Source organism: Enterobacter sp. Res13-Sevr-PEC09-46 (genome assembly GCF_015672585.1).
Taxonomy (GTDB): domain Bacteria; phylum Pseudomonadota; class Gammaproteobacteria; order Enterobacterales; family Enterobacteriaceae; genus Enterobacter; species Enterobacter hormaechei_C.
Map to the genome: position 1 here is coordinate 171,629 of NZ_JADABR010000015.1, position 57,671 is coordinate 229,299.

Below are 57,671 nucleotides of genomic sequence, written 5' to 3' on the forward strand. Positions count from 1 at the left end.
TGGGCCACTACCTGGGCGCACGTGAAGGCTTCAACGGCATGGTGATTAAATCTCTGCGTGGTAAAGGCAAGACCATTGAAATCAACCGTCTGAACAAAATCACTGCGCTGTTCATGCTGGTGACCACCTGGGCGGTAGCCACCCTGAACCCAAGCATTCTGGGCATGATTGAAACCCTGGGCGGCCCAATTATCGCGATGATCCTGTTCCTGATGCCGATGTACGCGATTCAGAAAGTGCCTGCGATGCGTAAATACAGCGGCCATATCAGCAACGTGTTCGTTGTTGTGATGGGCCTGATTGCCATCTCCGCTATTTTCTACTCGCTGTTCAGCTAATACCTCCTGCGCCGTCTGCGGACGGCGCACTTCTCCCCTCTGACTGAAGCAATGGACGCATCATGATTAGCGTATTCGATATCTTCAAAATCGGTATTGGTCCTTCTAGCTCTCACACCGTCGGACCAATGAAAGCCGGTAAACAATTCACGGATGACTTGATTGCACGCGGCATTTTGCACGACATCACCCGCGTGGTTGTCGATGTATATGGTTCCCTTTCCCTGACCGGTAAAGGCCACCATACCGATATTGCCATTATCATGGGGCTGGCGGGTAATCTGCCGGATACCGTTGATATTGATGCAATACCTGGCTTTATCCAGGACGTGAACACCCACGGTCGTTTGCTGCTGGCGAACGGCGAGCATGAGGTTGAATTCCCGGTTGATCACTGCATGAATTTCCATGCGGATAACCTGTCGCTGCACGAGAATGGCATGCGCATTACCGCGCTGGCCGGCGACAAAGCGGTTTACAGCCAGACGTATTACTCCATCGGCGGCGGGTTTATCGTCGACGAGGACCATTTTGGTCAAAGCACCAATTCTGCCGTTGATGTGCCGTACCCTTACAAAAACGCGGCCGACTTACAGCGTCACTGCCAGGAGACAGGGCTTTCTCTCTCCGGCCTGATGATGAAAAACGAGCTGGCCCTGCACAGCAAAGAGGAGCTGGAACAGCACTTCGCTAACGTCTGGGAAGTGATGCGCAGCGGCATTGAGCGCGGGATCACCACCGAAGGCGTGCTGCCGGGTAAACTGCGTGTTCCGCGTCGTGCGGCTGCGCTGCGCCGCATGCTGGTCAGCACCGACAAAACCACCACCGACCCGATGGCCGTCGTCGACTGGATCAACATGTTCGCGCTGGCGGTGAACGAAGAGAACGCCGCGGGTGGCCGCGTCGTCACCGCGCCAACCAACGGGGCGTGCGGAATTGTTCCGGCGGTTCTGGCGTATTACGACAAGTTTATCCGTGAAGTGAATGCAAACTCACTCGCGCGGTATATGCTGGTCGCCAGTGCGATTGGCTCACTGTACAAGATGAACGCCTCGATTTCCGGCGCGGAAGTGGGCTGTCAGGGTGAAGTGGGCGTCGCCTGCTCTATGGCGGCGGCGGGTCTGGCCGAATTACTGGGCGCAAGTCCTGCGCAGGTTTGTATTGCGGCGGAAATCGGCATGGAACATAACCTGGGGCTGACCTGCGATCCGGTCGGCGGACAGGTCCAGGTGCCATGCATCGAGCGTAACGCCATCGCCTCTGTGAAAGCGGTGAACGCGGCCCGTATGGCGCTGCGTCGTACCAGCGAACCGCGCGTCTGCCTCGACAAGGTTATCGAAACCATGTACGAAACCGGTAAAGATATGAACGCCAAATACCGCGAAACCTCCCGCGGTGGCCTGGCGATGAAGATCGTCACCTGCGATTAAGCCTCTCAGGAAGCCTCGTTTTGCGAGGCTTCTTCCTGTTTTCCCCACCATTCATAGTTTCATGCTGCGCTCAGTGTTACCCTTCACCTATCAGACAGAAGGGAGATTATCTGTGGCCGTTCATTTGCTTATCGTCGATGCACTTAACCTGATTCGCCGTATTCATGCGGTACAGGGCACCCCCTGCAAGGACACCTGTTTACACGCGCTGGAGCAGCTCATTCGCCATAGCGAACCCACCCACGCTGTTGCCGTATTCGACGATGAAGCACGCAATACCGGCTGGCGGCACCAGCGCCTGCCGGACTACAAAGCCGGACGTGCGCCGATGCCGGACAATCTGCACGCAGAAATGCCCGCTATCCGCGCGGCCTTTGAGCAGCGCGGCGTTCCGTGCTGGGGCGCCCACGGTAATGAGGCTGACGATTTAGCCGCAACGCTGGCGGTTAAAGTCGCGAGCGCCGGGCATCAGGCGACTATCGTTTCAACCGACAAAGGCTACTGCCAGCTGCTCTCTCCAACGATCCGCATCCGGGACTACTTTCAAAAACGCTGGCTGGACGCGCCATTCATTGCCAGCGAGTTTGGCGTATCGCCTGAGCAACTGCCGGATTACTGGGGGCTGGCGGGGATCAGCAGCTCTAAAGTGCCGGGTGTCGCCGGTATTGGACCCAAAAGCGCCGCACAGCTGCTGACGGAGTTTCAGAGTCTGGAAGGAATTTACGCCAGGCTTGATGAAGTGCCGGAAAAATGGCGCAAAAAGCTGGAGGCGCATAAAGAGATGGCGTTTATCTGCCGGGAGGTGGCGACGCTACAGACGGATTTACAGCTGGACGGGAATTTACAGCAGTTAAGGTTAGAACGTTAAAACAACTACACGATTTTGTAGGCCCGGTAAGCGCAGCGCCACCGGGCGTTACAAACGTTATCGCTCGTCGCGACGCCCACCCACTGCCGCCCACCAGCGACGGATATGGACCGTCACTTCTTCGCGGTCGTGATAAAGCTGACGCGCCTGGATTTCCGCGTTAATCCCGTGTTCGTCCAGCTGCTGCTGAATATAGGCCAGGTTCTGCGACACCTCTTCGTAGCGCTTTTTCATCGGCAGCTTGAGGTTGAAAATCGTCTCACGACACCAGCCGTTCACCAGCCAGGAGGCCATCAGCGCCGCGACTTTCGCCGGTTTTTCTACCATGTCGCACACCATCCAGGAGATGTTGTTGCGGTTCGGGCGATAGCGGAAGCCGTCCTCACGCAGCCAGGTGACCTGCCCGGTATCCATCAGGCTTTGCGCCATCGGGCCGTTATCCACAGACGAAACCCACATATTGCGTTTCACCAGCTGATAGGTCCAGCCGCCCGGGCACGCGCCAAGGTCGACGGCATACATGCCGTTTGCCAGACGTTCGTCCCACTCGTCCGCCGGGATAAAGACGTGAAACGCCTCTTCCAGCTTCAGGGTTGAACGGCTCGGCGCATCTGCCGGGAAGCGCAGACGCGGGATCCCCATAAAGAACGGCGAATTATTGGTGGTATACGAGTAGCCGGCGTAGCAACATCCTGGCGCAATAAAGAAGATATGCACGACCGGGCGCTTTGGCGTCTCGTAGTTTGTCAGCACACCCGCATCACGCAGCGCCGCGCGCAGCGGCACGGTGAACTTACGGCAGAACTTCATCAGCTCTTTGCTTTCGTTGGTGTCGGCCACTTCCACGCGCAAATCGCCGCCCTTCTCCACCACACCCTGCAACAGGCCAACAATCGGCGTGATGCGATCTTCCGGCGGAAGATCTTTCAGCAGTTCGCCCGCTACAAACATCTGACGGGCGAAAATCAATGAGCTGAACGGCAGTTCGCGCGCCAGCTTGTCGGCATCATCAGGCTGATAGCATTCAAATACCACATAGCCCGCGTTCTCTTTGACGCGAGCGAATCCGAAGACTTCACGCTTCGCCGCTTTATCGGTGATTTCCGCGGCGCACTCTTTCTCAAACCCCGGGCGACAATATAAAACAACCTTATTCATGAACAACGCCCTTGCGTTTCAGACGGATAGCTCCGATAAACATTAACACCCAACCCGCCAGGAAGCTGACGCCGCCGACAGGTGTAACAAACGCCCACAGGCGTAAATGCGACAGCGCCAGACAGTAAAGACTGCCGCTGAACAGTACGGTACCCAGCGCCAGAAAGACGCTGCTCCAGTAAAACCAGATGCTGATGCGGCGCTGCATCGCCACCGCCAGCCCAAAAATTGCCAGCGTGTGGAACGCCTGATATTCAAGGCCGGTCTGGATCCACCCCATCTCCACAACGCCCAGAGATTTGCTTAAGACATGCGCGCCAAACGCGCCCAGAGCTACAAAAATAAAGCCACTCACCGCGGCGAAAATCAGCATGAATCGGCTGGTCATGTTTAAGTCCTGAATTGATGCGTGCCCGGCACACAAACGTTATTGTTCATACCTGAAGCGGAATTTTTCTTGCTCGCTTGCCGCTTTCGCCAGTATCCACTGCCGGAAAGCGGCTATTTTACCCAGTTCTGCCTGACTGTCATGACAAACCAGATAAAATGCATTCTTGCTGACCAGTACATCGTTAAATGGGCAAACCAGACGGCCTGCCTCAATTTCGGACTGCGCCATAACGTTGTTTGCCAACGCCACGCCCTGCCCGTGAATGGCAGCCTGTAGCACCATCGCGCTGTGGCTAAAAATGGGCCCCTGCTGCACGTTTATATGATTAAGACCTAACTGGCGGGTATAAGTTTGCCAGTCGCGACGCGAAGCATCGTGCAAAAGCGTATGTTGCGCCAGATCGGCGGGTGTTTTGAGCGCTTTATCCCCCGTCAGCAGCAGCGGTGAACAGACCGGCAACAGATATTCTGCGTATAATTTTTCCACACGCAAGCCCGGCCAGTTACCGCGACCGTAAAAAATCGCCACGTCCACATCATCTGCCAGCTTGTCTTCCTGACGGTCCACCGCCTGGATTCGGACATCGATTCCCGGATAAGTTGAGTTAAAGCTTGAGAGTCGCGGCACCAGCCACTGAATGGCAAAACTGGGCAATAAACTCACAGTCAGAGCGCCTTTTGCGCTCCGGGCCTGAAGCTTGCGAGTGGCTTCCGTCAGCTGGGAAAAAATCTCTTTAATATCCTGAAAATAGCTCTGCCCCTCTTCGGTCAACAGCAACGAACGGTTGCGTCGACGGAACAGCTTAAGCCCCAGAAAATCCTCCAGAGACTTGATTTGATGACTTACTGCGGCCTGTGTCACAAAAAGCTCATCGGCTGCGCGGGTGAAGCTGAGGTGGCGTGCTGCTGCATCAAAAACACGTAATGCATTTAGGGGTGGCAATCGCTTGGACATGGTTATCTGGCTTAGATGTTAACGAGATTTAACATATAGGAAACAACGTTTAACCTATTAGTTTTTTTTATCTGAGCCATTATAATTTGTCCGTTGAGGAACTACCAGCAAATACCTATAGTGGCGGCACTTCCTGAGCCGGAACGAAAAGCTTTTTTTGGAATGCGTGTTCTGAAGGGCTTTTGGCTTACGGTTGTGATGTTGTGTTGTTGTGTTTGCAATTGGTCTGCGATTCAGACCACGGTAGCAACGCTACCAATTTTTCACTTCCTGTACATTTACCCTGTCTGTCCATAGTGATTAATGTAGCACCGCCAACTTGCGGTGCTTTTTTTTCGCTTATCTAACTGTTAATGCTCGATTTCCTTCATCTCTTTCACGTCACTGCGGTTGATCTGCTGTTTGTTCCCGTTAGCATCTTTGTAAGAAATCATCCCGGTATCATTATCGGTTGTCGGTTTCCCTTCAGAGACGATAGATCGACCATCGTTGGTATGCATTACGTAGTTATTACCAGAACAGGCGCTCAGGGCAAAGGTCAACGCACAGGCAGAAATGATTGCAGCTGTCTTTTTCATGATTATCTCCTTTAGCAATTAATGCTATTCAAACCTCGATTTATAACAGGCTAAAACATCCGCCTAACACTATTTAGCATAACCTGCTTTTTCAGACTCGCCAGGATAAGCAGACAAATCTGATAGATATCAACTTCCTTGCCCTGCCGATGAATTTGCGCGACGATCGTAGAATCGATATGAGGAATTCCATGAACGCTTTCAGTCCTGCGCAGTTTCGCGCACAGTTTCCTGCGCTGGCCGATGCCGGCATTTATCTTGATAGCGCCGCCACGGCCCTTAAACCGCAGGCGGTGATTGAGGCAACCCGCCAGTTTTACACCCTGAGCGCCGGGAACGTGCACCGCAGCCAGTATGCCGACGCGCAGCGCTTAACGGCGCAATACGAAGCCGCACGGGATCAGGTCGCGCGCGTGATCAATGCTGACAGCGGTAAGAACATTGTCTGGACGCGGGGCACCACCGAGGCCATTAACATGGTGGCGCAATGTTACGCGCGTCCGCTGTTGCAGCCCGGGGATGAGATCATCGTCAGCGAGGCGGAACACCACGCCAACCTGGTACCCTGGCTGATGGTGGCCGAACAAACCGGGGCACAGGTTGTAAAGCTCCCGTTGGGTGCGGACTTCCTGCCTGACGTGGCGCGTCTGCCTGAGCTGATTACGCCGCGCAGCCGTATTCTGGCGCTGGGGCAGATGTCCAACGTCACCGGCGGCTGCCCGGATCTGGCGCGTGCCATTGAGATTGCCCATGCCAGCGGCGTGGTGGTGATGGTCGACGGTGCGCAGGGTGTGGTGCATTTTCCGGCTGACGTTCAGGCGCTGGATATCGACTTCTATGCCTTCTCAGGACACAAATTGTACGGGCCAACCGGTATCGGCGCGCTGTACGGCAAACCTGAATTGCTGGCCCGGATGACGCCGTGGCTCGGCGGCGGCAAGATGATTACCGAAGTCACCTTCGACGGTTTTAAAACGCAGGATGTGCCCTACCGCCTGGAAGCCGGTACCCCAAACGTGGCCGGGGTTATCGGTCTGAGCGCAGCGCTCGAATGGCTGGCAGAAACGGACGTGGTTCAGGCTGAAAGCTGGAGCCGGGGTCTGGCGACGCTGGCGGAAGAAGAACTGAAAAAACGTCCGGGTTTTCGCTCGTTCCGCGTCCAGGACTCCAGCCTGCTCGCCTTTGATTTCGCGGGCGTGCACCATAGCGACATGGTGACGTTGCTTGCCGGATACGGCATTGCCCTGCGTGCCGGACAGCACTGCGCCCAGCCGCTGCTGGCGGCCATTGGCGTAAGCGGTACCCTGCGCGCCTCGTTTGCACCGTACAATACAAAAAGCGACGTCGATGCGCTGGTTTCCGCCGTCGACCGCGCCCTGGAATTACTGGTGGATTAATGACAAGTTCAGCTTTAGCCGGACACCCGTTCGGCACCGTTATTACTGAAGAGACGTTAAAACAGACCTTCGTCCCGCTCACGCAGTGGGAAGATAAATATCGTCAGCTGATCCTGCTGGGTAAACAGTTGCCCACGCTGTCAGACGAGCTGAAATCACAGGCGAAGGAGATCGCAGGCTGCGAGAACCGCGTCTGGCTTGGGTTTAGCGTATCCGGTGAGAAACTGCATTTCTTCGGCGACAGCGAGGGACGCATTGTTCGCGGTCTGCTGGCGGTGCTGTTGACCGCAATCGAAGGGAAAAGCGCCGCAGAGCTGCTGGCGCATTCTCCGCTGGCGCTGTTTGATGAGCTGGGACTTCGCGCGCAGCTTAGCGCCTCGCGCGGTCAGGGACTGATTGCGCTAAACGACGCGGTGCTGGATGCCGCCCGTGAGGCTCAGGCCTGACGTTCCGCCTTCGCCATCATCTTCTTCAGGGCGTGAGAGACCGCCACAAAGCCGAAGGAGGCGGTCACCATGGTGGCCGCTCCAAACCCTGAGGCACAATCCATCCGCTTTGGCCCTTCCGCCGTGCTTTTCATTGCACAGACCGAACCATCCGCCTGCGGATAAACCAGCGCTTCTGTCGAGAACACACAGTCCACGCCCAGCTTGCCTTTGCTATTTTTCACCACGTTGAAGTCGCTTTTTAAGCGCTCGCGCAGCTTAGCGGCCAGCGGATCCTGAATGGTCTTCGCCAGATCCGCCACCTGGATCTGCGTCGGATCAATTTGTCCACCCGCGCCGCCCGTTGTCACCAGCGGCACCTTGTAACGACGACAGTAAGCGATCAGCGCCGCTTTTGGCCGCACGCTGTCGATGGCATCAATCACATAGCTGTAGCCTTTGCTCATGTACTCCGCGACGTTATCTGCCGTCACAAAGTCGTCGATCACCGTCACACTACACTCCGGGTTGATGAGACGAATACGCTCCGCCATCACCTCGGACTTCGCCAGACCGACGTTATCACGCAGGGCGTGGATCTGACGGTTAGTGTTAGTGACGCAGACGTCATCCATATCAATCAACGTAATTGCGCCAATGCCGGTTCTCGCCAGCGCTTCTGCCGCCCACGAACCCACACCACCAATGCCCACCACGCAGACATGCGCATCCGCGAACAGTTGCAGGGCTTTTTCACCATATAACCGTGCCGTGCCGCCGAAACGCTGGCGCCAGGCATCGCTGATTACCACAGACATAAAACCTCAGATGTAAAAAGGGTGAGGTATTCCTCACCCTGAACCGTAATCCGTCTTGCCCTCAGAATACCACAATCAGCCGCTGAATACGTTTCCGGTACCCGGCGCTGCCTTCAGCACCCACACGCGTCCGTAGTGGTTATACCAGCCTGCACGATGGCCGGCATCCGGGCCGATGCCCTGATAAATGTCGAAGTGCTGGCCTTTGATCGCCCCACCCACGTCCAGCGCCACCATCAGGCGTAATTCATACTTGCCATTGAATTTGCCGTTGTTGTCGAGGAGTGGAACTTCCGCCAGCAGCGTAGTACCTGCCGGGATAATCGAACGATCCGATGCCACAGAAGCGCGGCCAATCAGCGGGACGGCGCTCGCCCCTTTCACCGGCGCAAAGTTCTGCGGTTTGAAGAAGACAAACGATGGGTTCTGCTCAAGCAGCTCACGCACTTCCGCTTCGCTGTGTTTTTCGCCCCACTCGCGGATCGCCTGCATCGACATATCTTCTCGTTTCACTTCGCCACGGTCGATGAGCACCTTACCGATGCTGCGATAGGCATGGCCATTTTTCCCGGCGTAGCTAAAGAAGTTCAGCGGCGAGCCGTCGCCAAAATCAATATAGCCGCTGCCCTGCACGTCCATAATGAAGTTGTCCATCAGGGAGTTGCTGTAGGCCAGCACGTAATTTTCGCTCAGCGCGCCAGCGTAGATCTCGGCGCGGGACGGCAGACGACCGCGTTTCGGCGGCATACGGTAAATGGGATACTGGAACTCGCCCTGGCGTGTGTGTCGCGCCTGGACAACCGGGGTGTAGTAACCGGTAAACTGGACGTTACCGTAGTTATCCGCCCCCTCCATCTGCCAGGCATCGATACCAAACTGGCGCATATTGCGGGTATCACCGCCTGCACGCAGCCAGTCCTGCACGGCGCTATAGACGTTGTTCTGCGAACCGTATAAACGCGGAGAAGCAGTGCGGATCTGGTAGACCTGCTCGGAGAAGTCTCCGGCATTGATCGGAGCGCCCACGGCGTCTGGCTGGTTAACTAAAGAGAAAGGCTGGGATAACTTCCCGTCTTTATACTGTTGACCGCGATCGGTCGGTTTGGAAGAGCAGGCCGCAAGAATCGCCACCATTGCGCCTGTCATCAGATACTTCGCCCAACGTCCTTTCATTATATCTCGTCTTTTAGTTGCCCAATTCCGCGAGATGAAGATAACAAACCCACCGTGTTAATGAAATGCAATCGCCTTCCCTTTGGCAAATTCTGCACAAAAAATAGTCCAAAGTGGCTTTTGCCGTTCATTTTGCATACAAAATAATGAATTATGTGAAAAAGGGGTTGCATCACAAACCTATCCGAGTATAGTGCGCTTCCACGGACGCGGGGTGGAGCAGCCTGGTAGCTCGTCGGGCTCATAACCCGAAGGTCGTCGGTTCAAATCCGGCCCCCGCAACCAATTAAAATTTGATGAAGTATCTTCTACGACTGTAGAAAGACGGACGCGGGGTGGAGCAGCCTGGTAGCTCGTCGGGCTCATAACCCGAAGGTCGTCGGTTCAAATCCGGCCCCCGCAACCAATCAAATTTGAAGAAGTAAGTTTCTACAAGTGTAGAAAGACGGACGCGGGGTGGAGCAGCCTGGTAGCTCGTCGGGCTCATAACCCGAAGGTCGTCGGTTCAAATCCGGCCCCCGCAACCAACACTTCTTAAAACAATAAACACCCTGAAGGGTGTTTTTTTGTATCTGGCGTTTGTGAAAATGCCGGGCATGATACCCGGCTTAATGCCCTACCCCCGCCGCGCCAGCGTTTCCCCGTCTGAGAAGTAGGCCCGGATCCCCGCCAGAATCGACTCCGCCACTTCCTGCTGGAATTTAGCCGTCTTGAGCTTACGTTCCTCTTCCACGTTACTGATAAACGCGGTTTCGACCAGAATGGATGGAATATCTGGCGCTTTCAGGACCGCAAATCCGGCCTGCTCGACGCTGTTTTTGTGCAGCTTGTTGACCCGGCCCAGCTTGCCCAGCACCGCTTTACCAAACTTCAGGCTGTCGGTAATGGTCAGCGACTGCACCATATCAAACATCGTATGGTCGACGTAACGGTCGCCACTTTTGCTCACGCCACCGATTAAATCCGAGGCGTTCTGCGTGTCCGCCAGGTATCTCGCGGCGGTACTGGTCGCCCCTTTCGTTGACAGGGCAAACACTGAAGATCCACTCGGCTGGCGGCTGGTGAAGGCATCCGCGTGAATAGAGACAAACAGATCCGCGCGCTGCTTTTGCGCTTTTGCCACGCGGACCTTCAGCGGGATAAAGACATCTTCGTTGCGCGTCATGTAGGCGCGCATATTGCCCTCTTTGTCGATCAAGGCCTTCAGACGACGGGCAATTTGCAGCACCACATCTTTTTCGCGGGTGCGATATTTCCCGACGGCGCCGGAATCTTCTCCGCCGTGGCCAGGATCGAGCATGATCACAATCGGGCGATCGCGCCCCGCCTTACCCGGCTGTGGGCCACTTTGCGCTGGCGGAACCTGGCTGTCGAGATCGCCTTTGTTGTAATCCTCAAGTAATGCCAGGAGCGGATCCTGAATATCCGTCGCATTCGCCGGATAGAGATCCATCACCAGACGCTCCTTAAAGGCGGCTACAGGCGCAAGGGCAAAGAGCTGAGGTTTCACGTTCTGCTTCAGCTCAAACACCATACGCACGGTTTGCGGATCGAACTGCCCGACGCGCGCCGATTTGATAAACGGATCGTCGCCACGGATCTGAGCTGCCATGCCTTTAAGCACGGAGTTGAGGTTTACACCTTCGAGATCAACCACCACACGTTCAGGATTGCTGAGGGCAAATTGCTTGTATTTCAGCACGCGATTGGACTCGATCGTCACGCGCGTATAGGTCGACGACGGCCAGACGCGCACCGCGACTACCTGGCTTGTGGCGGCAAGACCCACCTGGCTGACGCTAAGCAACCACATCGCCCCGGCCCCTTTTAACAGGCGGCGGCGGCTTATTGCTGAATTGGATCCCGACATGCTTCTCCCGAGCAAGAAATCTGATTGATGAACAAAACGCCCAAATTGACCGAAAACTTTAACGAATGACGCATAAACTGTCATCTATAAAAGGGTAAACAATCATACGTTAACGCACGGATTACTTATTATTTTCTGTGGGTCGCAGAAAATTTAGGCTTGCACACGCGGTCACAATCGAATAAAAATACAGAAATTACGAATAAACATTCACTAAGGGTTGTGTCATGGTTAAGGAACGCAGAACCGAACTGGTCCAGGGATTCCGCCATTCTGTTCCCTATATCAACACCCATCGGGGAAAAACGTTTGTCATCATGCTTGGCGGCGAAGCCATTGAGCATGAAAACTTTTCCAGCATCGTCAATGATATCGGCCTGCTGCACAGCCTCGGCATCCGTCTGGTGGTGGTGTATGGCGCACGTCCGCAAATCGAAGCCAACCTGGCCGCCCATCACCATGAGCCGATCTACCACAAACATACCCGCGTGACGGACGCGAAAACCCTCGAGCTGGTCAAACAGGCGGCGGGTCTGTTACAGCTCGATATCACCGCCCGCCTGTCGATGAGCCTGAATAATACGCCATTGCAGGGCGCGCACATCAACGTGGTGAGCGGCAACTTTATCATCGCTCAGCCGCTCGGCGTGGACGATGGCGTGGATTACTGCCACAGCGGCCGCATCCGCCGTATTGATGAAGAAGCCATTCACCGCCAGTTAGACAATGGCGCGATCGTCCTGATGGGACCCGTTGCCGTCTCCGTAACGGGTGAAAGTTTTAATCTGACCTCAGAAGAGATTGCCACCCAGCTGGCCATCAAGCTGAAAGCGGAAAAAATGATCGGCTTTTGTTCCTCACAGGGTGTCGTGAACGATGAGGGCGTGATTGTGCCAGAACTTTTTCCGAATGAAGCCCAGGCGCGCGTCGAAGCGCTGGAAGCAGAAGGCGATTACTATTCCGGTACCGTGCGTTTTCTGCGCGGCGCCGTTAAAGCGTGCCGTAGCGGGGTGCGCCGCAGCCACCTGATCAGCTATCAGGAAGACGGCGCGCTGTTGCAGGAGCTGTTCTCCCGGGACGGGATCGGTACGCAGATCGTCATGGAGAGCGCCGAGCAGATCCGCCGTGCCACCATCAACGATATCGGCGGCATTCTGGAGCTGATCCGTCCGCTGGAACAACAGGGCATTCTGGTTCGCCGCTCCCGCGAGCAGTTGGAGATGGAGATCGACAAGTTCACCATCATTCAGCGGGATAACCTGACCATTGCCTGTGCGGCGCTTTATCCGTTCCCGGAAGAGCAGATTGGCGAAATGGCATGCGTCGCCGTGCATCCTGATTACCGTAGCTCCTCACGGGGGGAGCTGCTGCTTGAACGCGTGGCGGCACAGGCGCGCCAGATGGGTCTGAGCAAGCTGTTCGTGCTTACCACGCGCAGCATTCACTGGTTCCAGGAGCGCGGCTTCACGCCGGTGGATATTGATTCCCTGCCGGAAAGTAAGAAAGAGATGTACAACTACCAGCGCCGCTCGAAAGTGTTAATGGCGGACCTGGGATAACAGTCACCCTCTCCTGCTGGAGAGGGCGTTCACTCAGACAGATTCAAATATCACGCTTAATCCGCTTCTGCGCTCAGTACGGGTGGCTATCGCCTGACTCAACACGCGCTCATCCGCATACAGCGACAGACGCTGGCGCGCACGGGTAATGGCGGTGTAGACCAGCTCGCGGGTTACGACCGGCGACAGCTGGGTCGGCAGGATCAGCGCCGCATGGTTGAACTCGGAGCCCTGAGATTTGTGTACCGTCATCGCCCATGCCGTTTCATGCTCTGGCAGGCGGCTGGGCTGGACGGACTTCACGCTGCCGTCCGGTAGCTGGAACCAGACGCGCAGTCCGTTACCGCGATCGAGCGCAATGCCGATATCGCCGTTGAACAGCCCCAGCGCACTGTCGTTGCGGGAGATCATCACTGGCCGGCCCTCATACCATCGCGAATGCAGCTGACGGTTAATTTTGCGCTTCTGCACCAGCAGCTGCTCCAGCCTGTCGTTCAGGCCCGTGACGCCAAACGGCCCTTCCCGCAATGCGCACAGAAGCTGGTATTCGCCAAATGCGGCGATGACCTGCCCGGGCTGACTGTGCTGCTGCACGCAGCTCAGAAAATGCTGGTATCCCTGAAGAGCCTCCTCAAGCATAGCCTGATACTCTTCCCCGCTTTGCAGCGATTTCTTTTCAATGTCAGTGAAGGAACCGTCAAACACCGTGCGCGTGGCGTGCCTGTCGCCACGGTTGACCGCCGCAGCCAGCTGGCCGATGCCGGAGTCGCTACCAAAACGGTAGCTTTTTTGCAGCAGGCACAGGCTGTCACGCAGTGCGCCCGCGATCGGCGTGTGATCGGGTTCAAGCGAGCAACCGGTCAGACGGGCGAGCTCCTGCGCCCGCGCGGCGGTATAACCGTAACTGGCGTAGGTACAGATATCTCCCAGCACCGCCCCGGCTTCTACAGAGGCGAGCTGGTCGCGATCGCCCAGGAAAACCACGCGCGCATGGGGTGGTAGCGCATCGATCAGGCGCGACATCATGGTCAGGTCGATCATGGAGGCTTCATCCACCACCAGCACGTCCAGATGCAGCGGATTGCCCGCATGGTAGCGCAGCCGCTGGCTACCCGGCTGCGCGCCGAGCAGACGGTGCAGAGTACTTGCTTCACCCGGGAAAAGCGCAAGCTGCTCCTGGGTGAGCGGCAGCCGTTGCATCGCACCGCCCAGTGATTCGGTCAGACGCGCCGCGGCCTTCCCGGTGGGCGCCGCCAGACGAATACGGCATCGCTGCTCGCCTGAAAGCTGTATCAGGGCTGCCAGCAGCTTTGCGACGGTCGTTGTTTTCCCGGTTCCCGGGCCGCCGGATATCACCGAGATCCGCCGCGTCAGGGCGACGGCTGCCGCCACTTTCTGCCAGTCTGTGGCCTCACCGGAGTCAAACAGCCTGTCCAGCGTCTGACGAAGCTGCGCTTCGTCACAGGGAAGCTGCGCATTGGTCTCACTAAAGAATCGCGCTACCGTCAGTTCGTTTCGCCACAGGCGGTTCAGGTATAAGCGCTCCCCCGTGAGGATCAGCGGTGCCTGGTTGTCTCCCGGCCCGACGGCTGACGATTCACGCAAAATTTTCTGCCAGTCCACCCTTTCCCCCAGCAGCGCAAAGCAGGACTGGAGGACAGGCGGCATTTTCTCGTCAACCACCAGACGCGAGAGCGGCAGACACACATGCCCCTCTCCGGCGTCTTTACTCAACAGGGCAGCGGCAAGCATCACGGCGGGCTGGTCAGCGGCAATCATCATGGCAAACTGCACGTCCAGCTGACGCAGCACGCGTTGCTCTACCGCATCCAGCAATAAGTCCTGCATCGTCATGCCATCTCCTCCGCGTTTGCTGCAAACAGGTTATCCATTTTATTAATCAATTCCGCATCCGGACGGGTGCTGAAGATCCCGGAGCGCGGATCGGCAGCATCAACCCCGCGCAGGAACAGATAGATGACACCGCCAAAATGATCGTCGTAGCGATAATCCGCAATACGGTGGCGCAAATAGCGGTGCAGCGCCAGGGTATAGAGCTGATATTGCAGATCGTAGCGATGCATTTGCATGGCTGCCGCCATCGCCTGCTGGGTATAGGCTTCGCTGTTCTCGCCCAGCCAGTTCGATTTGTAATCCAGCAGGTAGTACCGTCCTTCGTGACGGAAGACCAGGTCGATAAACCCTTTCAGCATGCCCTGCACCTGACGGAAGTTCAGCGGCGGGCAACCGGCTGAGAGCGGATCGTACTGACGGATAAGCGCATCGAGCGCGTCGGCCTTAAGCGGGCCTGCGACGGGCAGATAAAACTCCATCTCAACCTGCTTATTTTTGGCCGTTAACTGGCGAAGAGAGAAGCCCTGCGCCGTCAGCGGCGCCTGCAAAATGGCGTTGATCCAGTCAGTGAGAACGGGCTGCCAGTGCGCGTCATAGCCTCCGCTCTGCAACATCTTCAGCACCCACTCCTCACTGACAGGCTGGGTGAAATCAAGCTCTTCAAAGAGGCTGTGCAAAAAGGTGCCCGGCGACGCGCCGCGTGGGAACTGATGTGGAGTTAACGTCGGTTCAACCGGAACATCGCCCACCCCTGCGGCATCCACGTCCAGCTTCGGCATGAGATCCTGCGCAATACTTTGCCCGTGCTGTTGCAGGCCAGAATAGCTGGTGACGCGCCAGTCGTCGGCAAGCACCCGTGTGATCTGGCGCGCGTTAAGATCGGTCGCGGGCTCTTGCGCCATTTCCCAGCGGCTGTTGTCTGGCAGAGAAGGGATATGGAGGGCGATATCGTCTCCGCAAAGCGACTCAATACAGAGGCGCAACCCCGCCGCATCTTTAGGCTCACCACGCTGAATAAGCCGCCCTAAGGCGCTTAAATGGAAATCGCTCTCCCCTGTTTTCTCCCCGCGACGGCGGAAAACCGGCGCGACGCCCAGGCTGCAATGCCAGACAGAACGGGTCAGCGCCACGTAAAGCAGGCGCAAATCCTCCGCCAGACGCTCCGCTTCCGCCAGCTCAACGCTGGTTTCCGCCTTGCTGAGATCGAGCACCGCATCGAAAGTCTCGCGGTCATGATAATAGGCCTGATCCTGAACGCGGTAGTTGGCGATAAAGGGCAGCCAGACCAGCGGATACTCGAGACCTTTCGATTTGTGAATGGTGACGATTTGCACCAGATGCTTATCGCTCTCAAGACGCATCTGCTGGCTTGAGGCGTTACTGTTTGGATCCGCGATTTGCTGCGCCAGCCAGCGCACGAGGGCATGTTCACTTTCAAGCTGGGTGCCGGCTTCCTGCAACAGTTCGCTGATGTGTAAAATATCGGTAAGACGCCTTTCACCGCCCGATGACGCCAGCATATTTTCGGCAATCTGGCGCCGCGTCATCAATTCGCGCAGCATCGCCATGACGCCGCGTTTTTGCCAGCGTTCACGGTAATGGACAAACTCTTCCACCACCGTATCCCATGCGTTTTCGTCATGGTTGAGCTCATCAATATCGCGCGCGTTCAACCCCAGCATGGAACTGGCCAGCGCGCTTCGAAGCGTATTTTCGCGCTCCGGGGCCAGCACCGCCTGAAGCAGCCAGAGCATTTCCTGGGCTTCCAGCGTGTCGAACACGCTGTCGCGGTTAGAAAGATACACTGACGGAATATCCAGCAACGTTAGCGCATCGCGGATTAGCGCCGCTTCCTGACGACTGCGCACCAGCACGGTAATATCAGAGGCTTTAACTGGATTCGCCTGTTCCCCCTTCCACAGCAGCGCCTCGCCGCGCGCGCCTGCGCTCAGCCAGTCACGGATTTGCGCGGCGCAGTGCTGGGCCATCGCCGCCTGATAGTCGGCGACCCCATAGCCTTCCCCTTCCAGCAGCCAGAAGGTCATGGCGGGTTGCACCGCGCCACTGACTTCGAAGCGCAGGGATGCGTTTTTTGGGGCGGATTTTACCGGCAGGAAAGGGATTTCATTGAACATGAACGCCGTCTCCATACGGCTGAACAGCGCATTGACGCTCTCAACCATCCCCGGAGCGGAACGCCAGTTAGTGTCTAACGTGTAATGCGCGACAACTTCACTACGGGCTTTCATATAGGTGAAGATATCTGCCCCACGGAAGGCGTAAATCGCCTGTTTAGGGTCGCCAATCAACAACAGGGCAGTGTCGGGCTGCTGTCGCCAGATGCGGCGAAAAATGCGGTACTGCTGAGGGTCGGTGTCCTGAAATTCGTCAATCATCGCCACCGGAAAACGGGTACGGATCGCGCTGGCGAGCGCTTCACCATTCTCGCTGGACAGCGCCTCGTCCAGGCGGCTCAGCATGTCATCAAACCCCAGCTCGCCCCGGCGACGTTTTTCGCGCGCGACGGCCTGGCGGATCTCCGTCATGGCGCGGGTGATCATCAGGTCATTGAGCGTTAATGGCTCCGCAAGCAGCGCATCAATCGCCACAAACAGGGGATGCTCAGGCACAATGCCGTCGGCTTTGGTTCGCTCGGTCAAAAAGCGCTGCGAAAACTTTTCCAGTGCGTCCGGAAGCTGGTAGCCCCGCGTCTCCTCCTGGGCCCAGGCGCTGATCTTTTCGATCCACTTCCCCTGGTTCCCACGGTTGAACTTGCGTCTGTCGATGCCTGAGTTTTCGATGATTGCATCAATTTCACCAACCGACTCATTCCACTTCTGCTTAAGCGCCGCAATTTTGGCGACGATCTTTTCATGGCGCGAGGCCAGCGTTTCATCGGCAGGCGGCGGAGATTTAATGACCGGCGCTTCGCCTTGCAGGTAACGGTCGATGGCGCGAAGAAGCTCTTCCGGACCTTTCCACAGGGCGTGAACCGCTTCGGCAATGTCGCGCTGCAATGGATAACAGTGACGACGCCAGAAATCCGCACAGGCCTGATAGCGAAGCTCGGATTCATCTTCAATAAGCTGCTGCTCAAAGAGCATGCCGGATTCAAACGCATTCAGGCTCAGCATGCGCTGACAAAAACCGTGAATGGTGAAGACGGACGCTTCATCCATTTGCCGCTCGGCCAGCAGCAGCCATTGCGCAGCCTGTTGCTTATCCGCAATCTCGTCCAGCAGGCTCGCGTAGAGGGGGTTATCCGTCGTCTGACGCAAACAGGCGATGCGCAGCTCATGAATGTTGCTGCGAATACGGCCACGCAGCTCGGCAGTGGCCGCTTCGGTGAAGGTTACCACCAGCAGCTCTTCCACGCTTAACGGGCGCGAAAAAGCGGCGTTGCCGCCGAGCCCCAACAGCAAACGCAGATAGAGCGCGGCGATGGTATAGGTTTTTCCCGTTCCCGCTGAGGCTTCAATCAGTCGCTCACCCTGTAGAGGTAAACTTAGGGGATCAAGCGGCTCAGCGGTATGGGTCATTCTTTCTTACTCCAGGGCATAGTTTGTTGCAGCGCGCTGACGCTCTTCCAGACGGTCCACTCTTTTGATTTTACGTAGTCCGTTTTCCCGTTCTGGCTGCCAGAAACCTGAGACAGGATGGCCATACCCTGCGGTTTTACTACCGCCTGATGGAAGAAATCGGCAACCTTTTGTGGCGTCAGCTGTTTTATTTCGGCCACTATTTTATCACGCGAATCAAATTTCATATTACCGCGATCAAAATCTTTGCTCAGCTGCGAGGCCTCTTCACCCAGCGTCTGCGGCGGCTGCATCACCTGGGCGATAACCGCCTGCTGGATTTGGGCAAACTCTTCCGGCTTCATGGCGCGCAGTTTTGCTTCCGCCTGCGGGAAGAATGCCTGATAACGCTGCCACAGGTAAGCGGGTTGCTTGTCGCTGCTTTGCAGAAGGAAGCCCAGCCCCCACTGACGGCCCACATTCATAGAGAAAGCGAATACCGCATAGCCCAGTTGCTCTTCGGTGCGCAGCTGGTTGTAAAACCACGGCTGAATAATTTGACCGAGAACCGCACTCCGGGCAGAGCTGGTAAATTCGTCATAACCGACAGGGACAAACACCGCGGCCAGCGCGGAATCCGTGCTGCTTCCCGCTTTTTCGAAGATCACGTTCTGCTTTTTCTCTACCAGCACATCCTGGTTACGGCACCACTCATCGCCTTTTGAACCCAGTTGCGCACGGACGTTTTGCGCCAGCGTTTTAGCCTGATCTTCGCTCATATTCCCCACAACCAGGAACTCCGGACGGGTATTGGTTTTCAGCGCATCACGGTAATCCAGCACCTCTTTTAAGGTGACTGAGGGCAATAACGCGCGGCGATCTTCGCGCTGGAAGTACGGAATTTGCGACAGCATCTGTGCTGGCATAATCGCCTGATCGTAGGCTTTACCCTTCTCGGCAGAATCCATCATCTGGGCATACCAGGACTTAGCCTGCTCGAGCTGTTCTTCCGTAGGCGCATAGCTGAAATAACCGTCCAGCAGCGCCTGGAACAGCTGCGGCAAACGCTGGGTATAGCCGTTGGCATTCACCATCAGGCCGTTATTGGCGTTGGTGGAGAAACTGATACCACCAACGGCAGCCTGGTTGCTGAGCTGATCGAGAGCAATACCGGCCAGATAATCATTAAGCGCAAACAGCACCTGGTTTCTGGCGCTGTCCATTGCTTTGGGGTTACGCAGCACCACGCTGACATCCGCTTTTGGCTCGTCGGCGAAATAGCGGCTTGGGGTGTAGACCACGCGCAGCGTCGGCTCATCAACAATCAGCTCCGGGTGCGGATACGCCTTTGCGGGTTTGATCAGCGAGAAATCGTCCGGGATGTAGGGGTTAAGCTCCGGTAACTTCAGCGCAATTTCCCCCGCCTTTTTCTGCCAGCCCGCGAAGGTCTGTTCGCTGATTTTTTCAACCTGATACGGGGCATCAACGAAGTAGGCCATTTTGTTATGCGGTTCGTTCGGGCTGATATACCAGACGCGGGCATTCTGCGGAGTCATCATCGCCAGACGCGCTTTGAGCGCTCCGGCGTCATACTGGTCGGCAATATTTACCGCATCCAGCGTATGTTCCACCGGCACGCGGATCATGGTATCTGCCAGCCACTCAACGTAGTCCATATCACGCGTGATAGAGGGATAGCGGAAATCGAGATCCAGCACGTGCGCCAGCTCGTCAAAGTAGCGTTTATCGACCCCTTTGTCGCGCAGCAGAGAGAGATAACTGAAAATGGCCGCAACGACGTCGTCCCGGTGAGCCAGCCCTTTATCGGTCAGCGTCGCGGAGATGGCCAGCACGCCGCTATTCCCATTTACAACGGGATCGGAGTCAGCGCGAATACCTTCCACCAGCCCCTGCTTTTGCAGCCAGTCGGAGAGCGTACTCGGGCTGCGGTTGCCGATAAGATACGTCACCAGCTCGTCGGTTTTGCTGCGGAACTGCGCCGTGTTGTTATCAATACGGAATTCAACGCGTAACACCTTGCGCGGCAAGGCCGGCACATAGTGAATAACAATGCCTTTTTGCGCGTCCGTGACAACCGGCACGTTAATCTGCGGCAGATCGATATTTTTATTTGGCACCCTGCCGTAGGTCTGCGCGGCCATGTTTGCCAGCGTCGGCAACGGTTTATTGCTGTAGATAACCGCTTTCATCAGATTGGCGGAATAGTATTTTTCACGAAACGCATGCAGCGCATCGAGCACCGGGCTACCGGGCTTGTCGCTCAGTGTTTCAAGGTTGCCGCCTGAGAAGCGCGAACCCGGGTGCGCCGGATTGATGGTTTCAGCGCTAACCTGCGCCATGCGCATACCGTCTCGCGTGCGCGCCATCGTCAGTTCGGCGTTCACGGCATTACGTTCACGGTCAGCGTATTTTTTATCCAGCAGCGGTGCGGCGATGGCATCCGCCAGACGGTCCACCGCCCCATCAAGCGCATCATTTTCCACTTCCAGGTAAAACGCGGTGCGATACGGCGCGGTACTGGCGTTGTGGCTGCCGCCATGCATTTTCAGAAATTCGGACAGGCTGTCAGGCTGTGGGTATTTTTTAGAGCCCATCAGCGTCATGTGCTCAAGGTAGTGCGCCAGTCCAGGATGGGCGTCAGGATCTTCCAGCGAACCCACCGGCACAACCAGCGCGGAGAGCGATTTCACCGCCTGAGGATCGGAAACCAGCAGCACGGTCATCCCGTTATCAAGACGAATCGCCTGATACTCACGGGTGTCCTTATCGCTCTTACGGATTGTTTCCTTGACAGGTTGCCAACCGGAATCGGCCTGAGTGACGGGAGCCCAAAGGGCGATAAACAAAACAAACGCTTTGAACAAGGTGCTGCCTGGCATTACGACCTCTTTATCACGGCTACATCATTAACAACGTGCGTGCTGGACACGCCAGCATCTCTTTCTTTGGGTACATCAGTCCGTGATAAGAGGTGCATCATAAATGAACACCTCATACTGCGCAATTTTTATACAGTACTCAGGACTGATTAAATTTGAACAACGGTAACAGGTAGCGTTGCGCCTCCTGGGTGATAATGTCGAAATATTCTGGCTCCAGCGTTCGCCATAAACGTTGATACCAGACATCGTCACCTTCGCCACGTACCATCATGTTCCCTTCGTAGGCCTGCAAAAACTTGCTGCGCGCTTTCTGGAGCGAAGCCTCATCCGTTAACATGGCATCATTCTGCGCGTCGTAACAGGCTTTTATCCACGCCCCCCCACTTTCAGGCAGCAAAAGCAGAGGTTTGTTCATGCCCTGACGGTAACCTTCAATATAAAGCGACAGATACGTCAACGCCTGCTCAGGCTCCATCGGCGGGAAACGCCATTCGCCGTCCTTACGTACAAACAACCGGCTTTCACCTTCGTGACCACTCGCACTGTAGACAAGATGTTCGAGCCAGAGTTGCAGGCCATGTGAAACGCTGAGCATGGATGGCCGCCAGCGCAGCAGCCCGTCAGACTGCACGTGCGTGAGCCAGCCGCTGAGGTGCATACCGTTACAATCGAGATCGATTTCAATGCTGCTCGCCGGCTGCCGACACGCGATAACGCGGTCAGCAAGCGCTCGCATCTCCTCGCACTGGGCATCCCAGACGATTTCGCCGAATGCACCATACGGAAGTAATCCCGACGCCCTGTAACGTCGGAACAGTTTACTGGCGTCTTCTTCGTCAACCAGCGCATTCAGAAGCTGGGAATTAAGCTTAAAACGCTCCAGCCCATCAAGAATAAACGGTTCCGCATCGGGGATTTCGCTCTCTTCAGAGCGGAAATTCACCTGCAAGCGTTGCTGGAAAAAAGCCCGGACCGGGTGCGCCCAAAAACGCTGTAGCTGCTCAAACGAGAGGGTATCTATGACGCGCGGTTCGAGCGTCTGAATAAAATCGGTTTGCGGCGTCCCCGCTTTCTTCGCGGCGGGAAGCCACTCGCGGGCGTAGCTTTGCAGTTCATCAGGAACGTAATTGACAGGATCAAACGGCATACGGCTATGGTGACAGGTGATATGCGCTATCACCCGACGTTCGCTTTCGTCGCAGTTGCAGGCTTCATCGCCCGGCAGATAGTGACTCTGTCCGATGTAATCCACCAGCTCCTGCACCAGCACAGACGGGAAACGCTCGCTGTTGTCCTGAATTGAACGACCGATATAGCTGATATACAGCCTGCTTTGCGCAGACACCAGCGCCTCAAGAAAGAGATAACGGTCATCATCGCGGCGGCTGCGGTCGCCCCGCTTCGGTTGTGCGCTCATGAGATCAAAACCCAGAGGTGGAAGCGCACGCGGATAAATACCGTCGTTCATGCCAAGCAGACAGACCACTTTGAACGGGATTGAACGCATTGGCATCAGGGTACAAATATTCACCGGCCCCGCAAGGAAGCGCTGGCTGATGCGCTCCTGATCGAGACGTTGCGTCAGCTCATCACGCAGAAGCGAAAGAGGAACCGCCTCGTGATAGTGCGAATTAACCCCCTCATCAACGATGGCCTGCCACTGCTTCTCGATAAGCGCCATGGCGGCTTCAGTTTCGCTGTCCGGCAGAAAGAAATCATTCAGCATTTCGCGGCAAATCGGCAGCCACTCTTCGAGCGGGCGGGGCTGCATCAACGCACGGCGCCAGCGGTTGAGCTGCATAAGCAGCGAGGCTAAGTGACCAACCAGTTCCGCGATCAACCCACTGGATTCATCGTACGGCAGCACGTCATTCCATTCGCCGTGGATGCTCTCCATCGCATACCCCAGCAGCATGCGCGTCAGGCCAAACTGCCAGGTATGCTGGCCGGTCGCAGGGAGTTCGAACTCCTGGACGTTATCATCGTCGATACCCCAGCGGACACCAGATTCGTTGACCCACTGGCGCAGATAGCGCAACCCCTCTTCGTTAATGTTGAAACGTGCGGCCAGAACAGGCACATCCAGCAGTGCCAGCACATCCTCAGAGATAAACCGGCTATCAGGCAGCGAAAGCAGGCTGAGAAAGGCCTGTAGCGCCGGGTGTGACTGACGAGCGCGACGGTCAGAGATTGCGTAGGGCAGATAGCGGTCGCCCGTTGCGCTGCCAAATACCGCCTGAATAAACGGGCTGTAGCTGTCGATATCCGCCACCATCACCACGATATCGCGCGGTGTCAGGGTTGGATCGTCCTGTAACACGGCCAGCAGGCGGTCATGAAGAATTTCAACTTCACGCTGTGGGCTGTGGCAAACGTGGATCGCGATACTGCGATCGTCAGGATCCAGTTTTCGCTTCTTGTCGCTTCGCGCAAACTCTTCGGCAGTGATCCCGGCAACGGCACGGTTTTCCAAATCCAGAATATCAAGCTGAATATTGTGCAGCAGGCTGTCCGGCGTAATATCCGCAAACGCATCCACATCCCCTTCTCCCGAAGAGGTGATTTCAGAAAGCAGATAAATATAGTCGCGTCCGAGCTTGCCCCACGAGGCAAGCAGCGGGTTCGGCAGGTTCTGAATCCCCTCTTCATCAAAAAGCTGCGCCGCATTTTCACTGTCTTTAAACAGCGGCACGGCGCGTTCCTCAAAGAGGCGTTTTCTCTGACGGGTGACCAGCCGTGATAGCCAGCGCGGATCCTGAATATCCCCCCAATAGTGCCGACACGGGTTGGTAAAGAGGATATGGATATCAGTGTGCTTACCGAGCGCTTTTAGCGCGTTCAGGTAGACAGGCGGCAGCGCGGAGATACCGCAAATGAACACGCGTGACGGCAAACGGGTTGGCCGTTCTGCGCTGTTCTCAAGTATTGAGATAAAGCGATCGTACAGGTTAGCACGGTGCCACTTAGGCTGACCGAGTTTCCCGGTATGCTCGACCAGCGCTTTCCAGAGCGGCGCCTGCCAGATTTGCGCTTCCGGTAACCCATCGACTAATTCTCCCGCTTCCCAGCGAATCAGCCATTCTGCACGGTAAACCAGATACTGGTCATAAAGGTCGGCAGTACGTGAGGCAAGCTGGAAAAGTTTACGCTTGTCGGTGTCGTCATTCAGGTAGTGCCGCAGCATGGCAAACTCATCATGCGCCAGCATGTCCGGCAGCAGCGTCATCAGTTTCCAGGCCATACTTTGTTTGTTGAAGGCGCTCTGCTCAGGAATATCCGGCAGGACGCGAACAAACATCTCCCAGATAAAGCTCGCGGGCAGCGGAAAATCGATGTTGGCCGCAATGCCAAATTTCTGCGAAAGGGACATTTGCAGCCACTGCGCCATACCGGTGCTCTGCACCAGCACCATTTCTGGCTCAAACGGATCGTCAAGACGCTCTTGCTCAACGATATACTCCATCAGTGCTTCCAGCACATCCAGACGATTTGAGTGGTAAACCCTTAGCATAAACGCTCCCGACTAGCGGCTAACCGGGCAATGCAGACGCGTCAACGCGCCCTGCCGCCCCATAGGAGAAATAAGTGTGACCGTGATGCTGACACATCCGGACTGTGTTGTCTGCCCCCGACTGACCTGCCAGCCCGGCGGGAGCGTTAATGTTGAGATCTGCGACTGATTCCACGCATGATGCCATAGCTGACGATACTGGCTAAGCGCCGCATACCGGGCTGCCAGCGCGCGATGATAGCCGGATAACGCCGTCACAACCACAACCAGCAACATCATTGCCAGCAAAACCTCAACCATGCTAAATCCTTTTTGTCTGCTCAGGGTAACTGACATAGCGTACTTTCCTTAAGGGGGCAGAAATCACTCCAGCCGTGGGCGGAAAAGCGTATCTGCCCTTCCGCGATGTCCCCGCCTCGCCATAGCAACAGATCGTCATTGCCTGCAATAAGCAACACACGCGCCCCAAACAGCCTTACACAGACCCGCAAACGTTGTGTCTGTTTGCACTGAACCTCTGGCTGTAAAGCCCATTTCTGAACGCGCCCCCACTCCAGTGCAGATTGCACGGCAGCCTGCTGGCGAACAGACAAACTCTCGCCACTCACCAGCGTACTAAAGGTTTGCAGCTGCTGATTTAATCCGGTGAGGATCAGCGTGCCGAGCACCAGCAACAGCAGGACCAGCGCCAGCGATGACATGCCCCGCTGACGATTCACAGATTAAACCCCGTTACGGTATGGCGAGCCGAAAAGGGTGCGGTCAGTTCACCTTTACGGCGGGCACGCAGCTCGATACTGATGACCGGCGCAAAGCCAGGTCGATCGGTTTTAGTGACCATAAATTGCTCTATCAGGACCCGATCCGGGTCGGTGAGCTTATCCCATCCCTTACCGTCACAGGATGTGGCGCCCCGCAGCGTTTCAAGCGATCCGGACTCAAGCCGGAATCCCGTACTGTCGTTTTCTGACGCGGTGCTATCCCACTGGCCGTTGCTGTTCGCATCCCATAGCACAATCGCACATCGTCCTTGCCTGCCGATGATCATCCCCTGCCCCTGGCAATGCCCTGCACAATATCCTGCCCTCTGAAACTGTTTACCGATCGCGAACAGACGTTGCCAGACCTCATCCTCCAGCTCCTGCTGTCCGGATTGCAGTAAAACACCCCGCTGTAGCCCCGGTAAAAAACGTGACGTGCTGAGTAACAGAATGCTGCTTATCGTCATCGCAATAAGCACTTCCAGCAGGGAAAACCCTTTTCGATTTACTGGCATGCACCTTCTCCTGCGGCATTACACAGCCTGATACGTCCGCCATTTGAGACAATAACCCACCACCTACCAGCGCGGCTCTGCACGCGGATATGTCCGGCCCATGCGGTATCCCTTAAACCGTAAAATCCCAGCGCAGGGGTTATGTCGCTTATCGTGACCTCGGGCCACATCGGCTTCATCACGAACGGTCCGCCGCGGTCACAACCGGTCACCGCTGAACTGGCCAGACACTCCTTTTCACCGTCGTTATGCAGCGCGATCCTGTGCTCGCTGTTGTGATGGTTGGCGTCATTGCGCAAAAACACCAGGTAATCCCGCACCTGGCAGGCGGTTTGCCAAAGCCGCTGCCGCTGCTGCCAGCTGTCCCAGCCATAGAGCCCTGTGGCGCTGAGGATCACTGTCAGCGAAACGGCGATAAGGGTTTCGATAAGCGTAAAGCCTTGTTCGTTTTTCATGGCGGGAGTGTGGCGGAATAGCAAAAACGGTGCGAGCGTCAAACCAGAACTTTACGAGCCGCTTTCCGGAGATTTTCACCCGTTGCAACGCGTTGCATCATCTCTGGAAACAGGCTCGAAAAACAAAACGGGCGTGAAAAAAAACCGGCGCTAAAGAGCACCGGTTGTGTCAGGATTTGCCGTATCAGATGGCGACAGGAGCTTTAATGCCGGGATGCGGGTCGTAACCCTCAATCTCGAAATCATCAAAACGGTAATCGAAGATCGATTCCGGTTTACGTTTGATCACCAGCTTCGGCAATGCACGCGGTTCGCGCGTCAGCTGGAGATGCGTCTGTTCCATATGATTGCTGTAGAGGTGGGTATCACCGCCCGTCCAGACAAAATCGCCCACTTCAAGATCGCACTGCTGCGCCATCATGTGCACCAACAGCGCGTAGCTGGCGATGTTAAACGGCAAGCCGAGGAACACGTCGCAGGAGCGTTGATAGAGCTGGCAGGAGAGCTTGCCGTCCGCCACATAGAACTGGAAAAACGCGTGGCAAGGCGCCAGCGCCATTTTATCCAGTTCCCCCACGTTCCAGGCAGAGACAATGATACGGCGCGAGTCCGGGTCATTTTTCAGCTGGTTCATGACGGTCGTGATCTGGTCAATATGGCGGCCGTCCGGGGTAGGCCAGGCGCGCCATTGCTTGCCGTAGACCGGCCCCAGGTCGCCGTTCTCATCTGCCCACTCGTCCCAGATGGAGACATTGTTTTCATGCAGATAAGCAACGTTGGTATCGCCTTGCAGGAACCAGAGCAGTTCATGAATGATCGAGCGCAGATGGCAGCGCTTCGTTGTCACCAGAGGAAAGCCTTCTTGCAGATTGAAGCGCATCTGGTGGCCAAAAATGGAGAGCGTACCGGTGCAGGTGCGGTCGTTTTTCGGCGTGCCCTCGTCGAGCACTTTTTTCATCAATTCAAGATACTGTTTCATGATTCCTCAGGAAAGTTGTTGCTGTGGACGACGACGATACGCCCAAATCATCATAATGGCACCCGCGACAATCATCGGGATGGAGAGGATCTGCCCCATGCTGATGTACTGTACCCATTCACCGGTAAACTGCGCATCCGGCTGGCGGAAGAACTCGACGATGATACGAAACGCGCCGTAGCCAATCAGGAACAGACCGGAGACAGCCCCCATTGGGCGCGGTTTGCGGATATACAGATTCAGGATGATGAACAGCACCACGCCTTCCAGCGCCAGCTCATAGAGCTGTGACATATGGCGCGGCAGAACGCCGTAGGTATCGAAAATGGACTGCCACTCAGGATGCGAAGGCAGCAGCGCGATGTCCTCCGCGCGGGAACCCGGGAACAGCATGGTAAACGGCACGCTCGGATCGACACGCCCCCACAGTTCACCGTTGATGAAGTTGCCAAGACGCCCTGCGCCCAGCCCAAACGGGATTAACGGCGCAATAAAATCAGCCACCTGGAAGAAGTTCCGTTTGGTGCGTCTGGCGAAGATCACCATGACCAGGATCACACCAATCAGCCCGCCGTGGAAGGACATGCCGCCGTCCCAGACGCGGAACAGATAAAGCGGGTCGTTCAGGAATACCGGGAAATTATAGAACAGGACATAACCGATGCGACCGCCCAGGAACACGCCGAGGAAGCCGGCATAAAGCAGGTTTTCCACTTCGTTCTTCGTCCAGCCGCTGCCTGGACGACTGGCGCGACGGCCAGCAAGCCACATGGCAAAGACGAAGCCCACCAGGTACATCAGACCGTACCAGTGCAGCGCTACAGGTCCTATTGAGAAAATAACCGGATCGAATTCCGGAAAATGCAGATAACCACTGTTCATCTGTCACCACAAGATGTTGTTATTCCGCTGAAAGTGGACAGCGGGTGAATTGCATTCCCGCCGTTGGCAGGTGCTCCAAAGTTGCGAATCATAGCATAAGGCAGGCGTGGAGGATGCGCCTGAGATGTAAAAGATGTGTATAGGGTTTCATGCGCGCTGTTCCCCCTCACCCCATCCCTCTCCCTCAAGGGAGAGGGGGTCGTCGGAGCCGTCATTATTTTGTGGGGATCAGCGGCCGCCCCGGATCAAACCGCCCATGCCGCGTCGCTCCATAAACGCAGCCACCTGATGGCGCACTTCGGCTGCCAGCTGTGCTTCCAGGCTACGCGCGGCCAGTTCGCGCGCCTCATCTTGTTCGATGTGACGTAACAGGTATTTCACACGCGCAACGGAACGTCCGTTCATTGACAGGTGACGGAAACCGAGACCAATCAGGATCGCCACGCACATCGGATCGCCGGCCATTTCACCGCACAGGCGCAGGTCGATATTATGCTGCTCGGCTTCGCGGGCGATCATCGCCAGGGCACGAAGCATCGCCGGATGCAGGCTGTCGTAGATGCTGGCAACGCGCGTATTGTTGCGATCGACCGCCAGAATGTATTGCGTTAAGTCGTTGGTGCCAACGGAGATAAAATCAACGCGGGTCGCCAGCTGCGGCAACATAAAGACCATCGAAGGCACTTCAAGCATCACGCCAATACGGGGTTTAGGGATCGCATAGCCGATCATCTCTTCCACTTCGCGCCCTGCACGTTCTATCAACCGCCGCGCTTCGTCGATCTCGTCAATACTGGTGACCATCGGCAGCAAAATGCTGAGATTCCCCGTGGCCGCGTTGGCACGCAGCATCGCACGAACCTGGATAAGGAAGATTTCCGGCTGATCGAGGGTTATGCGGATCCCACGCCAGCCGAGGCAGGGATTCTCTTCACTGATGGGCATATAGGGCAGTTGCTTATCCGCGCCGACGTCCAGGGTGCGCAACGTGACGGGTTTGTCGTTAAACATCTGCAACATGCCCTGATACTGCGCCACCTGCTCCTCTTCTGACGGGAAGCCGCTTTGCAGCATAAACGGTATTTCGGTGCGGTAGAGGCCGATGCCATCGATGCGGCTGCCGAGCTTCTCTTCATGCTCAGGGCTTAAGCCAGCATTGAGCATCACCTTCACCCGCTCACCGCTCTTGAGCTGCGCGGGCAGGTTGACGTCATCTTCCGCCAGCTTGCTTAATTCATTCTCTTCGCTGATAAGACGCTGGTACTCCTGAAGGAGAACCGGCTCAGGATCCACCAGCAACTCACCGCGGTATCCGTCCACCACCAGCGTACGGCGGTGCAGTACGGAGGGCTGAATATCCGCCCCCATCACGGTCGGAATACCGAGCGCGCGCACCATAATGGCGGCATGGGAGTTAGCTGCGCCATCGCGCACCACCACGCCCGCCAGCCTGTCCTGCGGTAATTCCGCCAGCGTCGTCGCCGAGAGTTCATCAGCCACCAGCACAAACCGGCTCGGCCAGGCATTCGCCCCCTGAATAGTATCATCAAGGTGGAACAGCAGACGTTGCCCAAGCGCGCGTAAATCGCCGGCGCGCTCTTTCAGATAACCGTCAGTCAGCACCGCAAACTGCTCGGCAAATTTTTCAATGACCTTTTTAACCGCCCACTCTGCCACCGAACCTTTATCGACCTCGGCAAATAACTCACGACGCAAACGCGCATCGGAAAGCAGGTGTGAGTAGAGGTCGAAAATGGCCGCCGTCTCTTTTTGCGCGCCAGCGGCAAAGCGTTTGCTGTAGCGACGAAACTCATTTGCCGCCTCTTCCAGCGCAGCGGTAAGCCGTTCGCGCTCAAGCGCTTCATCCAGCGTCGAGGCTTCATAGACCTGCTCCATCAGGGGGAGCGTGGCATCCATCCAGCCTTCGGCAATCGCGACGCCCGGCGAGGCCGGAAGCGCGCGGATGCGGGTATGACGATACTGCCCAAAAAGGGCTGCCAGCTGAGACTGGGAGAGGATCGCAGCCATCTGCGTTGCCAGCGTGACGAGGAAAGACTCCTCGCTTTCGTCGTACTGCCGCAACTCTCGTTGCTGGACAACAAGCACGCCAAGCAGTTGACGGCGCTGAATAATCGGCACGCCAAGGAAAGCGCGGAACCGCTCCTCTTTGACGGAAGGGATATATTTGAAGCTGGGATGTTTTTGCGCATCGGCAAGGTTGATTGGCTCCGCCAGTCGCCCGACCAGGCCAACAATACCTTCATCAAACGCGAGCGTGACGGTGCGTCCCCGTGGTTTTTTTAAACCGCGGGTTGCCATCAGGTAGTAGCAACGTCGGTCATGGTCGGCCAGGTAGACCGAACAGACCTCGGTTTCCATCGCAAGACAGATGTCCGTCACCAGAATATTCAGCGCCTCGTTGAGGCGAGGCGCACTGGCAACCTTTTCAACTATTTCTCGCAAGCGGGTGAGCATGATTTGCGTAGCTTAACCTCTTTTACGTCGCCAGGCAGGTGCGCTCTGTGGCTTCGGAGGCGTCTCCTGAAGCTGCATCACGACACTTGCGAACTCTTTCATCACCCTACGATATACATCGCGCTTAAATGACACGACCTGACGAACCGGATACCAGTAGCTTACCCAGCGCCAGCCATCAAACTCTGGCGTGCTGCTGGTTTGCATATTGATATCTGAATCGTTGCCCACCAACTGCAAAAGAAACCACTTCTGTTTCTGGCCGATACAAACCGGCTTTGTGTCCCAACGCACCAAACGTTTCGGTAACTTGTAACGCAACCAGTTGCGGGTCGAAGCCAGGATGCGAACATCTTTTCGGCTTAAACCAACCTCTTCAAACAGCTCCCGGTACATCGCTTGTTCTGGGGACTCTCCGGGATTGATCCCGCCTTGCGGGAACTGCCAGGAGTGCTGACCATATCGCCGGGCCCACATCACCTGGCCCTGACGATTACAAATTACTATTCCTACGTTTGGGCGGTAGCCATCGTCATCAATCACCGGACTACCCCAAACTAAATCTGATATATGAATGATTGTTTCACACTACAGGGAGGCGGTAAACCACTCTCTTACAGGCCTGCAACCTAATAACATTTGAATAACTCACAATTTAGTGCGGAGTTATAAACAGATGCGGGCGACAGAGACCATTTTTATTCACCTTTTCTGTGGATATAGTTGTGAAGAAGTGCGGAATTACCGATGAACAACCTTGTAGCCCGACGAGCCGCCAATTTACCCCGCTTATAATAAATCATTTAAATTCATATGATTATATTGAAATTAAGGGTATCCAGGGCGATAAACGTGACGATCATCACATCAAAGATCCTCCTGCTGATGAAAGATCGAACAGCGTCGGTTTTATCCACAGTTTGTGCCAATAAGTTAGGCACAATTTGTGTGAAAATTCGATTTTCATCGCACGTCAAGGCTGTAAATTGAAACAGTAGTGGCAGTTATTCCCAGTTATCCCATTTTTCTGTGGATAACATGGTGTAAGATCCTGTTTATTGTCAGTGACCAGAATTGCACAACCTGTTTTTTAGCCGCCGCGGGACGGATTATATTCTAAAAAAGATGATATAAATCATCCACATGGAATAGGTGCACAGAAAAAGGTAAACTCTGTCCACAAGGGATAAAATATCAGCTCATTTTTTAATCAAAAGGTCGTTAGCATGCATTCTCTCGCCCCACTGCTCTCTTCTCCCGTCAGTGAAGCCCAGTTGCTCCAGCAGGCACAACGCCTGGCAGGCTATTCACTGGGCGAGCTGGCCGTGATGGCGGGGTTGACGATACCTAACGATCTAAAGCGTGATAAGGGCTGGATCGGCGTGTTGCTGGAACGCTGGCTGGGCGCAAGCGCGGGCAGTAAACCCGAGCAAGATTTTGCGGCGCTGGGGGTGGAACTGAAGACGATCCCCATCGATAGCCAGGGACGGCCGCTGGAAACCACCTTTGTCTGCGTTGCGCCGCTCACGGGTAACAGCGGAGTGACATGGGAAACCAGCCACGTCAGGCATAAGCTGAAGCGGGTGTTGTGGGTACCCGTTGAGGGCGACAGGCAGATCCCGCTGGCTGAGCGTCGCGTTGGCGCCCCGCTGCTCTGGAGCCCGAATGAAGAAGAGGAGAGACAGCTTTCCCAGGACTGGGAAGAGCTGATGGACATGATTGTGCTGGGACAGGTTGAGCGTATCACCGCCCGGCATGGCGAAGTGCTGCAACTTCGTCCCAAAGCCGCCAACAGCAAAGCGCTCACTGAAGCGGTAGGCGCACAGGGCGAACCGATCCTGACGCTGCCGCGCGGTTTCTATCTTAAAAAGAATTTCACCGGGGCGCTGCTGGCACGCCACTTCCTGTTGAAAACATAGTTTTTTACCAATTTTGCGCTCCGGCTAACATAATCTCCTCCTTTTTAAGATTTCCCCCCTTTCACCTGTCGTAATATCAGGTTATTACTACACTATGATTTGATACGAGCCAGGTGAGGATGAGAACGATGAAAAAATGGGCAGTAATTATCTCAGCAGTCGGTTTAGCGTTTGCGGTATCGGGTTGCAGCAGCGACTATGTCATGTCAACGAAAGATGGTCGTATGATCCTGACCGATGGCAAACCCGAAGTCGACGACGATACCGGTCTGGTGAGTTACCGCGATCGCGAAGGCAATCAAATGCAGATTAATCGCGACGAAGTCTCCCAGATCATCGAGCGTTAAACAGATAAAGGTCAGTAGCTTGCTGGCCTTTTTGATTTTTTCCTTCCCCTTTTGCCTTCCCTCTGCCATGTTTATATTCCTTTGTCGGGAGGTTCCTGACGCAGTCTGTATGTCAAAAAAAGGAAACCGGCTATGCATTATCACCGTATCCCCCACAGCGCTCTGGAGATCAGCCAACTGGGGTTGGGCACCATGACATTTGGTGAACAAAACAGCGAAGCCGATGCCCATGCACAACTCGATTACGCCGTCAGCCAGGGCATTAACCTGATTGACGTGGCGGAGATGTACCCCGTTCCTCCCCGCCCGGAAACACAAGGTCTTACTGAAACGTATGTCGGCAACTGGCTGGCGAAACGCGGCAATCGCGAAAAGCTGGTCATCGCCTCCAAAGTCAGCGGCCCTTCCCGTAATAACGATGCCGGGATCCGCCCTAACCAGATCCTCGATCGCAAGAATATCCGTGCCGCGCTGGATGCCAGCCTCAAGCGCCTGCAAACCGACTATCTCGATCTTTATCAGGTGCACTGGCCGCAGCGTCCGACGAACTGCTTCGGTAAGCTTGGCTACACCTGGAACGAAAGTGCTCCGGCAGTTACCCTGCTGGAAACGCTGGAAGCGCTCACGGAGTGCCAGCGGGCGGGTAAGATCCGCTACATTGGCGTTTCCAACGAGACGGCGTTTGGCGTGATGCGCTATCTGCATTTGGCCGATAAACACGATCTGCCGCGCATAGTGACCATTCAGAACCCGTACAGCCTGCTGAACCGCAGTTATGAAGTGGGTCTGGCGGAGGTGACGCAGTACGAAGAGGTGGAGCTGCTCGCCTACTCTTGCCTGGGCTTCGGCACCCTGACGGGCAAATACCTGAACGGCGCGAAACCGGCTGGCGCGCGTAACACGCTTTTCAGCCGCTTCACCCGCTACAGCGGCGAGCAGACGCAAAAAGCCGTTGCGGCCTATGTGGATATCGCGAAACGTCACGGACTCGATCCGGCGCAGATGGCGCTGGCCTTCGTGCGTCGCCAGCCGTTTGTGGCGAGTACCCTGCTCGGCGCCACGACGATGGATCAGTTGAAAACCAATATTGAGAGTTTCCATCTGAACCTGAGTGAAGAGGTATTAGCGGAGATTGAAGCGGTGCATCAGGTATACACCTACCCGGCACCGTAATAAAAGCAAAAAGGCAACGCACGTTGCCGTTTTTAGGGTTTTCACCCTCTCCCTGTGGGAGAGGGCCGGGGTGAGGGCATCAGGCCGCACAATTCAACGACGACGCTGCCAGACCCACAGACCGCTAATCGCCAGCGCGAACAGCGCGCCGAATCCTACCCCGATTGCCACGACCGGCGCACCTGCTTTTACCGCCAGCGAGTAAATCCCCAGCATCAGTAACATCGCCATGTTTTCACCAAGGTTTTGCACCGCAATGGCGTTACCCGCCCCAACGGTCTGCTTGCCGCGCTCCTGCAACAGCGCGTTTAGCGGCACCACAAAGAAACCGCCTAACATGCCGATCAGCAACAGCAGGGCATAGGCAGGCAATAGGGCATGTTGCAGGGAGAAGAACAGAACGCCGACGCCGATCAGGATCCCCGCAGGCATGCAGCGCCCGACGGTTTCCAGCGTCACCAGTTTTGCCGCAGCCCCGGCCCCGACAACAATCCCGACGGCGACCATGGCATTCAGGTAAGTCGGCGTGGCGTTGTCAGTAATGCCCAGCGCCACCGGCACCCACAGCACCAGCAGGAAACGCAGCGTAACGCCGGCCCCCCAGAACATGCTGGTGCCCATCAGCGAGAAGCGTGTTTCACCGTTACGCCACAGTACGCGGCAGGCGTTGAAGAAGCTGCCGGTCATTGGCCCGAAGCGCCAGGATTGCCCCGGACGCGCCACGGCCAGTTTGGGGATAAACAGGTTGGCGATCACCGCGCCACCGTACATCAGGGCGCAGATGCCAAGCGCGGCGAGCACATGCCAGTCTGCCAGTACGCCGCCCGCCACTGAGCCCAGCAAAATAGCCGCAATGGTGGAGGACTCCATCAGGCCGTTGGCCTTCACCAGCTTATCACCGGTGGTGAGTTCACCCAGAATGCCGTACTTCGCCGGAGAGTAGGCTGCCGCGCCAATGCCCACCAGCGTGTAGCCGACGAACGGATTGATACCAAAGCAGATACTTGCCGCGCCCAGAAGCTTAAGGCTGTTGGCAAACATCATGACCCGACCTTTCGGGAAGCTGTCCGCCACCTGGCCGACAAACGGCGCAAATACGATGTAAGCACCCACAAACACCATCTGAAGGATCGGCTGGCTCCAGTCGGGATAAAACTCAGCTTTCAGCAACGCCAGCGTGGCAAACAGCAACGCGTTATCGCCGAACGCGGAAAGAAACTGGGCGGCGATAACCGCCATCATGCCTTTCGACCAGATTGAAGTGTTAGTGTGCACTGACTCACGCATTTTGCTGTTCCGCCTCTTCAACCATGCCCTTCAGGGTCACGAAATCGGGTTTACCGCTGCCCAGCACCGGTAACTGTTTGAGGTAACGAATATCGCGGGGAACCGCCAGCTCGGGGATACCGTGTTCGCGTGCATACCTGAGCAGCGCGTCACGCTTCAGTTCACCGTCTGTCGTGAAGAGCACCAGCGCCTCGCCTTTACTGGCATCACTTTTCACCACGGTCGCATGCATTTTCTCCGCCGAGACGGCGGTCGCCAGCGTTTCGACCATTTCAAGAGAGACCATCTCCCCGGCGATTTTGGCGAAGCGTTTTGCACGTCCCTGGATCTGCACGAAGCCCTGATCGTCGAAGCGCACGATATCGCCCGTGTCGTACCAGCCCGTTTCAACCTCGCCATTGACGTTCTCGGCCGTCGGCGCCTCAAGCACGCCCGGGTTTTCCACACGCAGATAGCCGTTCATGACGTTCGGCCCTTTCAGCTGAAGACGTCCGCCATCTTCAATACCCGGCACCGCCAGCAGACGTGCGTCCAGCCCCGGCAGAATGCGGCCAACCGTTCCCGGTTTAGCCGCCATCGGAACGTTGATGGAGACCACCGGCGCGCACTCCGTCACGCCATAGCCTTCCAGAATGCGCAGGCCAAACTTGTCCTGCCAGATCTGGCGCGTGCTGTCCTGGAGTTTTTCCGCGCCCGCCACCACATAGCGTACGCGGAAGAAATCATACGGGTTGGCGAAGCGCGCGTAGTTACCGAGGAAGGTGGACGTCCCGAACAGCACCGTGCAGTTACGGTCATAAACCAGTTCCGGCACAATGCGGTAGTGCAGCGGGCTTGGGTAGAGGAACACCTCGGCACCGGTCAGCAGCGGTGTAAAGAGACCCACGGTCAGACCAAATGAGTGGAACAGCGGCAGCGCTGACATAAAGCGATCGTTGGCGGTAAAGTCAGCAATGGTTTTAATCTGTTCGACGTTCGCCAGAATGCTTTTGTGGCTGTGAACCACACCTTTCGGGTTACCTTCAGAGCCAGAGGTAAAGAGGATAATGGCATCATCTTCCGGCTGCTGCTTAACCTGCGCCTGACGCGGCATCAGCAGGTGCGCGAAAATCCACAGCTTGTCAGCGGTCGTGACGTCTGCTTTCAGATCTTCCAGGAACACCCAGCGCACCTGCGTCAGCTGTTCCGGCAGGTGCCACAGCTTGCCTTTATCCAGGAACTGGCGGGAGGTAAAGATTGTGTTGATTTGTGCTGCGGTAATCGCGCTGGAGAGCCCTTTCACGCCCGCCGTGTAGTTCATCATCGCCGGAATGCGGCCCCGGGACACGGCACCAAAGATTACCGCCGCGCTGATACCCGCGTTTGGCAGCATCAGGCCGATCTTTTCGCCCTGTTTACTGTACTTTTCCAGGATACGCCCGACAAACAGCGTTTTGGTCAACAGCTTACGGTAGGTATCCGGCGTAAAATTGATGTCTTCGACGCAGTTTTTCTTCGCACCGTAGCGATACTGCGCCGACAGCAACGATTCATACAGCGTTTCGCGCGGGCGAACGGCCATGCGCGCTTCCATCATAATCTGGTGCAGCATTTCCCCGGCGATTTTACGGCGGTCGCGCGCGCGCGGCGCCTCGGGCATCGGCAGTGACGTCGGCGGTAATATATGCAGGGTAATTTTCGGGAACAGACGCTGCTTCACCAGCCCTTTCAGACGGCTGAAAAAGGTTAGCTCAGCCCCGTCGATGCGTAGCGGCACGACGGTGGCCTGAGACTTCGCCGCGACAAAACCGGCCCCGTCGTAAATTTTCATCAGGGAGCCCGTCACTGAAATACGCCCTTCCGGGAAGATAACCACCGGGCGCCCCTGCCCTATCAGACGCACCAGATGTTTAATCATCATCGGTTTGGTTGGGTCGAGCGGGACAAAATCAATCAGCGGTTTGAGCCAGCGCATGTACCATTTTTCACTGATGGAGCTGTAAACCGCGAAGACGGGCCGCACGGGCAAAAACAGCGCCAGCAATACGCCATCAAGAAAAGAGACGTGATTCGGTGTGATAAGCACACGCTCGCCATAGAGTGCCTGCGTATCGCCAGTCACGCGGATGCGAAACAGGACACGAAACAGTGTGCGGAAGAACCCAAAAAGCATTTCAACTCCCTTTGCCAGCCAGTGTGAAAGGTATAAATGGTGGCAGATTACACGAGAAGTAGTGAGGGAGCGATAGCAAAAACAGAGGCGAAAAAAAACCTGCGCATCCGCGCAGGTTGGTGCAAGAGAAGAGTACGAAAACGTACCAGGAATTCTCACCAATCAATACCTCTGGGATCTTGATTGTGGCCTCCGGCGACAGGCTTCGCCAGCGGGAAAACGCAAGGGAATGAGCCGAAGTGCAACCAGGTGTGAATATTCTCTTTTGCTGTTACAGGTTGAACTTACAGGCAAAAAAAAACCTGCGTAAAACGCAGGTTGGTGTAAATCGTGTTAATCAACCGAAGTTGATTCCACCTATCAATACCTCTGGGATCTCGACTCTAGCAATTCACTACGCATCGTTGCTAACGGACAATCGCAACAGCCTGAGGCAAAGTGTAACTAAAGGTTCAGATTGACATTATTCAGACATGACTGGCCGTGTAACGATTACACCGCGAGGGATGTTCTGCTTCACGTTTGCAGAGGACGCTTACCCGCTCCCCTTGAATGCGCGCCGCTTTTCCGCAACACTAGTTAGTGTGTAAACGCTTACCCCTATAAGAAGGTATTGAATGGCGACAATTAAGGATGTGGCTCGTCTGGCCGGTGTTTCCGTCGCGACCGTCTCCCGCGTGATCAACAACTCCCCTAAAGCGAGTGATGCATCGCGCCAGGCCGTGCAGGACGCCATGGAAAACCTGAATTATCACCCTAACGCCAACGCGCGCGCCCTTGCCCAGCAGTCGACAGAAACCATCGGGCTGGTGGTCGGGGATGTATCCGATCCGTTTTTCGGTGCAATGGTCAAAGCCGTAGAACAAGTTTCTTATCACACCGGAAATTTCCTGCTGATTGGTAATGGCTACCACAATGAACAGAAAGAGCGCCAGGCCATTGAGCAGCTGATCCGTCATCGCTGTGCGGCGCTGGTGGTCCATGCAAAAATGATCCCCGACGCCGAGCTGATCCATCTGATGAAACAGATGCCGGGGATGGTGATTATCAACCGCATTATTCCCGGTTTTGAAACCCGCTGCGTGGCGCTCGACGACCGTTACGGCGCATGGCTCGCAACCCGTCATCTGATCCAGCAGGGCCATACCCGAATTGGTTATCTGTGCTCCAACCACCCAATTTCCGATGCGGAAGATCGCCTTCAGGGCTATTACGACGCGCTGCGCGAAGCCGGTCTGCCGTGCAACGATCGTCTTGTGGCGTACGGAGAACCGGATGAGAGTGGCGGCGAGCAGGCGATGACGGAGCTGCTGGGCCGCGGGCGGAATTTCACCGCCGTGGCCAGCTATAACGACTCCATGGCCGCCGGCGCAATGGGCGTGCTGAATGATAACGGGATTGACGTCCCGGCAGAAATTTCGCTGATTGGCTTTGATGATGTGCTGGTGTCGCGCTACGTGCGTCCTCGCCTGACCACCGTGCGCTACCCGATTGTGACCATGGCAACGCAGGCGGCAGAACTGGCGTTAGCGCTGGCCGAGCATCGCCCGCCACCGGAAATTACCCACCTGTTCAGCCCAACCTTAGTGCGCCGTCACTCGGTGGTATCGCCCGCGGAAGCCGTGAGCGAACAGCGATAGAGATGGACGGTTTTATCCGGGTATTCCAGCGCATCGCCGATGTAGTGCCAGCCGTAACGTTCGTAGAAGTCGCGGCAGGCAGACCAGAGATGAAGCTCGTGATACCCGGCGCGTCGCGCGTAGCCGATAACATGCTGCTGAAGTTTTCCCGCCAGCCCGTTTCCCCGGGCGGCTTCATCGACATACAGCGCAGCCAGCCAGGGGTGGAGATCCTGCCGGGAAATTAAATCGCAACGCCACAACCCAACGGTGCCCAGCAGCTGGTCATCCTCAACGGCAATAAAGGTGAGCGGTAACTCGCCCGGCGTCAGGCTGTGCTCAACAATGCTCTGGAAAAAGGCACGCGGCATACCTTCACCAAACGCGTTCCAGATCCAGTCGATCACCCGCTGTGTAAACTGCGGCGCAGCGTGAAGCGGCAGTATATTCACACCAGTTTCCCCTGGAAAAGGGGGACCGATTCAAAGAGATAGCCGTCAAAATCGGGCGCGTCTTCGTCTGACAGCTCAAGCAGGCTCTTTTTGACGTTTTCAAGATGCTGGAACATCGCCTGCCACGCCCCCATCACGTCGCGGCGGCGGAGCGCAGCGAGAATGGTTTGCCTGTCGCCGAGCCATTTCAGCCGCCATGCGCGGCTGGCGATGTGGCCGTTGAATTGCTGCCACAGTGGGCTGCTGTCCATGTGATGCCAGACGCTTTCAACGGTCGCCAGCAGCATCTGGTTTTGTGTGGCCCCCGCCAGTACCAGGTGGAACATTTTGTTGTTGTCCTGGCTGCGATCGTCGGCGGCAATAGCCCGTTGCTCCTGCTCGATGATGCGGCGCAGGTTGTCGATATCCGCCCGCGTCGCCATTTTTGCGGCAAAGGCGGCAATGTTGCTTTCAAGCAGCTGACGCGCCTGGAGAATTTCAAACGGACCCACGTCACTGTTCAGAAAACGTTCTTCCTCGTTTTCATGCTCCTCCGGAATGCGCATCACGTACACGCCAGACCCCTGGCGAATATCCACCGTCCCCTGTAGCTCAAGCATCAGCAGCGCCTCGCGCACGATAGTGCGGCTCACGCCATACGTCTCGGCGATGTTGCGCTCCGGCGGCAGACGCGATCCCACGGGATAATGCCCCTGGATAATCTGCGCCCGTAAATCCTCGCCAATCTCCTGGTACTGTTTTTTTTCCGGCAGGATGACAGCCTTATCCACGTTTTCACCTGTGTTTTTCAGTTAATGCGCGGGCCGGACGTCCTCCCGGCCAGTTTGTGCGCTATTTTACCAGAAGGCTTACTTCCATTCATCGTCAACCCTGAGCGTCATCACACGCTCATCGCGCAGCTGGCGAAACCAGGATGCCGATTTCTTTGCCCGCCGTGCGCGATGGTTTTCAAGGTCGATCTCAATAAGCCCGTAGCGGTTTTTAAACGCGTTCATCGGGGAGACGTTGTCGGTGAAGGCCCACAGCATATAGCCGTGGCAGTTAGCCCCCGCCTCCCGCGCCAGCAGCGTGTAATAAAGATGTTCGCTGATAAACGCGATGCGGTATGCGTCATCGATAATGCCGTCGCGATTGCGAAACTCCGCTTCGTTCTCCACGCCCATCCCGCTTTCCGCCACAAACCAGTCAATGTTGCGATACTCGTTTTTAATCCGCATCGCCATATCGTAAATAATGCGCGGGAAGATCTCCCAGCCGCGGGAGGTGTTCATCCTCCGCCCCGGCAGCTCGAACGGCTCGTAGTAGTACGCCGGGTGGAACGGCGTCTCCAGGTGCCAGGCGCGGGACGGGGCTTTGACGCGATGCGGGTAATAGAGGTTAATGCCCAGCTCGTCGACGGTGTTGTCGGCAATCAGCGCCAGCTCGTCAGCCGTGTATTCCCACTGCACCTGATGCTGCGCCAGCAGGGTAAAAAGCGCCTGCGGATAGCGCCCGTGCACCAGCGGGTCGAGAAAGACGCGGTTATAGAACAGATCGTACATCTCTGCCGCCCGCACGTCATGCGGCGCGCGCGAGCGCGGATAGGTCACTTCCGGGTTAAGAATACAGCCCACCGAGCCGTCATACCCTTTCTCGCGAAACAGCTTCACCACTTTCGCCGTCGCCAGCACCTTATGGTGGTTCCACTGCATCCAGGTGCTGGTGTTCTGCTCATAGGGCCAGCGCAGCGCGTCGAGGTAGACGCGCGTCTGGACCACAATCGGCTCGTTGAAGGTAAACCAGCGGGTGACTTTGCCGTGAAAGCGCTCAAACACCTTTTCCGCATAGCGAACGAACAGCTCGACGACGTGCTTCGACGCCCAGCCGCCGTAGGTCTCCAGCAGCACGCCCGGCAATTCGTAGTGTTCCAGGCAGATCATCGGCTCAATGCCCTGACGGTGCATTTCATCGAACAGCGCGTCGTAATAGGCGGCGTACTCTTCATCTACGGTGGCGTTTTCATAGTCGGTCAAAAAGCGCGACCAGTTGATCGAGGTGCGATAGTGCGTCAGTCCCGCCTGCTTCATCAGCGCCACGTCTTCGCGAAAGCGATTGATAAAGTCGGTTGCCACCGCCGGGCCGTAGCCGTTGTGCCAGACGTGACGATCGTTCTTGTACCAGAGATCGATCCACGAATCCTGCCCCGGCTTTTTGCCGCTCCAGCCCTCGGTCTGCCAGGCCGATGCCGCCGCGCCCAGCATAAAATCTGGCGGTATGGTTATCTGTTTTATGCTCATCCTGTCCTCATGCGTTATCGGTGGCTTGTTGCAGTGCGGCCTGATCTGCGCGGCGTGAGGCAATTTTCACAAACGGCAGATAGATGATCACCGCAGTCACGATGCAGATAAACTGGGTGATCACCGCCCCCATGGAGCCCGCGGTTGACAGCCAGGCGTTGATCAGCGGCGGCGTGGTCCAGGGCACCATCACCACGGCTTTCCCGGCAAATCCGGTCACGGTGGCAAAGTAGCCAATCGAGCCCGTCACCAGCGGCGTGATGATGAACGGGATAGCCAGGATCGGGTTGAGCATGACTGGCATCCCGAAGATCACCGGCTCGTTGATGTTAAACAGGCCAGGACCGATGGAGAGCTTGGCGATCTCCTTCATCTCTTTGCGTTTGGTGGCAATCATCACCGCGATCAGCAGACCGATAGTGAGCCCTGAGCCGCCAATGCTCATATACACATCCCAGAACGGCATGGTGATGATGTTTGGCACCTCTTTGCCCTGCTCGAACGCGCTCATGTTGACAGTGATTGCCCCCAGCAGCAGCGGCTCGCGGATCGGCTTGATCATCTGGTTGCCGTGAATACCAATCACCCAGAACAGCTGGGCGACAAACATCAGCAGCAGGATCCCCGGCAGGCTTTGCACCACGCGCTCCAGCGGCTGTTGCACCACCTGGTAAACCGCGTCGTAGAGATACATTCCGGTAACCCGATGAAACACGAAGCCAAAGGTGGCGATGGCGGTGGTGGTGATAATGGCCGGGATCAGCGCAGAGAACGACGCGGCGACATTCGGCGGCACCGTGTCCGGCATCCTGATTTTCAGCCCCTTGCGGTTTTCCAGCCAGCAGTAAATCTCCACTGACAGGATGGCGATAAACATGCCGAGGAACAGGCTGCGGGTATCCGAGAACTGGCGCAGCAGCACGTCTTTCACCACGTGCATCTCGCCGTCCACCAGCATTTCCACCGTGGTCGGCGTCACGCAGATAAAGCAGATCACCGCCAGCAGGCCGGGGAACAGGGACTTAATGCCGTTAATACGCCCCAGCTCAATGCCGATTAAAAACACCGCGCCGATGTTGAGAAAGTTGAGCGTGGCATAGTTCAGCGCACTGGTGATCGGCTTTAACGCCGCCAGAAACGACAGCGACTGAAAGCTCGCCAGGCCGTTTTTCGGATCCAGCACCATATTGGAGATCAGTACCGAGAACGCCCCCACAATGATGACCGGCATTAAGGTAATAAACGCAGACTTAATCGCCTGGATATAGCGATAGCTGTTGAAGGTGGTGGCAAAACTGCCCAGAGCGTCGATCAGTTTTTCCTGAAATGCCATAGGGTAATACCTCAGTAAAAGGGCTTTTATTGAATAAGATGGACAGCCGGATACTATTGGTATGCCAAAAATAGCGTCCACAGGCGCTTTGTTCTGTGATTAAGCTCTCAATGAGGTAAGAGGTATTCCGGATTGCGATTTATCACCATTTTGGCATGCCAGTGACAGGCATTTATCCCGCGGGCGAGGATCGTTACCGAAAAGCGTGATCGTTATGGGGTTTTGCCCTTCCCACGTCGCTTATGCGCCGGATGGTCTGTGTTAAACTGCAAACCATTACGTGGAAACAGGAATTTCGAATGGCAACAATGCTGGATGTCTCACTGCGTGCGGGCGTGTCGAAGGCCACCGTTTCGCGCGTGCTGAACGGCACAGGTCAGGTTAAAGAGAGCACGCGTCAGCAGGTATTTCGCGCGATGGAGGAGCTGGGCTATCGTCCGAACTTTCTCGCGCGTTCGCTGGCTAACCAGACCAGCAACAGCATTGGTCTGGTCGTCTCGACGTTCGACGGTTTTTACTTTGGTCGTTTGCTACAGCAGGCGTCACGGCAGACCGAAAAGCACGGAAAACAGCTGATTGTTACCGACGGTCACGACGCCCCTGAACAGGAAGAACAGGCGGTGCAGATGCTCGCCGACCGCAAGTGCGACGCCATCGTGCTGTACACGCGTTACATGAGCGAAAAGACGATCCTGAAGCTGATCAACAGCGTGCAGACGCCGCTGGTGATCATTAACCGTGAAGTGAGCCAGGCGGCGGATCGCTGCGTCTTCTTTGAACAGCAGGACGCAGCCTTCAAAGCGGTGGATTACCTGATAAGCCAGGGCCACCGGGAGATCGCCTGTATCACCGTCCCGATCCACACGCCAACGGGTAAAGCGCGACTGATGGGCTACCGTAAGGCGCTGGAGAAGCACGGTATTCGTCTCGACGAGCGGCGGATTAAATACGGCGATGCAGGCATGACGCGGGGTTACGAGCTGTGCAAGGAGCTGATAGCGGAAAAGACATCGTTCAGCGCCCTGTTTGCCTGTAACGATGATATGGCCCTCGGCGCCTCCAAAGCATTACACCAGGCCGGGCTGAAGCTCCCGCAGGATATTTCGCTGTTTGGTTTTGACGATGCCCCCAGCGCAAAGTGGCTGGAGCCTGCCCTGTCGTCGGTGTATCTGCCGATCGACAACATGATCGTCACGGCGATCGACCAGGCGATCCGGCTGGCAAAAAACCAGCCGGTTGAAGCGATCCCGCCGTTCACCGGCACCCTGGTGTTACGCGATTCGGTGACAACAGGGCCCTGGTTTAATCAGACCAGCTCTAACGCCAGCAGCTCCTGAATGGTCTGGCGACGGCGAATCAGCCGCGCCACGCCGTTATCAAACAGCACTTCCGGCAGCAGCGGGCGGCTATTGTAGTTGGAAGACATAGACGCCCCGTACGCGCCGGTATCATGCAGCACCAGATAATCTCCCGGTTTTACCTCTGGCAGCGAACGGGTTTCGACTTTCCCGCCTTCCTGCTGAGTAAAGACGTCACCGGATTCACACAGCGGGCCAGCAACAACGGTCTCGATGCGTGGGGCGTTGACCAGATCGCGGCCATCGGCGGCAAGCGCGGTGATGTGATGATAGCTGCTGTACATGGACGGGCGCATCAGATCGTTGAAGCCAGCATCAATCAGCACAAAGTGACGGCTTCCCATCTCCTTCACGCTCCGCACCTGCGCCACCAGCACGCCAGCTTCGGCAACCAGGAAACGACCCGGCTCAATCTCCAGCTTCACTGCATGGCCCAGATGGGCGGCGATGCTGTCACGCGCGGCGCTCCACAGGCCGTAATAGTGATCCGTGTCGATCGCCTCTTCCCCTTCGCGGTAAGGAATCGAAAGCCCTCCCCCGGCGGAGATCGCCTCCAGATCCTGACCAAAATCGATAACCTGACGCACCATGGCGCCACAGACCTGCTCAAGATGGCCGTAATCCACGCCGGACCCGATATGCATGTGAATGCCCACCAGCTTGAGGTTGTAGCGTTGTAAAACCTCCAGCGCCGCAGGCATATCGGCATACCAGATCCCGTGCTTGCTGTTTTCGCCCCCGGTATTGGTTTTCTGACTGTGACCGTGACCAAAGCCCGGGTTGATGCGCAGCCAGACGCGATGGCCAGGAGAGACCTGCCCAAGCTGTTCCAGCATATCCACCGAACCGGCATTGACCGGGATTTGCAGCTCGTGCACGCGCGCCAGCGTGGCGTCGTCTATCAGGTCAGCGGTGAAGACGATCGCGTCGCTGTCAGCTTTCGGATCAAACCCGGCCGCCAGCGCACGTTCGATTTCACCCAGCGATACGGAGTCAACCTTCACGCCCTGCTCGCGCATCAGGCGCAGAATATGAATATTCGAGCAGGCCTTCTGCGCAAAACGCACCACGTCAAACTGATGCAGCGCGGCGATCTTCTCGCGGACAATCTGCGCATCGTAGACCCACACCGGGCAGCCGAATTCGGCAGGCAGGCGCAGCAGGTTATCGGCGTTTAAATCGGTCTCAGTCTGGTTGAGTGGGCGTGGCATGGTCGTCTCCGTAAATCTGTTTTTTATCATTACGCCATAGCCTGAAGAGAATAAAAAATATCGTTTTATCGTGAGTCTATGCAAAAATGATATGGACAACGCTCAGCCATCAGGTGCCCTATGCCCGCCGTTAACCTACGCCATATCGAGATTTTTCATGCGGTAATGACCACCGGCAATCTCACTGAAGCCGCGCACATGCTGCACACCTCGCAGCCGACGGTCAGCCGCGAGCTGGCGCGTTTTGAGAAAGTGCTGGGGCTGAAGCTGTTTGAACGCACCCGCGGCAGGCTGCATCCAACGGTGCAGGGTTTACGTCTGTTTGAGGAGGTTCAGCGCTCCTGGTACGGGCTGGACAGGATCGTAAGCGCGGCAGAGAGCCTGAGGGAGTTCCGCCAGGGTGAGCTGTCCATCGTCTGCCTGCCGGTCTTTTCCCAGTCATTCCTGCCGGTACTGTTACAGCCTTTTCTGGCCCGCTATCCGGAGGTCAGCCTGACCATCGTGCCGCAGGAGTCGCCGCTGCTGGAGGAGTGGCTTTCGGCCCAGCGCCACGATCTGGGTCTGACCGAAACCCTCGTCACGCCAGCGGGAACGGAACGCACGGAGCTGCTGTCGCTGGATGAGGTCTGCGTGCTACCTGCCAGCCACCCGCTTGCCCACAAAGCGGAGCTGACGCCGGCGGATTTTCACGGTGAGAACTATATCAGCCTGTCGCAGACCGACAGCTACCGGCAGCTTCTGGATGGCCTGTTTGCCGAACATCAGGTGAAGCGGCGGATGGTGATGGAAACGCACAGTGCGGCGTCTATTTGCGCGATGGTGCGCGCGGGCGTGGGTATTTCGGTGGTGAACCCGCTCACGGCCATGGACTACGCCAGCAGCGGCGTGGTTCTGCGCCGTTTTAGCGTTTCCGTTCCCTTTACCGTGAGCCTGATCCGCCCGCTGCACCGGCCCGCCTCAGCGCTGGTTGATGCGTTTAGTGAACACCTGATTGCGCACGCGCGTCAGGTGGCGCTTCGCTTACCTGACCTGCAAAAACCACTATGACAGCATAAACTCCACCGCATCGGCGGCATGGATGGCGGCGGTATCGAAGACCGGTATCGGGCTTTGGTCTGCCGGCACCAGCAGACCGATTTCGGTACAGCCGAAGATGACCCCTTCCGCCCCCTGCTGCGCCAGTTTCTCAATCACGCTGACGTACCAGGCGCGCGACGTTTCGCTGAAGGTGCCCAGACACAGCTCGTCAAAAATAATCTGGTTAATGCGCCCCCGGTCAGCCTCTTCCGGGATCAGGCTTTCAATCCCGAACTGGCCGCTCAGCCGCCCGCGGTAAAAATCCTGCTCCATGGTGTAGCGCGTCCCCAGCAGCGCCACGCGCGTCATGCCGGCGGCACGTATGGCACGCCCGGTGGCATCCGCGATATGTAAGAACGGCAGCGAACAGCGCTCTTCAATGTGCGACGCCACCTTATGCATGGTGTTGGTACACAGCAGAATACCCTGCGCGCCCGCACGCTCCAGCCCAAGCGCGGCGTCCGCCAGCATCTGCCCGGCTTTGTCCCACTCCCCGCTCGACTGGCAGGCTTCTATTTCATGGAAATCCACGCTGTGCAGCAGCAGGCTGGCCGAATGCAGACCGCCCAGACGCTGTTTGACGCCTTCATTAATCAGGCGGTAGTACGGGATCGTTGATTCCCAGCTCATGCCCCCTAACAGACCGATCGTTTTCATCTTTCCTCCTGTGCGTTTCACCCAGTGAAGCAAACTTGTGATCGCCTTTCCAGTTATTTGGCTAAACGTTTCCTTTTCGCCGCGGGTGAGATAAATTAATTGAAACAATGTTTCATTACATAACAGGGCGAAAATATGTTTATTTTCCATAAAGAGACCACGCTTGAGGATCTGGGCAACGGCGTGACGCGTCGTATTCTGGCGCACGACGGCAGGATGATGGCGGTGGAAGTGAATTTCGAGCAAGGCGCGATTGGCCCGATGCATAACCATCCGCATGAGCAGCTCACCTACGTTCTCTCGGGGGAATTTGAGTTCACCATTGGCGAGGAGAAGCATGTGGTGATGGCGGGCGACACCCTCTATAAAGCGCCGCACGTGATGCACGGCTGCGTTTGCCTGAAACCCGGCACCCTGCTGGATACCTTTACGCCGGTTCGCGAAGATTTCCTGAAATAAAAAAAGGCGCTCAGTTGAGCGCCTTTTTTGATGTTATTCCGTAACCGGCTCAGGAAGTTGTTCCGGCAGCGGGTTGCGGGTGCTCATTGCCTCGCGCAGCAGCACGCTGCCACAGGCGAACAGACCACCCAGAATACACGCCAGCAGCACGATCAGGGCTTTGCCCGGGCCATCTTTTTTCACCGGCATAGAAGGTGAAAGCTGGTATTTGAACGGCTCCAGGCTCACATCTTCGAAGGAAAGTTTTTGCAGCTGTGCCAGATAGTATTCGCGGTTCTGGAAATCGGCGTTCAGCTCAGAAACATCCTTCAGATTTTTTTCAATCTGCAATTTCTGCGCAATCCCGTCCGCACCGAGGGCGACGGAATAATCCGGATCGTCTTTCACCGCCTGTCCATTGCTGTAGACCGGCTTTTTGATCCCCGCCGCGTTCGCCACTTCCAGCGAGTAGTTCAGGCGTTGCAGGTTGGTATTGTGGATATTGGTCAGACGGACCCGATCCAGCTCCAGCTGCTGCTGAACCGTTTTGGTTCTCAGGATCAGCTGATCGCGAATGCTTTGCATGGTTTCCTGCTCGACGATGCGGGAGATGTACTGAATGTAACCCTTCAACACTTTCTGCGCGTCCTCTGCCGTTGGGGCAGTGAAGCTTAAGGTCCAGGAGAGGTACGGTGCTTTATCAGCGTTTTTTTCCTGCGTGTTATCAACAGCCTTCATCTTTTCGGCAATATTGACCACCGCGCGGTGCAGCTCCAGCGGGTCAACCTGAGCGCCATCGAGCTGAGCCATCACGTAAGGTGAGCTCTTCATGTACTCTTCAAGCAGAGACTGGGACTGAAACTTTTTGATAAACAGATTAAACACATCCGCACGGGTAATTTTCACATCGACATCAAGCACCTGGAGCGCCACCATCATCTGGCGTAGCGAACTCCACTGCGTCTGTTCCGCGGGCGTAATGACCGCTTTACTGGTCCATTTTTGCGGTATCAGAAAGGCGATTGCCAGGCCGACCAGTGCAAATGCAAAGACAATGGTGATGATGCGTTTTTTTGCTGCCAGCAGGACGTCCAGCAGACCCAGAAGATCTATTTCTTTAGCGCTGACCGCCGGGGGAGCATAGTGAGGAAAGTTGAGATCCGTATGTTTTTTGAAATCCATCGCTGACATAACTGTTCTTCTTTTAAGGATGCAGTGAAATTCTGCCTGACTGGTTCCGGTGTAACAAATCATACAAGAATGTAAGAATTATCTGAATGACGAATTGGTACATCTGTAGACCTGCTATCAGATCTGGTAGTTAGCCACGCTGCGTGACTATTCTTATTCCCGCTCCCCTTTTGCTTCGTTATCTCTTCCTCATGGCCCGCGGCGAAAGTCCGTAAAAAGTCAAAAATGCCACCTCCCTCACTATATTGAAACAGCGTTTCGACGCCGATCACATTTCCACCATTAAGCGAATGACGCAGAAATAAATCGCAATAATATAAAATAAAACGACGTTTTAGTATCCAAGAACACCGGTTCAGCTCTTTTGAAACCAGAAGCGCTTACAGCACGAAGAAAGATAAAAAAGCGTTAAAAAACAAACGTAGATTTCGCCGTTGCCAGACGTTACACCCTGAATTTCAGCTCTCATGCCGCGCATCGCAGGCCTGGGAAAATGTAACAAAGCAGATTTCGTATTAAACCATTGATTGCCAGGTAGGTATGTATGAATGAAAACAAGCTGCTGGGGCTCGCATGGATATCACCCTACATCATCGGGCTGATACTCTTTACGGCATTCCCCTTCGTCTCATCGTTTTTCCTCAGCTTTACGGATTACGATTTGATGAGTCCGCCGGTGTTTAACGGCATCGAAAACTATCGCTACATGTTTACCGAAGACACGCTCTTCTGGAAATCCATGGGCGTGACCTTTGCCTATGTATTTTTAACCATCCCGTTAAAGCTCGCCTTTGCATTAGGCATTGCCTTTGTCCTGAACTTTAAATTACGCAGCATCGGCTTTTTCCGCACTGCCTACTATATTCCGTCGATCCTCGGCAGCTCCGTCGCCATTGCCGTACTGTGGCGCGCCTTATTTGCCATCGATGGCCTGCTGAACAGCTTTATCGGCGTATTTGGCTTTGATCCGGTGAACTGGCTGGGCGAACCGTCGCTGGCGCTGATGTCCGTTACCCTGCTGCGCGTCTGGCAGTTCGGTTCCGCGATGGTCATCTTCCTGGCCGCGCTGCAAAACGTACCGCAGTCCCAGTATGAAGCGGCAATGATCGATGGCGCATCGAAATGGCAGATGTTCATGAAGGTGACCGTGCCGCTGATTACGCCGGTGATCTTCTTCAACTTCATCATGCAGACCACGCAGGCGTTCCAGGAATTTACCGGGCCGTACGTGATTACCGGCGGCGGGCCAACCTATTCGACCTATCTGTTCTCGCTCTACATCTACGACACCGCGTTTAAGTATTTCGATATGGGCTATGGCGCGGCGCTGGCGTGGGTCCTGTTCCTGGTGGTGGCCGTCTTCGCCGGTATCGCCTTTAAGTCGTCGAAATACTGGGTGTTCTACTCCGCCGATAAAGGAGGCAAAAATGGCTGATATTCAACAACTCTCCACGGCAAGAAGCGTCGCCGAACGCGAAGTGGCCCGCACGCTGCGCAGAGAGAAAATCAACGCCTCCGTTCGCTATGTGATCCTGCTGGTTGTCGGCCTGCTGATGCTTTACCCGCTGGTGTGGATGTTCTCCGCGTCGTTTAAACCGAACCACGAGATCTTCACCACCCTGAGCCTGTGGCCTGCCCACGCCACCTGGGATGGTTTCGTAAACGGCTGGAAAACCGGCACCGAGTACAACTTCGGCCATTACATGCTGAATACCTTTAAGTATGTGATCCCGAAAGTGATCCTGACCATTATCTCCTCCACCATCGTGGCGTACGGCTTTGCCCGCTTCGAGATCCCGTGGAAGAAGTTCTGGTTCGCCACGCTCATCACCACCATGCTGCTGCCCAGCACCGTGCTGCTGATCCCGCAGTACCTGATGTTCCGTGAAATGGGCATGCTCAACAGCTATATGCCGCTGTACCTGCCGCTGGCCTTCGCCACTCAGGGGTTCTTCGTCTTCATGCTGATCCAGTTCCTGCGCGGCGTCCCGCGTGACATGGAAGAGGCGGCGCAGATAGACGGCTGTAACTCCATTCAGGTGCTGTGGTACGTGGTGGTGCCGATCCTGAAACCGGCCATTATCTCCGTCGCCCTGTTCCAGTTCATGTGGTCCATGAACGACTTTATCGGGCCGCTGATTTACGTCTACAGCGTGGATAAATACCCCATCGCACTGGCGCTGAAAATGTCCATCGACGTCACCGAAGGCGCGCCGTGGAACGAAATTCTGGCAATGGCGAGCATCTCCATTCTGCCATCCATCATTGTCTTCTTCCTGGCACAGCGCTACTTCGTACAGGGCGTCACCAGCAGCGGAATTAAAGGTTAAGAGGGAAATACCATGGCTGAAGTTATTTTCAACAAGCTGGAAAAGGTCTACTCCAACGGCTTTAAAGCGGTACACGCTATCGATCTTAAAATTGCTGAAGGGGAATTCATGGTGATTGTCGGGCCGTCCGGCTGCGCCAAATCCACGACCCTGCGCATGCTGGCGGGGCTGGAAACCATCAGCGGCGGCGAGGTGCGCATCGGCGACAAGATCGTGAACAACCTCGCGCCGAAAGAGCGCGGTATTGCAATGGTGTTCCAGAACTACGCCCTCTATCCGCACATGACGGTGCGCGAGAATCTGGCCTTTGGTCTCAAGCTGAGCAAACTGCCGAAAGATCAGATTGAGTCTCAGGTGAATGAAGCCGCCAAAATTCTTGAGCTGGAAGAGCTGCTCGACCGCCTGCCACGCCAGCTTTCCGGCGGCCAGGCGCAGCGCGTGGCGGTAGGCCGTGCGATTGTGAAAAAGCCGGATGTGTTCCTGTTCGATGAGCCGCTTTCAAACCTCGACGCCAAACTGCGCGCTTCGATGCGTATCCGTATTTCTGACCTGCACAAGCAGCTGAAGAAGTCAGGAAAACCGGCGACCACCGTTTACGTGACCCACGACCAGACCGAAGCGATGACCATGGGCGACCGCATCTGCGTGATGAAGCTCGGCCATATCATGCAGGTGGACACGCCGGACAACCTCTACCACAAGCCGAAGAACATGTTCGTGGCGGGCTTTATCGGCGCGCCGGAGATGAATATACGCAAAAGCGTGCTGGTCGAAAAAGCGGGCCAGCTGCACATCGCCATTGGCGATGAAACCATGCCGCTGAACGCGGAGAAGCAGGAGAAAGTCGCGGCTTACGCGGGTCAGGAGATCTTCTACGGCGTGCGCCCGGAATTTGTGTCGCTCTCTGATGAGCCCTTCCCGAATGGCGGCTGTAGCGGGGAGATGGTGCGCGTGGAGAACATGGGCCACGAATTCTTTGTGTACCTGAAGGTCGCGGACTACGAACTGACCGCCCGAATCCCGTCCGATGAAGCTAAGCCAATGATTGATAAAGGGCTTCATCGTAAGGTGTATTTCACGTTTGAGATGAACAAGTGTCATATTTTTGACGCAAAAACTGAACAGAACCTCTCTCTCTGATGGAGTGATAAAAATGAAAAAAGTGCTTTTAAGCGCAGCAATCTCCGCGACCCTGGGCCTTACCGCTTTGCCATCGATGGCGCAGAATGTGGATTTACGGATGTCCTGGTGGGGCGGCAATGGCCGTCACCAGGTCACTCTGAAAGCGCTGGAAGAGTTCCATAAGCAGAACCCGGACATCAACGTAAAAGCGGAATACACCGGCTGGGACGGTCACCTCTCCCGTCTGACCACCCAGATTGCGGGCGGCACCGAGCCGGACGTGATGCAGACCAACTGGAACTGGCTGCCGATCTTCTCCAAAACCGGTGACGGCTTCTACGATCTGAACAAGATGAAGGACGTGATCGACCTGTCGCAGTTCGATCCCAAAGAGCTGCAAACCACCACCGTGGACGGCAAGCTGAACGGCATTCCGATCTCGGTGACGGCGCGCGTGTTCTACTTCAATGACGAAACCTGGAAAAAAGCGGGTATTGCGTACCCGAAAACCTGGGACGAGCTGATGGCGGCCGGTAAAACCTTCGAGAGCAAGCTCGGCAAGCAATACTACCCGGTGATCCTGGAGCACCAGGATACGCTGGCGCTGCTGAATTCGTACATGATCCAGAAGTACAACATTCCTGCGGTGGATGAGAAAACCAAAAAGTTCAGCTACACAAAGGAACAGTGGGTGGAGTTTTTCCAGACCTACAAAAAGCTGATCGACAGCCACGTCATGCCGGACACCAAATACTATGCCTCGTTCGGTAAGAGCAACATGTATGAGATGAAGCCGTGGATCCAGGGTGAATGGGGCGGCACCTACATGTGGAACTCCACCATCAACAAATATTCCGACAACCTGAAGCCACCGGCGAAACTGGAGCTCGGCAGCTACCCAATGCTGCCGGGAGCCACCGACGCGGGTCTGTTCTTCAAACCGGCGCAGATGCTGTCGATTGGTAAGACAACCAAAAACCCGGAAGCGGCAGCGAAGCTGATTAACTTCCTGCTCAACAGCAAAGAAGGGGTCGATACGCTGGGTCTTGAGCGCGGCGTGCCGTTGAGCAAAGTGGCGGTGCAGTATCTGACCGAAGACGGCACCATTAAAGAGGACGATCCATCCGTGGCGGGCCTGCGCCTGGCGCAGTCGCTGCCGGCGAAACTCACCGTCTCGCCATACTTTGACGACCCACAGATTGTGGCGCAGTTCGGTACTTCTTTGCAGTATATCGACTACGGGCAGAAAACCGTGGAAGAGACGGCCGCTGACTTCCAGCATCAGGCGGAGCGTATTTTGAGACGTGCGATGCGGTAAACACAAAGCCGGGTGGCGGCTACGCCTTACCCGGCCTACAGGCTATCGTAGGCCCGGTAAGCGAAGCGCCACCGGGCAATGACATTACACGCCGATATTACGTAGTTTCTCCCCTCTCATCAGCTTGCGTTCAATATGCTCCAGGGTCACGCCTTTGGTTTCCGGAATCAGCCAGAAGGTCACGCCGATAAATGCCACGTTCAGCACCGTATAGAGCCAGAAGGTGCCTGCCGCGCCAATCGCATCCAGCAGCGTCAGGAAGGTCGCGCCAATGATCATGTTCGACACCCAGTTGGTGGTGGTGGAACAGGTGATACCAAAGTCACGGCATTTCAGCGGCTGAATTTCAGAGCACAGGATCCACACCACCGGCGCGGCGCTCATCGCGTAACCGGCGATGCACATCATGGTCATGCCGACGGAGAGCCAGGAGAGGCCGCTTGACGCCGTGCCGTTATCGAACTGCATCAGGCAGTAGCCGAGTATTAAGGTGCCGAGCGCCATCACGCTAAAGCCAATTTTCAGGGCCGGTTTACGTCCGGCCTTATCAACGGTGAACACCGCGATAAAGGTGGCGAACATAAAGGTCAGCCCTACCACCAGCGTGGCGATCATCTGCTGTTCGGTGGTGGTAAAACCGGCCATTTTAAAGATGCGTGGGGCGTAATACATGATGATGTTCATCCCCGTGAACTGCTGCATCGCCTGTAACAGCATGCCGAGGAACACCGCGCGGCGCACGTTGCGGTTTGCCTTAAACAGCGACCAGCCGCCCTGCTTCAGCTTCAGGCTCTCGCGGATTTCGTTCAGCTCTTCACGCGCTTTTTCAGACGTGTCGCGCAGCATTCGCAGCACCTCTTCCGCCTCCACGTGACGCCCTTTTTGCGCCAGCCAGCGCGGGCTGTTCGGCAGGAAAATGACTAACACAATCAGCAGCACCGCAGGCAGCGCCAACACGCCAAGCATTGCCCGCCAGTTGCCGCTGTAGCTGAAGTATGTATCCGACAGAAACGCCAGCACGATCCCGAGCGTCACCATCAGCTGGTACATGCTGATCATCTTCCCGCGCACGTTTTCGCTCGCCATTTCGGAGAGGTAAAGCGGCGCGGTGTAGGACGCGATACCCACCGCCACGCCCAGCAGCACGCGGGAGAGCAGCAGCACCTCAACGTTGATGGCAAACGCCGAGCCAATGGAACCGGCAACAAACAGGATCGCCCCAACCATCAGGCTGTATTTGCGCCCGAGACGGAACGACAGCCAGCCATTAAACAGTGCGCCGATGGCCGCACCCAGCATCATGCTGCTCACCACCCACTCTTGCAGGCGGTTGCTTAACGTAAAGTGGTCGGTAATAAAGGGCAGTGCGCCAGCGATAACGCCGATATCCAGACCAAACAGTAAACCGGCTACGGCGGCCGCAACAGAAACAAACTGGTTCATGCGTCGGGTATCGCGCAGCGCAGCGGGCATAAGGGTAGAGTCATTTACAGATGTCATAGTTTCCTGCCTCAACAGCGAAATTCGTTAAGTGAAATTACGAGATACCGGAAGAAAGTGTCAGGCCGGAACTGGTGAAGATATGGATTATTTCGCTACGACATACCGATCTGTGATGGACATTACAATTTCAAATCAGGGTGGTTTAACCTTATTTTTTATTAATTAGTTAATATTTAAGCAATAAATGTGTGACACCCATCATCCATTCCTTTTCAGTATGGATTTTTCATCTTTAAGGATATGGATAAAGCCAATTTTGGCGCAAAAAAAAACCTCTGCCTGAGGGCAGAGGTTCTTTATTCGGGCTGATTAACGAGCCAGCCAGCCGCCGTCAACGGCAACGGTGTAGCCGTTAATGTAATCCGAAGCCGGGGACGCCAGGAACACAACCGGGCCCATCAGATCGCTCGGCAGACCCCAGCGGCCCGCTGGAATACGCTCCAGGATAGCTGCACTGCGCTCTTCATCCGCACGCAGCTGCTGGGTATTGTTGGTGGCCATGTAGCCCGGCGCAATCGCGTTGACGTTGATGTTGTGCTGCGCCCACTCGTTCGCCAGCAGACGGGTCACGCCCATCACGGCGCTCTTCGATGCGGTGTAAGACGGCACGCGGATGCCGCCCTGGAAAGAGAGCATGGAGGCAATATTGATGATCTTGCCGCCTTTCCCCTGGGCGATGAAGTGCTTCGCAGCCGCCTGGGACATAAAGAACACGCTCTTGATGTTCAGGTTCATCACGTCGTCCCAGTCCGTTTCGCTGAAGTTAATCGCGTCTTCACGACGGATCAGGCCGGCGTTGTTGACCAGAATATCGATATGCCCAAACTCCGCCACCGCGCGATCCAGCAGCTCAGGGATCGCATCGATTTTGCGCAGGTCCGCGGTCAGGCTCAGGAAACGGCGGCCCAGTGCGGTGACGCGCTCGATGGTTTCCGTTGGCTCAACGATGTTAATCCCGACGATATCGCAGCCCGCTTCCGCCAGACCTAACGCCATACCCTGCCCCAGCCCGGTGTCACAACCGGAAACCACAGCCACTTTACCTTGCAGAGAAAATGCATCCAGAATCATGTTTATTCCTTAATCGTTCAGCGCCTGTCAGCAACAGGCAGATATATACTTAACTGCCTGCGACTAGCGCAGATCCTTAACAGCGACGTGGTCCATGTCATCGAAGACCTGGTTTTCACCGACCATACCCCAGATAAAGGTATAGGCTTTCGTTCCCACACCAGAGTGGATAGACCAGCTCGGCGAAATGACCGCCTGCTCGTTGTGCATAACGATATGGCGCGTCTCCTGCGGCTGTCCCATCATGTGGAACACGCAGGCGTCTTCATCCATGTTGAAATAGAAGTAGACCTCCATGCGCCGCTCGTGGGTATGGCACGGCATGGTGTTCCACAGGTTGCCCGGCGCAAGCTCGGTCAGCCCCATGCTGAGCTGGCAGGTTTCCAGCACATCCGGAACAAAGTATTTGTTGATGGTGCGACGGTTGCTGGTGAGGTTATCGCCAAGGGTCACCGGGGCAACGTCCGCTGGCGTGACTTTTTTGGTGGGGTAAGTCGTATGAGCCGGGGCGCAGTTGTAGTAAAACTTCGCCGGTTTGCTGCCATCAATGCTGGCGAACATCACTTCTTTCGCGCCTTTGCCGACGTACAGCGCATCGCGGTGACCAATTTCGTAGCACTGGCCATCGACGGTAATGGTGCCCGGCCCGCCGATGTTAATCACGCCCAGTTCACGGCGTTCGAGGAAGTAGCTCACGCCCAGCTGTTTGCCCACTTCACCGCCCACGGAGACGGTTTTCGCTACCGGCATAATCCCGCCCACAATAATGCGGTCAATATGGCTGTAGACCATGGTGTACTTGTCGGCTTCGAACACTTGCTCAACTAAAAACTCACTGCGCAGCCCCTGAGTATCCAGCGTTTTAGCGTGCGCACTGTGGATGCTTTGTCTGACGTCCACGTAAACCTCCAGAATTGATCGTGCCCGAAGGCAAAGATAAATAACGAAACAACGTTCCGTTTTCGTGATGAACACATATTATCCCCTGACCACGGGGTTTTCAATTGCATTTAAAACAACGTTTC

Annotated in this window: 48 protein-coding genes and 3 tRNA genes (1 of these 51 cut by a window edge); 20 read left to right on the plus strand and 31 right to left on the minus strand. The window is 56.0% G+C overall.

All coding sequences use genetic code 11. The features are described 5' to 3' along the window. From IMQ56_RS08825 to xni, 3 genes are all read left to right on the plus strand, one after another. Nucleotides 1-338 carry the 3' portion of an HAAAP family serine/threonine permease gene (locus tag IMQ56_RS08825; protein ID WP_003862749.1) on the plus strand. Its footprint begins 952 nt before the window's first position, so the window shows 338 of its 1,290 coding nt (coding positions 953-1,290); its start codon lies off the left edge, out of view; it ends in the stop codon at nucleotides 336-338. Between the two features lie 62 nt (nucleotides 339-400). Then, a complete protein-coding gene (locus IMQ56_RS08830; RefSeq protein ID WP_015571736.1) occupies nucleotides 401-1,768 on the plus strand; it encodes an L-serine ammonia-lyase in 1,368 nt (455 codons plus the stop codon). 112 nt (nucleotides 1,769-1,880) lie between these two features. After that, the gene (gene xni / locus IMQ56_RS08835) at nucleotides 1,881-2,636 is read left to right on the plus strand and encodes a flap endonuclease Xni (RefSeq protein ID WP_196063856.1); all 756 of its coding nucleotides are present in this window, start codon (nucleotides 1,881-1,883) and stop codon (nucleotides 2,634-2,636) included. 57 nt (nucleotides 2,637-2,693) lie between these two features. On the opposite strand, the gene rlmM is transcribed toward xni, so the two are convergent. The 4 genes from rlmM to IMQ56_RS08855 all read right to left on the minus strand — a co-directional run bounded on the left by rlmM (nucleotide 2,694) and on the right by IMQ56_RS08855 (nucleotide 5,717). Further along, the gene (rlmM, locus tag IMQ56_RS08840) at nucleotides 2,694-3,794 is read right to left on the minus strand and encodes a 23S rRNA (cytidine(2498)-2'-O)-methyltransferase RlmM (RefSeq protein WP_003862754.1); all 1,101 of its coding nucleotides are present in this window, start codon (nucleotides 3,792-3,794) and stop codon (nucleotides 2,694-2,696) included. After that, entirely contained in the window at nucleotides 3,787-4,182 is a 396-nt protein-coding gene (locus IMQ56_RS08845) for a DUF423 domain-containing protein (RefSeq protein ID WP_003862756.1), read from the minus strand. Before IMQ56_RS08845 ends, rlmM begins: the two co-directional genes overlap by 8 nt. 39 nt (nucleotides 4,183-4,221) lie before the next feature. Continuing rightward, nucleotides 4,222-5,139 (minus strand): glycine cleavage system transcriptional regulator GcvA, encoded by a 918-nt coding sequence (gene gcvA, locus IMQ56_RS08850; protein ID WP_003862758.1) that lies wholly within the window; start codon nucleotides 5,137-5,139, stop codon nucleotides 4,222-4,224. A 350-nt stretch (nucleotides 5,140-5,489) separates the two neighbouring features. Next, complete coding sequence (locus IMQ56_RS08855) at nucleotides 5,490-5,717, minus strand: YgdI/YgdR family lipoprotein (RefSeq protein ID WP_015571738.1); 228 nt, start codon at nucleotides 5,715-5,717, stop codon at nucleotides 5,490-5,492. A gap of 191 nt (nucleotides 5,718-5,908) precedes the next feature. Here IMQ56_RS08855 and csdA point away from each other — a divergent pair, with 191 nt between their 5' ends. Beyond that, on the plus strand, nucleotides 5,909-7,114 hold the full coding sequence (gene csdA, locus IMQ56_RS08860) for a cysteine desulfurase CsdA (protein ID WP_196063857.1): 1,206 nt from the start codon (nucleotides 5,909-5,911) through the stop codon (nucleotides 7,112-7,114). Then, complete coding sequence (gene csdE, locus IMQ56_RS08865; protein ID WP_017692743.1) at nucleotides 7,114-7,560, plus strand: cysteine desulfurase sulfur acceptor subunit CsdE; 447 nt, start codon at nucleotides 7,114-7,116, stop codon at nucleotides 7,558-7,560. Before csdA ends, csdE begins: the two co-directional genes overlap by 1 nt. Here csdE and tcdA read toward each other — a convergent pair. Together tcdA and mltA are read right to left on the minus strand one after the other, a co-directional pair. Further along, a complete protein-coding gene (gene tcdA / locus IMQ56_RS08870) occupies nucleotides 7,551-8,357 on the minus strand; it encodes a tRNA cyclic N6-threonylcarbamoyladenosine(37) synthase TcdA (RefSeq protein ID WP_015571741.1) in 807 nt (268 codons plus the stop codon). The genes csdE and tcdA overlap by 10 nt on opposite strands. Before the next feature lie 75 nt (nucleotides 8,358-8,432). Then, entirely contained in the window at nucleotides 8,433-9,530 is a 1,098-nt protein-coding gene (mltA, locus tag IMQ56_RS08875) for a murein transglycosylase A (protein WP_015571742.1), read from the minus strand. Between the two features lie 208 nt (nucleotides 9,531-9,738). Between mltA and IMQ56_RS08880 the strand changes: the two genes are divergently transcribed. The 3 genes from IMQ56_RS08880 (at nucleotide 9,739) to IMQ56_RS08890 (ending at nucleotide 10,057) form a co-directional block, all read left to right on the plus strand. After that, nucleotides 9,739-9,815: transfer RNA gene (locus IMQ56_RS08880), tRNA-Met, on the plus strand. Between the two features lie 44 nt (nucleotides 9,816-9,859). Next, a tRNA-Met gene (locus IMQ56_RS08885) sits at nucleotides 9,860-9,936 on the plus strand. A 44-nt stretch (nucleotides 9,937-9,980) separates the two neighbouring features. After that, nucleotides 9,981-10,057: transfer RNA gene (locus IMQ56_RS08890), tRNA-Met, on the plus strand. A gap of 89 nt (nucleotides 10,058-10,146) precedes the next feature. Here IMQ56_RS08890 and amiC read toward each other — a convergent pair. After that, complete coding sequence (amiC, locus tag IMQ56_RS08895) at nucleotides 10,147-11,400, minus strand: N-acetylmuramoyl-L-alanine amidase AmiC (RefSeq protein ID WP_023304346.1); 1,254 nt, start codon at nucleotides 11,398-11,400, stop codon at nucleotides 10,147-10,149. Between the two features lie 227 nt (nucleotides 11,401-11,627). On the opposite strand from amiC, the gene argA reads away from it, so the two are divergent. Beyond that, nucleotides 11,628-12,959, plus strand: coding sequence for an amino-acid N-acetyltransferase (gene argA / locus IMQ56_RS08900; protein ID WP_015571744.1), 1,332 nt, complete (start codon nucleotides 11,628-11,630; stop codon nucleotides 12,957-12,959). Nucleotides 12,960-12,992: 33 nt separating this feature from the next. On the opposite strand, the gene recD is transcribed toward argA, so the two are convergent. From recD to rppH, 12 genes are all read right to left on the minus strand, one after another. Then, nucleotides 12,993-14,813 (minus strand): exodeoxyribonuclease V subunit alpha, encoded by a 1,821-nt coding sequence (recD, locus tag IMQ56_RS08905; RefSeq protein ID WP_196063858.1) that lies wholly within the window; start codon nucleotides 14,811-14,813, stop codon nucleotides 12,993-12,995. Continuing rightward, the gene (gene recB, locus IMQ56_RS08910; protein WP_196063859.1) at nucleotides 14,810-18,352 is read right to left on the minus strand and encodes an exodeoxyribonuclease V subunit beta; all 3,543 of its coding nucleotides are present in this window, start codon (nucleotides 18,350-18,352) and stop codon (nucleotides 14,810-14,812) included. Before recB ends, recD begins: the two co-directional genes overlap by 4 nt. Then, nucleotides 18,349-21,231, minus strand: a complete 2,883-nt coding sequence (gene ptrA / locus IMQ56_RS08915) for a pitrilysin (RefSeq protein ID WP_196063860.1) — start codon at nucleotides 21,229-21,231, stop codon at nucleotides 18,349-18,351. Before ptrA ends, recB begins: the two co-directional genes overlap by 4 nt. A gap of 139 nt (nucleotides 21,232-21,370) precedes the next feature. Next, nucleotides 21,371-24,745, minus strand: a complete 3,375-nt coding sequence (gene recC, locus IMQ56_RS08920) for an exodeoxyribonuclease V subunit gamma (protein ID WP_196063861.1) — start codon at nucleotides 24,743-24,745, stop codon at nucleotides 21,371-21,373. Nucleotides 24,746-24,757: 12 nt separating this feature from the next. After that, on the minus strand, nucleotides 24,758-25,081 hold the full coding sequence (locus tag IMQ56_RS08925; RefSeq protein WP_003862776.1) for a prepilin-type N-terminal cleavage/methylation domain-containing protein: 324 nt from the start codon (nucleotides 25,079-25,081) through the stop codon (nucleotides 24,758-24,760). Beyond that, nucleotides 25,066-25,464, minus strand: a complete 399-nt coding sequence (locus IMQ56_RS08930) for a DUF2509 family protein (protein WP_045141971.1) — start codon at nucleotides 25,462-25,464, stop codon at nucleotides 25,066-25,068. The genes IMQ56_RS08925 and IMQ56_RS08930 overlap by 16 nt, the downstream gene beginning before the upstream one ends. Then, on the minus strand, nucleotides 25,461-26,021 hold the full coding sequence (locus IMQ56_RS08935; protein WP_196063862.1) for a prepilin peptidase-dependent protein: 561 nt from the start codon (nucleotides 26,019-26,021) through the stop codon (nucleotides 25,461-25,463). Before IMQ56_RS08935 ends, IMQ56_RS08930 begins: the two co-directional genes overlap by 4 nt. After that, complete coding sequence (locus IMQ56_RS08940) at nucleotides 26,012-26,476, minus strand: prepilin peptidase-dependent protein (protein WP_196063863.1); 465 nt, start codon at nucleotides 26,474-26,476, stop codon at nucleotides 26,012-26,014. The genes IMQ56_RS08935 and IMQ56_RS08940 overlap by 10 nt, the downstream gene beginning before the upstream one ends. A gap of 184 nt (nucleotides 26,477-26,660) precedes the next feature. Further along, nucleotides 26,661-27,455: a thymidylate synthase gene (gene thyA / locus IMQ56_RS08945; protein ID WP_196063864.1), complete on the minus strand. Its 795-nt coding sequence runs from the start codon at nucleotides 27,453-27,455 to the stop codon at nucleotides 26,661-26,663. Between the two features lie 6 nt (nucleotides 27,456-27,461). Then, nucleotides 27,462-28,337 (minus strand): prolipoprotein diacylglyceryl transferase, encoded by an 876-nt coding sequence (gene lgt, locus IMQ56_RS08950; RefSeq protein ID WP_003862787.1) that lies wholly within the window; start codon nucleotides 28,335-28,337, stop codon nucleotides 27,462-27,464. A gap of 228 nt (nucleotides 28,338-28,565) precedes the next feature. Next, a complete protein-coding gene (gene ptsP, locus IMQ56_RS08955; RefSeq protein WP_015571752.1) occupies nucleotides 28,566-30,812 on the minus strand; it encodes a phosphoenolpyruvate--protein phosphotransferase in 2,247 nt (748 codons plus the stop codon). A 12-nt stretch (nucleotides 30,813-30,824) separates the two neighbouring features. Further along, nucleotides 30,825-31,355 carry an RNA pyrophosphohydrolase gene (gene rppH / locus IMQ56_RS08960; RefSeq protein WP_003862791.1) on the minus strand — a complete coding sequence of 177 codons (531 nt, stop codon included), beginning with the start codon at nucleotides 31,353-31,355 and terminating at the stop codon, nucleotides 30,825-30,827. Between the two features lie 683 nt (nucleotides 31,356-32,038). Here rppH and mutH point away from each other — a divergent pair. The 3 genes from mutH (at nucleotide 32,039) to IMQ56_RS08975 (ending at nucleotide 34,251) form a co-directional block, all read left to right on the plus strand. Beyond that, nucleotides 32,039-32,731: a DNA mismatch repair endonuclease MutH gene (mutH, locus tag IMQ56_RS08965; RefSeq protein ID WP_196063865.1), complete on the plus strand. Its 693-nt coding sequence runs from the start codon at nucleotides 32,039-32,041 to the stop codon at nucleotides 32,729-32,731. Between the two features lie 128 nt (nucleotides 32,732-32,859). Then, the gene (locus tag IMQ56_RS08970) at nucleotides 32,860-33,078 is read left to right on the plus strand and encodes a YgdI/YgdR family lipoprotein (protein WP_003862794.1); all 219 of its coding nucleotides are present in this window, start codon (nucleotides 32,860-32,862) and stop codon (nucleotides 33,076-33,078) included. A 132-nt stretch (nucleotides 33,079-33,210) separates the two neighbouring features. After that, nucleotides 33,211-34,251 (plus strand): NADP(H)-dependent aldo-keto reductase, encoded by a 1,041-nt coding sequence (locus IMQ56_RS08975; protein ID WP_015571754.1) that lies wholly within the window; start codon nucleotides 33,211-33,213, stop codon nucleotides 34,249-34,251. Nucleotides 34,252-34,344: 93 nt separating this feature from the next. Here the strand turns inward: IMQ56_RS08975 and lplT are convergent, their stop codons facing one another. Further along, entirely contained in the window at nucleotides 34,345-35,538 is a 1,194-nt protein-coding gene (lplT, locus tag IMQ56_RS08980; RefSeq protein WP_023304351.1) for a lysophospholipid transporter LplT, read from the minus strand. Continuing rightward, nucleotides 35,531-37,690, minus strand: coding sequence for a bifunctional acyl-ACP--phospholipid O-acyltransferase/long-chain-fatty-acid--ACP ligase (aas, locus tag IMQ56_RS08985; RefSeq protein ID WP_196063866.1), 2,160 nt, complete (start codon nucleotides 37,688-37,690; stop codon nucleotides 35,531-35,533). The genes lplT and aas overlap by 8 nt, the downstream gene beginning before the upstream one ends. A 617-nt stretch (nucleotides 37,691-38,307) precedes the next feature. Between aas and galR the strand changes: the two genes are divergently transcribed. Next, nucleotides 38,308-39,330 (plus strand): HTH-type transcriptional regulator GalR, encoded by a 1,023-nt coding sequence (galR, locus tag IMQ56_RS08990; RefSeq protein WP_003862806.1) that lies wholly within the window; start codon nucleotides 38,308-38,310, stop codon nucleotides 39,328-39,330. Here the strand turns inward: galR and IMQ56_RS08995 are convergent. From IMQ56_RS08995 to IMQ56_RS09010, 4 genes are all read right to left on the minus strand, one after another. Then, nucleotides 39,285-39,761, minus strand: a complete 477-nt coding sequence (locus tag IMQ56_RS08995) for a GNAT family N-acetyltransferase (RefSeq protein WP_017382852.1) — start codon at nucleotides 39,759-39,761, stop codon at nucleotides 39,285-39,287. The two genes, galR and IMQ56_RS08995, sit on opposite strands and share 46 nt — an antisense overlap. After that, nucleotides 39,758-40,531: an FCD domain-containing protein gene (locus tag IMQ56_RS09000; RefSeq protein ID WP_003862809.1), complete on the minus strand. Its 774-nt coding sequence runs from the start codon at nucleotides 40,529-40,531 to the stop codon at nucleotides 39,758-39,760. Before IMQ56_RS09000 ends, IMQ56_RS08995 begins: the two co-directional genes overlap by 4 nt. A gap of 78 nt (nucleotides 40,532-40,609) precedes the next feature. Continuing rightward, entirely contained in the window at nucleotides 40,610-42,037 is a 1,428-nt protein-coding gene (locus IMQ56_RS09005) for a glycoside hydrolase family 1 protein (RefSeq protein ID WP_023304354.1), read from the minus strand. A gap of 7 nt (nucleotides 42,038-42,044) precedes the next feature. Further along, complete coding sequence (locus IMQ56_RS09010) at nucleotides 42,045-43,370, minus strand: PTS transporter subunit EIIC (protein ID WP_032102923.1); 1,326 nt, start codon at nucleotides 43,368-43,370, stop codon at nucleotides 42,045-42,047. A 299-nt stretch (nucleotides 43,371-43,669) separates the two neighbouring features. Here IMQ56_RS09010 and IMQ56_RS09015 point away from each other — a divergent pair, with 299 nt between their 5' ends. Then, nucleotides 43,670-44,707: a LacI family DNA-binding transcriptional regulator gene (locus tag IMQ56_RS09015; RefSeq protein WP_196063867.1), complete on the plus strand. Its 1,038-nt coding sequence runs from the start codon at nucleotides 43,670-43,672 to the stop codon at nucleotides 44,705-44,707. On the opposite strand, the gene lysA is transcribed toward IMQ56_RS09015, so the two are convergent. Then, nucleotides 44,677-45,939 carry a diaminopimelate decarboxylase gene (gene lysA, locus IMQ56_RS09020; RefSeq protein ID WP_196063868.1) on the minus strand — a complete coding sequence of 421 codons (1,263 nt, stop codon included), beginning with the start codon at nucleotides 45,937-45,939 and terminating at the stop codon, nucleotides 44,677-44,679. The two genes, IMQ56_RS09015 and lysA, sit on opposite strands and share 31 nt — an antisense overlap. A 120-nt stretch (nucleotides 45,940-46,059) precedes the next feature. Between lysA and IMQ56_RS09025 the strand changes: the two genes are divergently transcribed. Then, nucleotides 46,060-46,986, plus strand: coding sequence for a LysR family transcriptional regulator (locus IMQ56_RS09025; RefSeq protein WP_017692726.1), 927 nt, complete (start codon nucleotides 46,060-46,062; stop codon nucleotides 46,984-46,986). Here IMQ56_RS09025 and IMQ56_RS09030 read toward each other — a convergent pair. Next, nucleotides 46,981-47,673, minus strand: coding sequence for an aspartate/glutamate racemase (locus IMQ56_RS09030; RefSeq protein ID WP_196063869.1), 693 nt, complete (start codon nucleotides 47,671-47,673; stop codon nucleotides 46,981-46,983). The two genes, IMQ56_RS09025 and IMQ56_RS09030, sit on opposite strands and share 6 nt — an antisense overlap. A gap of 135 nt (nucleotides 47,674-47,808) precedes the next feature. Here IMQ56_RS09030 and IMQ56_RS09035 point away from each other — a divergent pair, with 135 nt between their 5' ends. Beyond that, nucleotides 47,809-48,132 carry a cupin domain-containing protein gene (locus tag IMQ56_RS09035; RefSeq protein WP_015571763.1) on the plus strand — a complete coding sequence of 108 codons (324 nt, stop codon included), beginning with the start codon at nucleotides 47,809-47,811 and terminating at the stop codon, nucleotides 48,130-48,132. Nucleotides 48,133-48,165: 33 nt separating this feature from the next. Here the strand turns inward: IMQ56_RS09035 and wzz(fepE) are convergent, their stop codons facing one another. Beyond that, nucleotides 48,166-49,302, minus strand: a complete 1,137-nt coding sequence (gene wzz(fepE), locus IMQ56_RS09040) for an LPS O-antigen length regulator Wzz(fepE) (protein WP_049134900.1) — start codon at nucleotides 49,300-49,302, stop codon at nucleotides 48,166-48,168. Nucleotides 49,303-49,846: 544 nt separating this feature from the next. Between wzz(fepE) and IMQ56_RS09045 the strand changes: the two genes are divergently transcribed. From IMQ56_RS09045 to IMQ56_RS09060, 4 genes are read left to right on the plus strand one after another with little or no spacing between them, the layout of a single operon-like run. Next, on the plus strand, nucleotides 49,847-50,737 hold the full coding sequence (locus IMQ56_RS09045) for a sugar ABC transporter permease (protein ID WP_196063870.1): 891 nt from the start codon (nucleotides 49,847-49,849) through the stop codon (nucleotides 50,735-50,737). Next, on the plus strand, nucleotides 50,730-51,632 hold the full coding sequence (locus IMQ56_RS09050; RefSeq protein WP_003862827.1) for a carbohydrate ABC transporter permease: 903 nt from the start codon (nucleotides 50,730-50,732) through the stop codon (nucleotides 51,630-51,632). Before IMQ56_RS09045 ends, IMQ56_RS09050 begins: the two co-directional genes overlap by 8 nt. Nucleotides 51,633-51,644: 12 nt before the next feature. Then, nucleotides 51,645-52,772 (plus strand): ABC transporter ATP-binding protein, encoded by a 1,128-nt coding sequence (locus tag IMQ56_RS09055; protein WP_023295369.1) that lies wholly within the window; start codon nucleotides 51,645-51,647, stop codon nucleotides 52,770-52,772. 13 nt (nucleotides 52,773-52,785) lie between these two features. Next, the gene (locus IMQ56_RS09060; protein WP_058700900.1) at nucleotides 52,786-54,072 is read left to right on the plus strand and encodes an ABC transporter substrate-binding protein; all 1,287 of its coding nucleotides are present in this window, start codon (nucleotides 52,786-52,788) and stop codon (nucleotides 54,070-54,072) included. An 84-nt stretch (nucleotides 54,073-54,156) separates the two neighbouring features. On the opposite strand, the gene IMQ56_RS09065 is transcribed toward IMQ56_RS09060, so the two are convergent. From IMQ56_RS09065 to kduI, 3 genes are all read right to left on the minus strand, one after another. Beyond that, nucleotides 54,157-55,572, minus strand: coding sequence for a sugar porter family MFS transporter (locus IMQ56_RS09065; RefSeq protein WP_023295370.1), 1,416 nt, complete (start codon nucleotides 55,570-55,572; stop codon nucleotides 54,157-54,159). A gap of 312 nt (nucleotides 55,573-55,884) precedes the next feature. Then, nucleotides 55,885-56,646, minus strand: a complete 762-nt coding sequence (kduD, locus tag IMQ56_RS09070) for a 2-dehydro-3-deoxy-D-gluconate 5-dehydrogenase KduD (RefSeq protein WP_003862835.1) — start codon at nucleotides 56,644-56,646, stop codon at nucleotides 55,885-55,887. Between the two features lie 63 nt (nucleotides 56,647-56,709). After that, on the minus strand, nucleotides 56,710-57,546 hold the full coding sequence (kduI, locus tag IMQ56_RS09075) for a 5-dehydro-4-deoxy-D-glucuronate isomerase (RefSeq protein ID WP_032649391.1): 837 nt from the start codon (nucleotides 57,544-57,546) through the stop codon (nucleotides 56,710-56,712). Nucleotides 57,547-57,671 lie beyond the last annotated feature (125 nt).

Excerpts from the sequence above, each read along its gene's own strand:
- IMQ56_RS08830 (WP_015571736.1), top strand. The coding sequence starts at position 401 with ATGATTAGCGTATTCGATATCTTCAAAATCGGTATTGGTCCTTCTAGC.
- rlmM (WP_003862754.1), bottom strand. The coding sequence starts at position 3,794 with ATGAATAAGGTTGTTTTATATTGTCGCCCGGGGTTTGAGAAAGAGTGC.
- IMQ56_RS08845 (WP_003862756.1), bottom strand. The coding sequence starts at position 4,182 with ATGACCAGCCGATTCATGCTGATTTTCGCCGCGGTGAGTGGCTTTATT.
- gcvA (WP_003862758.1), bottom strand. The coding sequence starts at position 5,139 with ATGTCCAAGCGATTGCCACCCCTAAATGCATTACGTGTTTTTGATGCA.
- IMQ56_RS08855 (WP_015571738.1), bottom strand. The coding sequence starts at position 5,717 with ATGAAAAAGACAGCTGCAATCATTTCTGCCTGTGCGTTGACCTTTGCC.
- csdA (WP_196063857.1), top strand. The coding sequence starts at position 5,909 with ATGAACGCTTTCAGTCCTGCGCAGTTTCGCGCACAGTTTCCTGCGCTG.
- csdE (WP_017692743.1), top strand. The coding sequence starts at position 7,114 with ATGACAAGTTCAGCTTTAGCCGGACACCCGTTCGGCACCGTTATTACT.
- tcdA (WP_015571741.1), bottom strand. The coding sequence starts at position 8,357 with ATGTCTGTGGTAATCAGCGATGCCTGGCGCCAGCGTTTCGGCGGCACG.
- mltA (WP_015571742.1), bottom strand. The coding sequence starts at position 9,530 with ATGAAAGGACGTTGGGCGAAGTATCTGATGACAGGCGCAATGGTGGCG.
- amiC (WP_023304346.1), bottom strand. The coding sequence starts at position 11,400 with ATGTCGGGATCCAATTCAGCAATAAGCCGCCGCCGCCTGTTAAAAGGG.
- argA (WP_015571744.1), top strand. The coding sequence starts at position 11,628 with ATGGTTAAGGAACGCAGAACCGAACTGGTCCAGGGATTCCGCCATTCT.
- recD (WP_196063858.1), bottom strand. The coding sequence starts at position 14,813 with ATGACGATGCAGGACTTATTGCTGGATGCGGTAGAGCAACGCGTGCTG.
- recB (WP_196063859.1), bottom strand. The coding sequence starts at position 18,352 with ATGACCCATACCGCTGAGCCGCTTGATCCCCTAAGTTTACCTCTACAG.
- ptrA (WP_196063860.1), bottom strand. The coding sequence starts at position 21,231 with ATGCCAGGCAGCACCTTGTTCAAAGCGTTTGTTTTGTTTATCGCCCTT.
- recC (WP_196063861.1), bottom strand. The coding sequence starts at position 24,745 with ATGCTAAGGGTTTACCACTCAAATCGTCTGGATGTGCTGGAAGCACTG.
- IMQ56_RS08925 (WP_003862776.1), bottom strand. The coding sequence starts at position 25,081 with ATGTCAGTTACCCTGAGCAGACAAAAAGGATTTAGCATGGTTGAGGTT.
- IMQ56_RS08935 (WP_196063862.1), bottom strand. The coding sequence starts at position 26,021 with ATGCCAGTAAATCGAAAAGGGTTTTCCCTGCTGGAAGTGCTTATTGCG.
- IMQ56_RS08940 (WP_196063863.1), bottom strand. The coding sequence starts at position 26,476 with ATGAAAAACGAACAAGGCTTTACGCTTATCGAAACCCTTATCGCCGTT.
- thyA (WP_196063864.1), bottom strand. The coding sequence starts at position 27,455 with ATGAAACAGTATCTTGAATTGATGAAAAAAGTGCTCGACGAGGGCACG.
- lgt (WP_003862787.1), bottom strand. The coding sequence starts at position 28,337 with ATGAACAGTGGTTATCTGCATTTTCCGGAATTCGATCCGGTTATTTTC.
- ptsP (WP_015571752.1), bottom strand. The coding sequence starts at position 30,812 with ATGCTCACCCGCTTGCGAGAAATAGTTGAAAAGGTTGCCAGTGCGCCT.
- mutH (WP_196063865.1), top strand. The coding sequence starts at position 32,039 with ATGCATTCTCTCGCCCCACTGCTCTCTTCTCCCGTCAGTGAAGCCCAG.
- IMQ56_RS08970 (WP_003862794.1), top strand. The coding sequence starts at position 32,860 with ATGAAAAAATGGGCAGTAATTATCTCAGCAGTCGGTTTAGCGTTTGCG.
- IMQ56_RS08975 (WP_015571754.1), top strand. The coding sequence starts at position 33,211 with ATGCATTATCACCGTATCCCCCACAGCGCTCTGGAGATCAGCCAACTG.
- lplT (WP_023304351.1), bottom strand. The coding sequence starts at position 35,538 with ATGCGTGAGTCAGTGCACACTAACACTTCAATCTGGTCGAAAGGCATG.
- aas (WP_196063866.1), bottom strand. The coding sequence starts at position 37,690 with ATGCTTTTTGGGTTCTTCCGCACACTGTTTCGTGTCCTGTTTCGCATC.
- galR (WP_003862806.1), top strand. The coding sequence starts at position 38,308 with ATGGCGACAATTAAGGATGTGGCTCGTCTGGCCGGTGTTTCCGTCGCG.
- IMQ56_RS09005 (WP_023304354.1), bottom strand. The coding sequence starts at position 42,037 with ATGAGCATAAAACAGATAACCATACCGCCAGATTTTATGCTGGGCGCG.
- IMQ56_RS09010 (WP_032102923.1), bottom strand. The coding sequence starts at position 43,370 with ATGGCATTTCAGGAAAAACTGATCGACGCTCTGGGCAGTTTTGCCACC.
- IMQ56_RS09015 (WP_196063867.1), top strand. The coding sequence starts at position 43,670 with ATGGCAACAATGCTGGATGTCTCACTGCGTGCGGGCGTGTCGAAGGCC.
- lysA (WP_196063868.1), bottom strand. The coding sequence starts at position 45,939 with ATGCCACGCCCACTCAACCAGACTGAGACCGATTTAAACGCCGATAAC.
- IMQ56_RS09025 (WP_017692726.1), top strand. The coding sequence starts at position 46,060 with ATGCCCGCCGTTAACCTACGCCATATCGAGATTTTTCATGCGGTAATG.
- IMQ56_RS09030 (WP_196063869.1), bottom strand. The coding sequence starts at position 47,673 with ATGAAAACGATCGGTCTGTTAGGGGGCATGAGCTGGGAATCAACGATC.
- IMQ56_RS09035 (WP_015571763.1), top strand. The coding sequence starts at position 47,809 with ATGTTTATTTTCCATAAAGAGACCACGCTTGAGGATCTGGGCAACGGC.
- IMQ56_RS09045 (WP_196063870.1), top strand. The coding sequence starts at position 49,847 with ATGAATGAAAACAAGCTGCTGGGGCTCGCATGGATATCACCCTACATC.
- IMQ56_RS09050 (WP_003862827.1), top strand. The coding sequence starts at position 50,730 with ATGGCTGATATTCAACAACTCTCCACGGCAAGAAGCGTCGCCGAACGC.
- IMQ56_RS09055 (WP_023295369.1), top strand. The coding sequence starts at position 51,645 with ATGGCTGAAGTTATTTTCAACAAGCTGGAAAAGGTCTACTCCAACGGC.
- IMQ56_RS09060 (WP_058700900.1), top strand. The coding sequence starts at position 52,786 with ATGAAAAAAGTGCTTTTAAGCGCAGCAATCTCCGCGACCCTGGGCCTT.
- IMQ56_RS09065 (WP_023295370.1), bottom strand. The coding sequence starts at position 55,572 with ATGACATCTGTAAATGACTCTACCCTTATGCCCGCTGCGCTGCGCGAT.
- kduD (WP_003862835.1), bottom strand. The coding sequence starts at position 56,646 with ATGATTCTGGATGCATTTTCTCTGCAAGGTAAAGTGGCTGTGGTTTCC.